The organism is Mangrovibacterium sp. (assembly GCF_041596335.1).
Taxonomy (GTDB): domain Bacteria; phylum Bacteroidota; class Bacteroidia; order Bacteroidales; family Prolixibacteraceae; genus Mangrovibacterium.
In genome coordinates, this window is the sequence record NZ_JBFHIT010000008.1 from 1 (window position 1) to 57,671 (window position 57,671).

General features: G+C 43.3%; 39 protein-coding genes (1 of these 39 running past the window's edge). 25 read left to right on the top strand and 14 right to left on the bottom strand.

The window, feature by feature from the left end; genetic code table 11:
• The 6 genes from ABZD21_RS04655 to ABZD21_RS04680 all read right to left on the bottom strand — a co-directional run.
• Window positions 1-680: cyclomaltodextrinase N-terminal domain-containing protein (locus ABZD21_RS04655; RefSeq protein WP_372773254.1), on the bottom strand; the 680-nt coding region annotated here is incomplete at its 3' end.
• Between the two features lies 1 nt (window position 681).
• On the bottom strand, window positions 682-1,590 hold the full coding sequence (locus ABZD21_RS04660) for an alpha/beta hydrolase (protein WP_372773256.1): 909 nt from the start codon (window positions 1,588-1,590) through the stop codon (window positions 682-684).
• Window positions 1,587-3,902 carry a family 65 glycosyl hydrolase domain-containing protein gene (locus ABZD21_RS04665; protein ID WP_372773257.1) on the bottom strand — a complete coding sequence of 772 codons (2,316 nt, stop codon included), beginning with the start codon at window positions 3,900-3,902 and terminating at the stop codon, window positions 1,587-1,589. Before ABZD21_RS04665 ends, ABZD21_RS04660 begins: the two co-directional genes overlap by 4 nt.
• A 27-nt stretch (window positions 3,903-3,929) precedes the next feature.
• The gene (gene pgmB / locus ABZD21_RS04670; RefSeq protein ID WP_372773259.1) at window positions 3,930-4,583 is read right to left on the bottom strand and encodes a beta-phosphoglucomutase; all 654 of its coding nucleotides are present in this window, start codon (window positions 4,581-4,583) and stop codon (window positions 3,930-3,932) included.
• On the bottom strand, window positions 4,580-5,944 hold the full coding sequence (locus ABZD21_RS04675; RefSeq protein ID WP_372773260.1) for an MFS transporter: 1,365 nt from the start codon (window positions 5,942-5,944) through the stop codon (window positions 4,580-4,582). The genes pgmB and ABZD21_RS04675 overlap by 4 nt, the downstream gene beginning before the upstream one ends.
• A gap of 312 nt (window positions 5,945-6,256) precedes the next feature.
• The gene (locus tag ABZD21_RS04680; protein WP_372773262.1) at window positions 6,257-7,270 is read right to left on the bottom strand and encodes a LacI family DNA-binding transcriptional regulator; all 1,014 of its coding nucleotides are present in this window, start codon (window positions 7,268-7,270) and stop codon (window positions 6,257-6,259) included.
• 465 nt (window positions 7,271-7,735) lie between these two features.
• On the opposite strand from ABZD21_RS04680, the gene ABZD21_RS04685 reads away from it, so the two are divergent.
• From ABZD21_RS04685 to ABZD21_RS04705, 5 genes are all read left to right on the top strand, one after another.
• Window positions 7,736-10,738, top strand: a complete 3,003-nt coding sequence (locus ABZD21_RS04685; RefSeq protein ID WP_372773264.1) for a SusC/RagA family TonB-linked outer membrane protein — start codon at window positions 7,736-7,738, stop codon at window positions 10,736-10,738.
• Window positions 10,739-10,749: 11 nt separating this feature from the next.
• Complete coding sequence (locus ABZD21_RS04690; protein ID WP_372773266.1) at window positions 10,750-12,381, top strand: RagB/SusD family nutrient uptake outer membrane protein; 1,632 nt, start codon at window positions 10,750-10,752, stop codon at window positions 12,379-12,381.
• Between the two features lie 32 nt (window positions 12,382-12,413).
• Window positions 12,414-13,466, top strand: coding sequence for a SusE domain-containing protein (locus ABZD21_RS04695; protein WP_372773268.1), 1,053 nt, complete (start codon window positions 12,414-12,416; stop codon window positions 13,464-13,466).
• 236 nt (window positions 13,467-13,702) lie between these two features.
• Window positions 13,703-16,456 carry an alpha-amylase family glycosyl hydrolase gene (locus ABZD21_RS04700; RefSeq protein ID WP_372773270.1) on the top strand — a complete coding sequence of 918 codons (2,754 nt, stop codon included), beginning with the start codon at window positions 13,703-13,705 and terminating at the stop codon, window positions 16,454-16,456.
• A gap of 23 nt (window positions 16,457-16,479) precedes the next feature.
• Window positions 16,480-18,615, top strand: coding sequence for a glycoside hydrolase family 97 protein (locus tag ABZD21_RS04705; protein ID WP_372773271.1), 2,136 nt, complete (start codon window positions 16,480-16,482; stop codon window positions 18,613-18,615).
• Window positions 18,616-18,833: 218 nt separating this feature from the next.
• On the opposite strand, the gene ABZD21_RS04710 is transcribed toward ABZD21_RS04705, so the two are convergent.
• Both ABZD21_RS04710 and ABZD21_RS04715 read right to left on the bottom strand, forming a co-directional pair.
• Window positions 18,834-20,066 (bottom strand): acetate/propionate family kinase, encoded by a 1,233-nt coding sequence (locus ABZD21_RS04710; protein WP_372773273.1) that lies wholly within the window; start codon window positions 20,064-20,066, stop codon window positions 18,834-18,836.
• 658 nt (window positions 20,067-20,724) lie between these two features.
• Window positions 20,725-21,468: a flavin reductase gene (locus tag ABZD21_RS04715; RefSeq protein WP_372773275.1), complete on the bottom strand. Its 744-nt coding sequence runs from the start codon at window positions 21,466-21,468 to the stop codon at window positions 20,725-20,727.
• A gap of 247 nt (window positions 21,469-21,715) precedes the next feature.
• On the opposite strand from ABZD21_RS04715, the gene ABZD21_RS04720 reads away from it, so the two are divergent.
• The 4 genes from ABZD21_RS04720 to ABZD21_RS04735 all read left to right on the top strand — a co-directional run bounded on the left by ABZD21_RS04720 (window position 21,716) and on the right by ABZD21_RS04735 (window position 27,356).
• Window positions 21,716-23,398, top strand: a complete 1,683-nt coding sequence (locus ABZD21_RS04720; RefSeq protein WP_372773276.1) for a dipeptidase — start codon at window positions 21,716-21,718, stop codon at window positions 23,396-23,398.
• A gap of 162 nt (window positions 23,399-23,560) precedes the next feature.
• Window positions 23,561-23,914, top strand: coding sequence for a 50S ribosomal protein L19 (gene rplS, locus ABZD21_RS04725; protein ID WP_372773278.1), 354 nt, complete (start codon window positions 23,561-23,563; stop codon window positions 23,912-23,914).
• Between the two features lie 143 nt (window positions 23,915-24,057).
• Complete coding sequence (locus ABZD21_RS04730) at window positions 24,058-24,981, top strand: YitT family protein (RefSeq protein WP_372773279.1); 924 nt, start codon at window positions 24,058-24,060, stop codon at window positions 24,979-24,981.
• Window positions 24,982-25,058: 77 nt separating this feature from the next.
• On the top strand, window positions 25,059-27,356 hold the full coding sequence (locus ABZD21_RS04735) for a patatin-like phospholipase family protein (RefSeq protein WP_372773281.1): 2,298 nt from the start codon (window positions 25,059-25,061) through the stop codon (window positions 27,354-27,356).
• Between the two features lie 18 nt (window positions 27,357-27,374).
• Here the strand turns inward: ABZD21_RS04735 and ABZD21_RS04740 are convergent, their stop codons facing one another.
• Entirely contained in the window at window positions 27,375-28,829 is a 1,455-nt protein-coding gene (locus tag ABZD21_RS04740; protein ID WP_372773282.1) for a hypothetical protein, read from the bottom strand.
• A gap of 125 nt (window positions 28,830-28,954) precedes the next feature.
• On the opposite strand from ABZD21_RS04740, the gene ABZD21_RS04745 reads away from it, so the two are divergent.
• Window positions 28,955-30,058 carry a gamma-glutamyl-gamma-aminobutyrate hydrolase family protein gene (locus ABZD21_RS04745; protein ID WP_372773283.1) on the top strand — a complete coding sequence of 368 codons (1,104 nt, stop codon included), beginning with the start codon at window positions 28,955-28,957 and terminating at the stop codon, window positions 30,056-30,058.
• 146 nt (window positions 30,059-30,204) lie between these two features.
• Window positions 30,205-31,779: a peptide chain release factor 3 gene (locus tag ABZD21_RS04750; RefSeq protein ID WP_372773285.1), complete on the top strand. Its 1,575-nt coding sequence runs from the start codon at window positions 30,205-30,207 to the stop codon at window positions 31,777-31,779.
• Between the two features lie 253 nt (window positions 31,780-32,032).
• On the opposite strand, the gene ABZD21_RS04755 is transcribed toward ABZD21_RS04750, so the two are convergent.
• The gene (locus tag ABZD21_RS04755; RefSeq protein ID WP_372773286.1) at window positions 32,033-33,100 is read right to left on the bottom strand and encodes a T9SS type A sorting domain-containing protein; all 1,068 of its coding nucleotides are present in this window, start codon (window positions 33,098-33,100) and stop codon (window positions 32,033-32,035) included.
• A gap of 437 nt (window positions 33,101-33,537) precedes the next feature.
• Between ABZD21_RS04755 and ABZD21_RS04760 the strand changes: the two genes are divergently transcribed.
• The 5 genes from ABZD21_RS04760 (at window position 33,538) to ABZD21_RS04780 (ending at window position 41,470) form a co-directional block, all read left to right on the top strand.
• The gene (locus tag ABZD21_RS04760; protein WP_372773288.1) at window positions 33,538-34,194 is read left to right on the top strand and encodes a DUF2179 domain-containing protein; all 657 of its coding nucleotides are present in this window, start codon (window positions 33,538-33,540) and stop codon (window positions 34,192-34,194) included.
• Window positions 34,195-34,478: 284 nt separating this feature from the next.
• On the top strand, window positions 34,479-35,648 hold the full coding sequence (locus tag ABZD21_RS04765; protein ID WP_372773289.1) for a phosphoglycerate dehydrogenase: 1,170 nt from the start codon (window positions 34,479-34,481) through the stop codon (window positions 35,646-35,648).
• Between the two features lie 159 nt (window positions 35,649-35,807).
• Window positions 35,808-37,835, top strand: coding sequence for a transketolase family protein (locus ABZD21_RS04770; protein ID WP_372773291.1), 2,028 nt, complete (start codon window positions 35,808-35,810; stop codon window positions 37,833-37,835).
• Window positions 37,836-38,435: 600 nt separating this feature from the next.
• Window positions 38,436-39,950, top strand: a complete 1,515-nt coding sequence (locus ABZD21_RS04775; protein WP_372773292.1) for a tagaturonate reductase — start codon at window positions 38,436-38,438, stop codon at window positions 39,948-39,950.
• A 32-nt stretch (window positions 39,951-39,982) separates the two neighbouring features.
• Window positions 39,983-41,470: a UxaA family hydrolase gene (locus ABZD21_RS04780; RefSeq protein WP_372773294.1), complete on the top strand. Its 1,488-nt coding sequence runs from the start codon at window positions 39,983-39,985 to the stop codon at window positions 41,468-41,470.
• A gap of 130 nt (window positions 41,471-41,600) precedes the next feature.
• Here the strand turns inward: ABZD21_RS04780 and ABZD21_RS04785 are convergent, their stop codons facing one another.
• Window positions 41,601-42,791 carry an FprA family A-type flavoprotein gene (locus ABZD21_RS04785; RefSeq protein WP_372773295.1) on the bottom strand — a complete coding sequence of 397 codons (1,191 nt, stop codon included), beginning with the start codon at window positions 42,789-42,791 and terminating at the stop codon, window positions 41,601-41,603.
• A 161-nt stretch (window positions 42,792-42,952) separates the two neighbouring features.
• On the opposite strand from ABZD21_RS04785, the gene mltG reads away from it, so the two are divergent.
• The 3 genes from mltG (at window position 42,953) to ABZD21_RS04800 (ending at window position 45,257) form a co-directional block, all read left to right on the top strand.
• Complete coding sequence (gene mltG / locus ABZD21_RS04790; protein WP_372773297.1) at window positions 42,953-44,014, top strand: endolytic transglycosylase MltG; 1,062 nt, start codon at window positions 42,953-42,955, stop codon at window positions 44,012-44,014.
• A gap of 91 nt (window positions 44,015-44,105) precedes the next feature.
• Window positions 44,106-44,630: a hypothetical protein gene (locus ABZD21_RS04795; protein WP_372773298.1), complete on the top strand. Its 525-nt coding sequence runs from the start codon at window positions 44,106-44,108 to the stop codon at window positions 44,628-44,630.
• Window positions 44,631-44,723: 93 nt separating this feature from the next.
• Window positions 44,724-45,257: a hypothetical protein gene (locus ABZD21_RS04800; protein ID WP_372773299.1), complete on the top strand. Its 534-nt coding sequence runs from the start codon at window positions 44,724-44,726 to the stop codon at window positions 45,255-45,257.
• On the opposite strand, the gene murB is transcribed toward ABZD21_RS04800, so the two are convergent.
• Entirely contained in the window at window positions 45,254-46,276 is a 1,023-nt protein-coding gene (gene murB / locus ABZD21_RS04805; protein ID WP_372773300.1) for a UDP-N-acetylmuramate dehydrogenase, read from the bottom strand. The two genes, ABZD21_RS04800 and murB, sit on opposite strands and share 4 nt — an antisense overlap.
• A 150-nt stretch (window positions 46,277-46,426) precedes the next feature.
• Here murB and ABZD21_RS04810 point away from each other — a divergent pair, with 150 nt between their 5' ends.
• Together ABZD21_RS04810 and ABZD21_RS04815 are read left to right on the top strand one after the other, a co-directional pair.
• Window positions 46,427-47,545 (top strand): glycosyltransferase, encoded by a 1,119-nt coding sequence (locus tag ABZD21_RS04810; RefSeq protein ID WP_372773301.1) that lies wholly within the window; start codon window positions 46,427-46,429, stop codon window positions 47,543-47,545.
• A gap of 158 nt (window positions 47,546-47,703) precedes the next feature.
• Window positions 47,704-47,880, top strand: a complete 177-nt coding sequence (locus ABZD21_RS04815) for a hypothetical protein (protein ID WP_372773302.1) — start codon at window positions 47,704-47,706, stop codon at window positions 47,878-47,880.
• Between the two features lie 59 nt (window positions 47,881-47,939).
• Here the strand turns inward: ABZD21_RS04815 and ABZD21_RS04820 are convergent, their stop codons facing one another.
• Entirely contained in the window at window positions 47,940-48,662 is a 723-nt protein-coding gene (locus tag ABZD21_RS04820) for a cell division ATP-binding protein FtsE (RefSeq protein WP_372773304.1), read from the bottom strand.
• A gap of 158 nt (window positions 48,663-48,820) precedes the next feature.
• On the opposite strand from ABZD21_RS04820, the gene ABZD21_RS04825 reads away from it, so the two are divergent.
• The 4 genes from ABZD21_RS04825 (at window position 48,821) to ABZD21_RS04840 (ending at window position 56,679) form a co-directional block, all read left to right on the top strand.
• Window positions 48,821-51,883, top strand: a complete 3,063-nt coding sequence (locus ABZD21_RS04825) for a tetratricopeptide repeat protein (protein WP_372773305.1) — start codon at window positions 48,821-48,823, stop codon at window positions 51,881-51,883.
• A gap of 40 nt (window positions 51,884-51,923) precedes the next feature.
• Window positions 51,924-53,699, top strand: coding sequence for a hypothetical protein (locus ABZD21_RS04830; RefSeq protein ID WP_372773307.1), 1,776 nt, complete (start codon window positions 51,924-51,926; stop codon window positions 53,697-53,699).
• 348 nt (window positions 53,700-54,047) lie between these two features.
• Complete coding sequence (gene gyrB, locus ABZD21_RS04835) at window positions 54,048-56,018, top strand: DNA topoisomerase (ATP-hydrolyzing) subunit B (protein ID WP_372773309.1); 1,971 nt, start codon at window positions 54,048-54,050, stop codon at window positions 56,016-56,018.
• 67 nt (window positions 56,019-56,085) lie between these two features.
• Complete coding sequence (locus tag ABZD21_RS04840; protein WP_372773311.1) at window positions 56,086-56,679, top strand: TIGR00730 family Rossman fold protein; 594 nt, start codon at window positions 56,086-56,088, stop codon at window positions 56,677-56,679.
• A gap of 92 nt (window positions 56,680-56,771) precedes the next feature.
• Here ABZD21_RS04840 and ABZD21_RS04845 read toward each other — a convergent pair whose 3' ends face one another.
• A protein-coding gene (locus ABZD21_RS04845) for a M64 family metallopeptidase (RefSeq protein ID WP_372773312.1) crosses the window boundary here: on the bottom strand, window positions 56,772-57,671 show its 3' portion. It continues 378 nt past the right edge of the window; 900 of the gene's 1,278 nt are visible here — the last part of the coding sequence; the start codon falls outside the window, past its right edge; the stop codon is at window positions 56,772-56,774.

Below are 57,671 nucleotides of genomic sequence, written 5' to 3' on the forward strand. Positions count from 1 at the left end.
AGGTCTTTCGATAATTCCAGGTATTCGTCGTTGCTGCCGTAACGCGGATCAACCTTATAAAAATCGGTTGTTGAATAACCATGATAGGAGGTTCTGGTCATATTGTTTTCCAGCACCGGATTCAGCCATACTGCTGTAAAACCCAAATCCTGAATGTAGTCGAGCCGGTTGATAATTCCGCGCAAATCACCTCCGTGACGGCCGTCTTTATCTGCCCGGTTCAGCTTTTCTTTCATCCCTTCAACCTCATCGTTCTCCAGATCGCCATTTACAAAGCGGTCGGGAGTGATCAAGTAAATTACATCCGAACTGTTGAAGCCGATTCGTTCAGCGGAATGTGGTTCGCGGGCTTTCAGCTCGTACTGAAACTGTGTCGTCTGCTTTTTGCCCGACTTAAACACAATCTGGAAAGCTCCGGGTTTAGTATTTTCCGCAATCTTCAGGTCGATGAAAAGGTAGTTCGGATTTTCGACGCGGGTCACGCTTTCAATTTTCACCCCGGGATAACTAATCTCGGGCATACCGGCCCCTATATTTTCGCCGTAAACCATCAACTGCAGATTTGGATTCGTCATGCCAACCCACCAAAAAGTTGGCTCCACGCGCAAACTCTCTGTTTGCTTGGCGAAACCGCTTAAAGTGAATAACACGAAATAGAATAGAATTGTGTATCGTTTCATTTTATTTAGTTTTAGGTTCTTGCAATAAAAAAGTAAAAGGAATGTGCAATCTGTTTGCCCATGCCCTCTCTGAATGATCATCTCCTTCAAATTTCAGAGTACTCCAGTTCGTCTGATCATACCCTCTGATCTCCATGGTTTTGTCAATCATCAGTTGGTGTTTTTCATACAAACTGTCCAAGGTTGCAGTTCCGTAATCAAAATAGAGCCTATGATCTTCCGGATCGGGTAAATGCTTGCTCAAATAGGCATTAAACGCCTGCGGAATTTCATCGTTCTGTTCAAACGTGCCAATCCAGTGAGTTGACAAGCAGGCAGCCCCTCCAAAAACTTCGGGGTACTCACAGATGCCGTACATGGAAATCAAGCCACCCATACTGGATCCGGCCAAAAAAGTATGATCCTGATCTACTAACGTTGAAAAATGTTTATCAATATACGGTTTTAGCTCCTCAACGACGAACCGCAGGTAATTATCAGCCAATGGCTTGCCCTTCAACCAGGAGTCGGTTATTGTAGCCCGCAAACTATCCGGAAGAACTGACAATGGTCTTTGGGGAAAGTACTCCGTATGGCGATAGCCGTCATTATTCCAGACCCCGACAACAATGCAGGGTTGTACTTTCTTTTTACAGATCAACTCCGAGAGCACTTCATCCACTTGCCATTCCTGCTTATTCCAGGTAACTGTGGAGTCGTAGAGCATTTGCCCGTCGTGCATGTATACAACAGCATATTTCAGCGAGTCGGTATAGCCATCGGGCAGCCAGACATCGATATTGCGCGAATGGATATATTGCGACGGGAAATCGTGAATACGAACAATTTTCCCGCTCGACACCTGCGGCACCTGTGCTTGCAAGGCACCCATCAAAAATGTAAGTACTGCTAAAATCGCTGTTTTCTTCATGGTGTTTTCACGTTTTCAATACGAATACGCTGGTTTCCGGGCAACAAGTGCTTTTGCCCAAAAACAACGATGGTTGCATCTGCTTGGCTGTGATTTACGATCGTAAGCTCTTCAGCCATCCTAACTTCCAAATGAGCGCCCCGGAAATTAATTCGGAATGCGAAAGCTTCCCATGATTTTGGAAGGAACGGATTTAGCATCAGTTGACCGTTTTTCACCTCCATACCGCCAAATGTTTCAACAAACGACAACCATGTTCCGCCCATGCTGGTAATATGCAAACCATCATCGGTGTCGTTGTTGTAGTCATCTAAATCGAGGCGCGCCGTGCGCAAATACATTTCATAAGCTTTCTCCTCGCGGCCGATGCGTGCCGCCAAAACCGCGTGAATGCACGACGAAAGCGATGATTCGTGAACCGTTAAAGGTTCGTAGAAATCGAAATGGCGACGTAGAGTTTCCGTATCAAAATCGTGTTTAAACCAATAAAACGACTGCAATGTATCGGCCTGTTTAATATAGCAGGAGCGCAAAATACGATCCCACGACCAGTTCTGATGGATCGGTCGTTCGCTCGGATCAAGTGTTGAGGCAGGTGCAATTTCTTTATCGAGGAATCCGTCTTGTTGCAGGAAGATATCTTTGCCGGCACTATACGGAAAGTACATTTTCTCAATAATTTCCTTCCATAAAGTAGTTTCACCTTGTTCGTTGAAAGACCATTTTCGGGTCAACTCGCTAAACAAATACGGATGTTCTTTTTTGAGGTAATCAATCACCTCAAGGGTATATTTTAAAGTCCATACGGCCATTCGATTTGTATGGAAGTTATTATTTACATTGTTTTCGTACTCATTCGGACCGGTCACTCCGAGCATCACATAGGCATTTTTATCTTCCGACCAATTTACCCGTTGAGCCCAAAACCGGGAAATACCGAGCAGCACTTCGAATCCGAAGGGCGCCAAATAATCTTGGTCGCCGGTGTAGTTAATGTAATTGTAAATAGCATAGGCAATCGCTCCGTTGCGGTGTATTTCCTCGAAAGTGATCTCCCATTCATTGTGACATTCTTCACCATTGATGGTGACCATTGGGTACAATGCGGCACCGTCAGTGAAACCGAGTTTCCCGGCGTTTTCAATGGCTTTCTGCAGATGTTTATGCCTGTATAGCAACAAGTTTTTGGCGACCAACTGAGGTGCCGTTGCCATAAAGAAAGGCAGACAATAGGCTTCAGTATCCCAATAAGTTACACCGCCATATTTCTCTCCGGTAAAACCTTTTGGACCAATATTTAAACGTTCATCGTCGCCCGAGTATGTTTGCATCAGCTGAAAAATATTGAACCGAATTCCCTGTTGCGCTGCCACGTCGCCTTTAATCATGATATCAGCGGTTTTCCAACGTTCACTCCATTTTTTGCTGTGAGCTTCAAACAGCTGGTCGAAGCCGGTTTTGACGGTTTCGGCTAATTTTGATTTTACATGCCCCATTAGCTTCTCCTGAAGCAAATACATGGACGAATTGACCGCCATATATTTTTCGATGATAATCTCTTCGTTAGCCTCAACTTCCAGTTCGAATGTATTGGCAACAAATTTTTCGCGGGTGAACGATTCTGAAGCGATTATCTTTTTCCCTTTAAGTGAAACAGAAGTATCGATTCCATGGCACACAAAAAATGAAGTCTTTTTGGTTTCCATACACAGGAATGCCTGCTCTTTCGCTACGTCTTTCCGGGTTTCGATCCAGAATTTTTCGTCGTAATTCGAGTCCTCATTCACCACATCACCGTCGATAAATGAACAAAGCTCAATTTTGCCATTGAAGTTGATACTTTTCAGTCGATACCGGATCGCACCAACTTCCTTATCATCAATACTCAGAAAACGTTCGGAGCACACTTCAACCTGTTTGCCTGAAGGTAAAGATGCCTTAAATTTGCGAGTGAGCAGAGCGGTACGCATATCGAGTACGCGACTAAATTCGTCGACCCTTGCGTTTGCCAAATCCAGTTCTTCACCATCAATTTTCAGATGCAGGCCAATCCAATTTGCTGCATTCAGAATTTTAGCAAAATATTCGGGATAGCCATTTTTCCACCAGCCCACACGGGTTTTGTCGGGGTAATAAACGCCGGCCATATAGTTTCCCTGCAGCGAGTCGCCCGAATATTTTTCTTCGAAATTGGCGCGCTGCCCGGTGTGCCCGTTGCCGATGCTGAACAAACTCTCCGAGATTCGGTTATTTTCCGGAACAAATTCATTTTCAACAACCTGCCATTCAGAATGTATAATGTAGTTTTTCATGTTAATCAATTAATTACAAATCATTAATCAAATCCTCTGTAATAAATCAGCCGGGTGAAAACCCGCAAACCCTGGAATAACCAGATTAGCCCGGTGGAGTGTTTCCGGATCACCAACGCCAACACAACGCATTCCGGCGTTGAGAGCTGCTTCGAGCCCGGCAATTGCATCTTCAAAAACGATACATTCGTCGGGTTTTACATCCAATGCTTCAGCTCCTTTCAGGAAAACTTCGGGATCAGGTTTGGCTTTGCTCACTTTTGTGCCATCAATAATGGCATCAAACAATTGTTCAATGTTCAGCCGCTCCAAAATAAGCTGTGCGTTTTTGCTGGCCGATCCCAGAGCAACACCGATGTTTCGGTTCCGAAGATCAGTCAAAAAGTCCTTCACCCCGGGAAGAATCTCATCTTCACCCATTTTCAAAATATACTCCAGATAGACCCGATTCTTCTTTTCAGCCAGCTCGTTCTTCTTTTCCTGCGGCAAATCGAGTTTCCCGAGGTTCAGAATAATGTCAAGCGAATCCATTCGGCTTACACCTTTTAAAAGTTCGTTGTGTGTTTCCGTAAATTCGATTCCTAGTTCATCAGCAAGTTCCTTCCAGGCCAAAAAATGATATTTGGCCGTATCCACCAGCACCCCATCCAAATCGAAAAGACAGGCTGTTATTTTTTTCATGACAATTTTTTTTGTGGTGTTTTAATAAAAGACACGGATACAGCGCCCAGCAGCATGGCTACACCGCAAACAATCAGCATATAGATGGCTTCATTCTGAAATACTGACCGCAATAATGCACCGCCAACAAATCCGGATATAATTTGAGGGCCGGCAATGGTAAAATTAAAGATGCCCATGTAGACGCCCATCTTGTCGGCCGGAAGCGATTCGGATAAAATGGAATAGGGCATCGCCAAAATGGCTGCCCACGCGATTCCCACACCGATCATTGAAAAGATGAGCAAATTGGGTGTGTTGAAAAAATACATGGAAACATAACCGGCACCACCCAACAACAGAGCCATCCCGTAGGTTGTTTTGCGTCCGAAGGTGTTGGCAATACGGGTCATCACCAGCGAAAATAAGGCAGCAAACAGGCTATAAGCGCCAAACAGTACTCCGACCCAGTTTCCGGCTTCCTGATACAATGGCGATGAAGCATCACTGATTTCGGTACCAAAAGCGTGTTGAGCTACGGCCGGCGTTGTGTACACCCACATAATATAAAGGGCGAACCACGAAAAGAACTGAACCAACGCCAGTTGCATCATCACTTTAGGCATCTGGGTGAATAGGTGCCAAAAATTAGACAGCTTCTCTCCAAGCGATTTTTTAACCTGCCCTTCTGCAATCCACTTATCGTAGTCGATGTCATTCTGAGCACAATACACTTCAGGTGGATATTCTTTGGTTTTAAAAACGGTCCAAATAACTGAAAGTAAAAGGATGGCACCGCCAATATAAAAGGACCAAATAACCGAAGCAGGAACTTCTCCAGCCGCTGCGGTATTGCTTACCTTCAGAATGTTGGTCAGAAAGTAAGGCAATACCGAACCAACGACTGCTCCGGTATTAATCAGGAAACTTTGAACCGAATATCCCAAGGTTCGCTGTTCTTCGGGAACCATATCGGCCACCAACGCCCGAAAGGGTTGCATGGTGATATTGAAAGAACCGTCCATCAAAGCAAACATCAGAGCTCCGAACACCAGTGCCGGAATTACCGAAACCAGCGCAGCCGAGTTTGGCATGAGCCACATAGCAAGTGCAGCCACAAAAGCCCCACCTAGAATGTACGACCCACGCCGACCGAAACGATTCCAGGTTCGATCGCTCGCTGCACCAACAATTGGCTGAACGATCAAACCCATTACGGGTGCGGCCAACCAGAAGAAGGATAGTGAATGCAGATCGGCTCCGAGGTTCGACAATATTCGGCTTACATTGGCACTTTGCAAGGCAAAACCGATTTGAATTCCCAAAAAGCCGAAGCTGACATTCCATATCTGCCAAAAACGAAGAGCAGGTTTAATCTTCATATCCGTTAATTAAGTTTGAAGGTCACGTGACCTGTCAGTTCAAAAATCAATTTTAAAATATCACGTTGTAATTTACAGCAACAATTATACTTGCCGCATGCAATCGGAATCTGATTCGCATCAGATTTAAAAGGAATAAAAATGGACGTAGAAAAATCGGATGATCAAATGCAAATATAAAACGCATTTTTCGATATATACAAACAGCAATATCCGGCAGAAAGCTTTGAAAAGCCCAAAATAAGTCGAAAACAGGACTGAAAGCCCCATTTCAAACGTTTGCATAAAAAAATTAAAATCCAGTGATTTTTTTTAAATCGACGATTCGCGAATAACCAATTCGCCTTCTAACACACGCGTAACAGGAGTATAATTATCATCTGAGTTTAAAATTCGTTGCAGAAGTATTTCGGTAGCAATCGTACCCATTTCGTAACCATGCTGATCCACCGAACTCAACGTTGGATTCGTAATTCCCGACAAACGGCCATCGCTAAAACCAATAATCGAAATTTGATCGGGGATTTTAACACCCAGCTTTTGCAACGCCTGCATGGCACCAACTGCCGTTAAATCATTCGTAGCAAATAGCCCATCGGGCAAGTTACCCCTGTCTGCCAATTGGCGAACAGCAACAACAGCTTTTTCATAGTTATCAGCCTGAATAATTAGTTCCGGGTGAACCGGAAGGCCCGCTTCGTTGATGGCACGCAGATAACCCAACTGCCGATTTCTACCGATCATTAAATGACCGGGGCCTGAAAAGTGTGCAATACGCTTTCGCCCGTTTTCAATCAAATGCCGGGTTGCTTTATAAGCTGCTTCCTCGTCGTCAATAATCACCTGATCGGCCTCCATTCCTGGCACGATGCGATCAAAAAACACCAGTGGAATTCCTTTTTCCCGCATCATATTCAAATGATCGAACTTGGTAGATTCCTTCGCAATCGACACTAATACGCCATCAACCCGATGTGCTACCAACATATTGGCATTGGCCACTTCCCGATCGTACCGCTCATTCGATTGGCAAATCATCACCGTAAAACCGGCATCGTAAGCTACATCTTCAATTCCGCTGATAACCGATGAAAAGAAATGGTGTACAATTTCGGGAATAATAACTCCAATGGTATTGGTACGGCTTTGCTTCAGACTTAGCGCGATCGCATTGGGCTGGTATTTCAACTGAGCGGCCAAATCATTTACGGCCTTTTTAGTTTCAACACTTATATCCGGATGATCTTTTAAGGCACGGGAAACAGTTGACGGAGAAATACCCAGGAGGCGGGCGATATCTTTAATCGTAATCGGATTACTTTTCATAGATTAGCTTGGTTGGTTTCGCAATATAGAAATAAATCAGAAATCGAGTAACACGATAGCCAATGCGTAAATATGTTATTCAATAACGAACAAACAATTTGAATTAATTATCAGCCTCTTATCCTCTTTATGTATGATTGAATTTCGATTCTTAATGCGATTTTATTTTTATCATAACTCTACCTCAAAAAAAATAGAAAAAAATAGAGAGCATAAGGCTAAAACCAGCCCAAACCATACCACGAAAATGCCCCACCAGTAACCACCTGTTTTTTAACACATTTGGTGCAAACGTCACCGCAAACGTTTGCGGTAAAAAACCGACCAATACCCCATAAATACTTAAAAACAAATCCATATACTTGCACCATCGGATAAAAAAAATGGAATAAAATCGGACTATTGATTTTGAATCAGAATTTGAATGATGACCTAATTGAATTAAAGAACTAATAGAAAAAACACATGAAGATTATTCGTAAAAATTTAAACGTCCTGCTAATGGCTTTGGGGCTCTTGCTGAGCAATGTTGCCTGGTCCCAGGTTGTTAGTATTTCCGGAAAGGTTACCGACGCAGAAGGCGGCGAACCACTCCCCGGAGTTACTGTTCTGGTAAAAGGAACGACTGTTGGAACGATTACCAACTTTGATGGTGAATATGTCCTGAGTGTTGAAAAAGGGGTAACCGTTCAATATTCATACATTGGCTATAAAACCAGCGAATTCGTTGTTGCAGAAGAAACGACTATTAATGTTTCGCTCTCGACAGATACCGAAAGCCTCGAAGAAGTTGTTGTAGTCGGTTACGGTACGACCAAAAAGAAAGATCTAACCGGATCGATCGAAACCGTATCGGCTGACGATTTTAACAAAGGAGCCATCAGTTCTCCACAGCAATTGCTCAACGGTAAAGTTGCGGGTGTGCAAATTACTGACGGCGGCGGTGCTCCGGGGTCTAAATCGACAATTAAAATCCGCGGTGGTTCTTCGCTGTCTGCATCAAACGACCCGCTTATTATTGTTGACGGCGTTCCAATCGACAACAAGGATGTTTCGGGGATGAGAAACCCGCTGAACGTAGTCAACCCTAACGACATTGAAACCTTCACCGTATTGAAAGATGCGTCGGCAACTGCCATTTACGGTAGTCGCGCTTCGAATGGGGTAGTTATTATCACCACCAAAAAAGGAAGCACAGCCGGACTGCATGTTGATTACTCGGGCAACGTATCGGTTGCAACATCAACAAAAACCGTCGACGTGCTGAATGCGGATGAGTACCGCGAAGTGCTGGCTGAGAAGTATCCGGCAAACACGAATTTGCTCGGCGATGCCAGCACCGATTGGCAAGATGAAATTTATCGCACGGCCTTAAGCACCGACCACAACGTTGCCGTTTCGGGAACTGTGACCGACAACCTGCCTTATCGCGCGTCGATTGGTTATAACAATTCCAACGGGATTCTGGACGAATCGAACATGACCCGTTACACCGGATCATTAAACCTGAATCCAACGTTCCTTGACAATCACCTTCGCGTGAATGTGGCCGCTAAAGGAATGTATATCAAAAATAATTTCTCGAATGAAGGCGCTATTGGAAGTGCCATTTCAATCGACCCGACACAACCGATTTATGCCGAAGGTTACGATGATTTTGGCGGTTATTTTGCCTGGAAAAACGCTTCGGGAAATCCAAATCCCAATGCTCCGGATAACGCTCGCGCCGTTATTGACCAGCGCATGGACAAATCGATTGTAAAACGTTTTGTTGGTAACGTTCAGTTCGACTACCGTTTCCACTTCCTGCCCGATTTGAGAGCCAATCTGAACCTTGGTATCGACAGCTCGAAAGGTGAAGACGACGGCGGTAAACAAACTTATGCCGGCGCTGCCTGGGATACTGAAGCATTTCTTCGCGGAGGCGCTTACGAGAACTATTCGCAAACAAAAACCAACAAACTGCTGGACTTCTACTTGCAGTATTCAAAAGATTTAGACAACATCAGTTCGCGTATTGATGTAATGGCCGGTTATTCCTGGCAGCATTTCTACACGGAAGAAAACACGGCTTCGTGGTTCAATAATCCAGACAGCGAAGGCCTAACCGTTAGAGATCCGGCACAATTAACTAAAAATGAAAACTACCTGGTTTCATTCTTCGGCCGTATGAACTACGTTTTGATGGAGAAATACTACCTGACCTTCACTTTGCGTGACGACGGTTCGTCCCGGTTCTCGAAAGATAACAGATGGGGTCTTTTCCCGTCTTTGGCCGTAGCATGGAGCATCAGCGAGGAAGACTTCCTGAAAGGTAACAAAACAGTTTCGAACCTGAAATTGAAACTCGGCTACGGGGTTACCGGTCAGCAAGATATTGGTTCGGATTACGGTTACTTCGGAACCTATAAATCTGGTCAGTCGACAGCTCAATATGTTTATTATAACAGCACGAGCGGCCAGTACGAGAAAGTACCAATTACCACCATTCGTCCGAACGGTTACGATGCCGACCTGAAATGGGAAGAAACAACAACTTACAACCTGGGATTGGACTACGGTTTATTCAAAGGACGTGTTTCCGGTTCGTTGGATGTTTACCTGCGTAAAACCAAAGATTTGTTGAACACCATTCCTGTTCCGGCAGGTGCCAACCTGACCAACGAACTGACCACAAACGTTGGTAGCCTCGAAAACAAGGGTATCGAATTCTCTGTTAACGCACTAGTTGTCGACAAAGAAGATTTCTCGTGGAATATTGGCGCCAATATCGCCTACAACAAAAATAAGATTACCAAGCTGACACAAGTTGACGACCCGGATTACCTGGGTGTACAACACGGCGACATATCCGGCGGTACCGGTAACAAAATCAAAATCCACACCGTCGGAAGACCAGCAGGTTCATTCTTTGTATACAAACAGATTTACGACACCGACGGTAAACCAATTGAAGGCTTATACGAAGATGTTAACAACGACGGACAATTCAACGAAAGCGACCTTTATGTAGCCGGTAACGCAGCTCCTAAAGTAATGCTGGGCCTAAATACGCAGCTAAACTATAAAAACTGGGATCTAACCCTGTCGGGACGCGCTAATCTGGGCATGAAGGTATACAACAACATCGCCTCGAATACCGGCTTCTACAGCCGCTTACAGGTGAACGGCGAATACCTGAACAACATCAACAAAGATGTATTCAACACCGGTTTCACCAATGCTCAATATTTCTCTGACTATTACGTGCAGGATGCCTCATTCTTCAGAATGGATAACATCACACTTGGCTATAAATTGAATTCACTGATTGGTAAGAAAACAAACATGCGAATTTATACCAGCGTGAATAACGTATTTGTCATCACGGATTATGACGGTATCGATCCGGAGATTGAAGGTGGTATCGACAATAATATTTATCCTCGTCCACGCACTTACATGCTTGGCGTAAACCTGTCATTCTAATTAAAACGATCATGAAAAGAAATTTAATCTATAATATATTTTTAGCACTGTTTCTGGCTATTTCGCTTGGAAGCTGTGTGAACGACCTGGATGTCGAGCCGATTGACCCCAGCCTGGACACGGCAGACAAAGTCTACACTTCTCAGGAGGCCTTCTACCAGGTTTTATCGAAAATTTATGCTGGTTTTGCCGTGTCAGGTCAGGAAGGCCCTTCCGGCGACGGCGACCTTGGCGGGTTTGACGAAGGACACAGCCAGTACTGGAGAGCTTATTTTGTATGCCAGGAACTTCCAACCGACGAAGTCGTGAACGGATGGGCCGATGGCGACCTGCCACAGGTGAGCCAGATTACCTGGGGCGCCAACAACGGTTTTATCCGGCAGTTCTACTACCGAGCCCTATACCAGGTATCGCTGGCAAACGAATTTATTCGCCAGGCGAACACTTACGGCACAGCCGAGTACACTGAGTTACCGCAATATATTGCTGAAGCCCGGTTCCTGAGAGCCTTGTCGTACTGGCACGCTATGGATCTTTTTGGAAACCGCATTCCCTTTGTGACAGAAGACGACCCTGTCGGTTCGTATCTTCCAATGCCTGCCGGAGAAGAGGCCCGCGGCCCAGAAATGTTCAACTATATCGAATCGGAATTGCTGGCCATTGTCGGCGACGCTGAAAATGACGGACAGGAACTGCTGGATGCCAAACAAGCTATGGTGGGACAAGCCGACAAAGGTGCTGCCTGGATGATATTGGCCAAACTGTACTTGAACCATGCCGTTTACCTGGGAACCGAAAACGATGAATACTACCAAAAAGCCCAAACTTATTTGGATAAAATCGTCAATGCCGGATACCGGCTCATGGGTTCTGCCGATGTGACAACCGGTGACGTTTACTCGCCCTACGAGTACCTTTTCCTGGCTGACAACTACAAGTGTAACGACGAAATCATCTATTCGATCAACTACGACGGATTGTTATCGAAAACCTACGGAGGAACAACTTACATCATTAACGCCTCGATTGGTGGCGACAAAATGATTCCGAAAGATTACGGTACATCCGACAACTGGGGTGGAAACAGAACAACCAAAGCCTTGGTTAATAAATTTGCAGCTGACGACGGCAGAGCATTGTGGTTCACAGACGGACAAAGCCTGGAAATCGAAGATCAAACCCAGTTCTCGCAAGGCTATGCGGTTACAAAATTCAAGAACAGAACACGCTCGGGAGGTTATGGAGCCAACGAAGGCAACAGTGCTTTTGTTGACGTAAACGTGCCGGTATTCCGGTTGGCTGATGCGTACCTTATGGAAGCTGAAGTTGATTTACGCCTGAATGGTTCTGTTTCGGCAACCAGCCGCAGTTACTTGCAGTTAATTGCCGACCGCGCCGGAACAACACTTCCTTCAAGCATCGACCTGGATTGGGTTTTAGACGAACGGGCACGCGAACTTTACTGGGAATGTCACCGCAGAACCGACCTGGTTCGCTTTGGCAAATTTACCACTGACTACAACTGGCCACTGAAAGGAAACAGCCTGGAAGGAAAAGATGTAGACAGCAAATACAACCTGATGCCGATTCCGTTTACCGACATCACTGCCAACCCGAATTTGGTTCAAAACCCAAATTATTAACAAACTGATTTCATGAATTAAATTGATTAACAATGAAACACTTTAAAAATATATTCCTGGCTCTGCTGGCGGCACTGTTTCTCTTCGCTTGTGAAGAAGATGAAAAGCTGATTTTCGACATTGATTCAGCAGAAGCTCCAGCACTGCAAACTCCCGCATCCGGCGCCCTGAACTTCACGAAGGACGACGCCACCAGCACCATCGCTTTTTCGTGGAGCGAAGCAAACATGGGCGTGAGTGTAGAGATCAACTACATTCTCCAATTCTCTACAGACAATTTCCAAACGGTAAGCGAGGACGTTGTTACAACTCAAAACACAAGCTATGACGTGAAAGTAAGTACCATCAACAATGTGTTGCTGACAATGGACATTGCTCCCGGTACCGAAACCACCATACAAGGTCGCGTTGCGGCTAAAATCAGCGACCACGTCGATCCGGTGTACTCTTCCGTTTCTGAATATACGGTTACACCTTATGAAACATTAATCGACTATCCGATGATTTACGTTCCGGGAGCCTACCAGGGCTGGAGTCCGGGTGCCGAAGACGGACGGCTGTATTCCTACGACTTCGATAATGTTTACGAAGGAATCATCCGTATTACAGGAGCCGACGGAAACTTTAAAATTACCCCGGAAGCCAACTGGACTAATACTTGGGGAGGATCGTTAACCGCAACATCTACTGGTTACACCGCAACCCTTGATCCAAGCGGAGGTAATTTTGAAGCCACAACCGAAACAGCCTACCAATTCACCGTTGATGTTGATGCCTTAACTCTTGTTATGGAGAAGACAGATGATTGGGGAATTATTGGAAGCGCCGTCTCACCATACGACTGGTCTGTAGATGTAAATCTGAATTACAACGGTCAACGCAAGGTTTGGGAAATTACCACTGACCTGAAAGCCGGAGAATTAAAATTCAGGGCAAATAATGCCTGGAGCCTAAACTATGGTAGCGATGACGCAGATGGTAACCTCACCTCGGGAGGAACAAACATCTCAATTGCAGCCGACGGGACCTACCTGATCCGACTGGATCTTGAAAACATGACTTATTTGATTGAAAGTGCAGAATAAGCATATGAACTAAATTTTCAATAAAAATAGAGGTGTGCTACGGCATGCCTCTATTCGAAAATTTCACCTAACCAGGCAAGCCGTTGACAAGCTCAAATGCATGAAACGAGCTATGGCCCAAAATATTCCCAGACGAACAAAGGAATGTTATTGGGGAACTCCACCCGTTTTTGCGACTTAAAACAATCTGCTGCAGAATACAAGAATTAGACAATCTTATATGAATCCATAAATTGATGAAATACATCTTTACTTTCGTTATCTCTCTTTTCTTCCTGGCTGGAAGTATTTTTGCGCAAATCACAACAACTCCGGCATTTCCAACGGAAGACCGGGCTGTAACCATTACCTTCGACGCCAGCCAGGGAACCGGCGGACTAGCCAACTACACGGGAGACGTTTATGCCCACACCGGTGTCATTACCGATCAAAGTACTTCGGGTTCCGATTGGAAATATGTCATTGCCGACTGGAATGTCAACATTGACAAAGCTAAAATGACCCGAATCTCGACTAACATCTACCAGTTGGAAATTACACCCGATATCCGGTCATTTTACGGAGTTCCCGACGGTGAGCAAATCGAACAAATGGCCTTCGTGTTTCGAAATGCCGACGGAACCAAAGCAGGCAAAGCCACAGGCGGACAAAATATATATGCTGATGTGTACAAAGCGGCTTTGGTCGTATCGCTCACCTCCCCTTCCGGCGAACTATTTCACCAAAATGAAAGCATTACGGTTTCCGCAGTCAGCTCTGCAGATGCTAACCTGAGCCTCAAACTGGATGAAACGCTGCTCATCTCCACTACCGGAAGCAGTATTTCGACCACAACAAGCGTATCCGAAACCGGCTGGAAATGGCTAATCGCATCTGCCACATCCAATGGTGCAACAGCTTACGATTCAGTTCATGTTTTTATCAGTCCTTCGGCAACCGAAGCCACCATGCCCGACGGGTACAAACAAGGAATCAACTACATTAGCGATACCGAGGTTGGACTAGTCCTTTTAGCGCCCAACAAAACCGACATCTACGTTTTGGGCGATTTCAACGACTGGACGCCTTCGACTGACTACCAGATGAAAAAAGATGGCGAATACTTTTGGATCACCCTTTCAAATTTAACGCCTCAACAAGAATATATTTTCCAATATTGGATTGACGGAGACATCCGTATTGGCGATCCCTATTGCGACAAAATCAGCGATCCCTACGACGACAGCTACATCACAAATGAGGTCTACCCAAATTCAATTGCCTACCCTACCGATAAAACCACAGACAGAGCATCCGTCCTTCAACCCGGACAAACAGCTTACCAGTGGCAAACCAGCACATGGACACTACCGGCGAAGGAAAAACTAAATATCTATGAGTTGCTGATTCGGGATTTCACCGAAGAAGGTACTTATCAGGCAGTGATCGACAAACTGGACTATTTGGCTCGACTTGGGGTAAACGCCATCGAATTTATGCCTTTCAGCGAGTTTGAAGGAAACAGTAGCTGGGGATACAACCCGAACTACTATTTCGCACCGGACAAAGCCTACGGAACCAAAGACGATTTAAAAGAACTGATCGACTCCATCCACAATCGAGGCATGATCGTGATTCAGGATATGGTGTTGAATCACGCCTACAATAGTTGTCCGTTGGTGAAAATGTACTGGGACGACACCAACAACCAGCCGGCTGCTGACAATCCATGGTTTAACCAAACTTCGCCCAACACGGCCTATAGTTGGGGTTCCGACTTCAACCACGAAAGCGACTACACGAAAGCTTTTATGGATAGCGTAACCAGCTACTGGATGAGTGAATACAAAGTCGACGGTTTCCGATTCGACTTTACCAAAGGATTTACCAACACTGCCGGCGATGGCGGAGCCTATGATGCGTCGCGAATAGCAATTTTAAAACGCATGGCCGACCACATTTGGTCGGTGAAACCGGAGGCATTTGTCATTCTTGAGCATTTTGCAGCGAACAACGAGGAACAGGAACTAACCAACTACGACAAAGGTATGTTGGTTTGGGGAAATGCCAATTACAATTTCAACGAGGCGACCATGGGGTGGAATGACACTTCTGATTTTTCGTGGGCATCATACCAAGCCCGAAGTTTTGCCCAGCCTGGATTAGTAGCATACATGGAAAGTCATGACGAGGAACGCTTGATGTTTAAAAATCTGGCTTACGGAAATGCATCGGGCACTTACGATATCCAGACACTTTCAACAGCATTGGAACGCAACGAACTGGGAGCCGCCTTCTTTTTCTGCCTCGCAGGACCAAAAATGATCTGGCAATTTGGCGAGTTAGGATATGACTATTCCATTGACGAAAATGATCGCGTTGGAGAAAAACCGGTTCGATGGGATTACCTTGACGACGCAGACCGGCTGAAACTTTTTGATGTGTATTCGGCCATGCTTCGTTTGCGCGATCAGTATCCGGTATTCACATCGGGTACCGAAACCCGAAATTTATCCGGAGCCACTAAGTCTGTTCAATTAGCCAAAGACGATCATCGCATTACACTGATCGGAAATTTTGATGTCACGGCTCAAACAATCAGTGCACCCTTTCAACACACCGGAACCTGGTATGAATTTTTCACCGGGCAAAGTTTTGAAGTAACTTCAACAACGCAGTCAATAAGTTTGCAACCTGGCGAATACCGTCTGTATTCCGATGTTCAGCTTGCAGCGTTCGACGATTTAGCAACCGATGTTGTTGATCCGGTGGTAAAAACCTCAACCATTTCGGTCTACCCTAATCCAACTGCTAACCAACTTTACATTGAATGCCCCTACACGATCTCGTTTTTACAAATTTGCAGTCTCGATGGAAAAATTGTAAGACAGGTTAGCCCGAATCAACAAAATGCTGAGCTTTCGGTTGAAGACTTACAAGAAGGTTTGTACCTCATTCAACTAAAAACAAATCAGGAAAACTACACGGTAAAATTCATCAAATCAAAATAAGAACCACTTAACAATTTAACAAAATGAGAAATTTCTTACTGATAATTTCATTGCTTTTGCTGGTCGGGTTTGCACAGGCGGAAGAACTGCTTTCGCCAAATGGAGCGCAAAAGCTGGAGTTTGAAGTCGCAAACGGACAAGCGCTTTACCGACTTTATTACCAAAACAAAACGGTAATTGCCGACAGCAAACTAGGATTCGATTTAAAAACAGCTGAAGACCTGCTTGACGGATTTGTAATTGATAAGGTTGAACGCGCAAGTGTTGATGAAACCTGGAGCCCGGTTTGGGGCGAAAAGAGCCAAATACGTAACCATTACAACGAAATGGCGATCACCCTGAACCAACCAACGACCGACCGAAAAATGATTGTTCGCTTTCGTTTGTTTGACGATGGCCTTGGTTTCCGTTACGAATTTCCGGAGCAACCGAATTTAGTTTACTTTGTCATAAGCGAAGAAAAAACACAGTTCGCAATGCCCGGCGACCTTACTGCCTGGTGGATTCCGGGCGATTACGATACGCAGGAATACGCCTTCCACAAATCAAAACTCTCGGAAATAAGAGGATTGATGCAAGAAGCAATTACCCCAAATGCATCGCAAAAAGCGGCCGGTCCAACATCGGTGCAAACTGCCCTGATGTTGAAATCTGACGATGGATTATATATCAATCTTCACGAAGCGGCATTGGTAAACTATGCCTGTATGCACCTTGATTTGGACGACGAAAACATGATCTTCAGCTCGCACCTAACTCCCGATGCGATGGGCGACAAAGGGTACATGCAGGCTCCGCGCTCAACCCCTTGGCGTACGGTTATCGTTTCGGACAAAGCTGGCGACATTTTGCTTTCCAATATCACCCTCAACCTAAACGATCCCTGCAAAATTGAAGATACAACATGGATTAAACCGATGAAATACATTGGCGTTTGGTGGGAAATGATAACCGGCAAAAGCTCGTGGGCCTATGCTGATGTTCCCAGCGTTCAGTTGGGTGTTACCGATTTTTCGAAACTTCAGCCTAACGGAAAACATGCGGCAAACACCGCGCATGTGAAATATCACATCGATTTTGCAGCCAAACATGGTTTTGATGGCGTTTTGGTTGAAGGTTGGAATGAAGGTTGGGAAGACTGGTTTGGCAAATCGAAAGATTACGTTTTTGATTTTGTAACCCCCTACCCCGATTTTGATGTAGACGAAATTCGCGATTACGCGGCTTCAAAAGGCGTACAAATGATTATGCACCACGAAACTTCGGGCTCGGTTCGCAACTACGAAAGGCACATGGACGAAGCCTACCAGTTTATGGCCGACAATGGCTACCATGCTGTAAAAAGCGGTTACGTTGGCGACATCATTCCGCGCGGCGAAACGCACTACAGCCAATACATTGTGAATCATTACCAATATGCAATCGAGAAAGCAGCTGATTATAAAATCATGGTCAATGCCCACGAAGCAGTCCGTCCAACGGGAATTTGCCGAACGTATCCAAACCTCATTGGCAACGAATCGGCTCGTGGAACCGAATACGAAGCTTTTGGCGGAAACGCGCCGGACCATACGACCATTTTGCCTTTCACCCGATTAATTGGCGGCCCAATGGATTATACACCGGGCATTTTTGAACCGGACGTGAGCAAATATAATCCGGATAACAATTCGTGGGTAAACACAACCATTGCCCGTCAACTAGCCCTGTATGTAACCATGTACAGCCCGTTGCAAATGGCGGCCGACCTGCCTGAAACATACAACAAATACCTGGATGCTTTTCAATTTATAAAAGATGTTCCGTTGGATTGGGACGACAGTAAAGTGCTTGAAGCCGAGCCTGGTGATTATGTCACTTATGCACGGAAGGAAAAAGGTACTGACAATTGGTTTGTAGGAAGAACTAACGATGAAGAAGCCAGAACTTCGAATATCCGTTTGGATTTTCTTCCGGAAGGGCAAAAATATTTGGCAACAGTTTATGCTGACAAACCGGACGCAAACTACCGCAATAACCCGCAGGCTTATCAGATTAACCAATACGTTGTGACGAACAAAAGTAAGTTTGAACTGCAATGTGCTCCCGGAGGTGGTTATGCAATCAGCTTAATAAAAGCCGATGACCCGTCAATGTTGAAGGGAGTCAAAAAACACTAATAACGATGTTGAAGAAGCTCAATTGGGAAACAGAGCACGATTCCTTGGGGGAGGAATCGTAACTAAAAAAGCGGTTGACTTGAGAGTCAGCCGCTTATTTTTTCCGGGAGCGATCCAGCTTCTCGCAGCCTTTAAAGTGCCGTTTTGGCTTAAACCCGCGTTAAGATGGAGGCCGGGAATAAACAACAAGTCCGGTATTGCCGGACTTATATAACAGGCTAGTTTACAGCCAATGAACTTAAAACGTTGACGGTATCGACTGCGATAACCTTTTCTTCGTTAGTTGGCACAACCATTACTTTTACGCGCGACTCAGGAGTACTCACAACTTTAAGTTGTCCCCGTAAGCCGTCGTTGGCATTTTTATCGAACTCAACACCCATAAACTCAAAACCGGCACAAACCTCTTCTCGTGTTTCAGGGCCATTCTCTCCTACCCCGCCAGTGAAGATCAGCAAATCAAGTCCTCCCATTTCGGCAGCAAATGCTCCAATAAAGCGTTTCACTCTCGAGTGATACATTTTTAGAGCCAATGTTGCCCGGGGATTATTTTTATTCCACGATTCATCTTCAATATCGCGCATATCTGACGAAACTCCGGAAATACCAAGCATTCCACTCTTTCGATTAATTAAATCGTTCGCTCCCTGTAGGTCGAGACCCTCTTTTTCCATCAAGAATAAAAGTGCTCCGACATCAAGGTTACCGACGCGGGTTCCCATAATTAATCCCTCCACCGGCGTAAAACCCATCGAGGTATCGTACGATTTCCCGTTTTTAATAGCTGCAATAGAAGCGCCGTTTCCTAGGTGACAGGTCACAATATTGATTTTATTCATTTCCAGCCCCAAATGCTCGCAAGCTTTTTCTGCAACATATTTATGACTTGTTCCGTGAAAACCATACCGGCGCAATTTGTGCTTGGTATAGTACTCGTACGGAATAGCATAAAGGAACGATTCCGGTGGCATGGATTGGTGAAAAGAAGTGTCGAAAACAGCGACTTGCGGCACTTTTTCCAAAAGCTTCTCCATCGCTTCAATTCCGGCAATATGAGCCGGGTTATGCAAGGGCGCCAAATCACTCAATTTATTAATCTGTTCTTTAACATTGTCGTCAATTAGAACACTTTCACTAAACGACTCACCACCGTGGGCTACCCGATGGCCAACTGCCTGAATTTCCGAAACAGCCTTAATTACGCCATGCTCCGGGTTTACCAGTGAATCCATAATCAGGCTTATCGCTGCCTCATGATCCGGCACATGAGCCGTGAGTTTGATTTTCTTATATTCTCCATCGACAAGTGGCTTGTGCGTTAGAAGAGCATCCTTCAAACCAATACGCTCCACTGCCCCAATAGCTTTCACCTCTGGATCTTCAATCGTGTCCATATTTAGTAATTGATACTTAATGGACGAGCTACCGCAATTTAATACTAATACAATCATTGAATACTTTTCGATTTAATGGTTGATGCCCTATATGTTTGCAATACAAAAAGATAGAGCGTTGTTACGACGTAAAAACGGCCGCAAATATAATATACAAGTTCAAACAAAAAAATGACTTAACGAATCCTGACTCCCCTCCCATAAAGCCTGACTAAGAGATAATTGCACAAATGATCACTAAAACGAAATGACACATCTTGTTCATCGTTCGCACAGCTCCTGCTCGTGCCGGCTTTGCGATGATAAGCGGGAGTCGCAGCCCATCTTTCAATCCCGGACAAAAAGACAGTTTCCTGTTGATACAAAAATTTCCCTGTGCTGAGTGTAACCGACCGGTTCTATCTGGGCTGCCAACCTATAATAGACTCAAAAACAACGTGCATGCGACCTTTAAAGCATAGCAGCATGGCTGAAATGGTGCGGCAAGCTGGATTGCGCTCCTTTAAGAAAGCAACTCAACAACAGTTGAAAGCAAAAAAAAGAGAGCAGCAATAGCCACTCTCTTTTCAGATATTTAAAATTCGTATCGTTCACGTAACAAACGACCAATCGTTTACTTCAGTTTCCGTCTACTCGTTCGATTACTGCCCCCAAAATGCCAGTGAGACTTATTTGTTAAACGGGCTTCTTATTTGTCATCTGTAAGCCAGAAACACTATAGTTCTTTAAAATAGTCCTTTCCGGCATTACAGATTGGACATTTGTAGTCGTCCGGCAGATCGTCGAAAGGTGTTCCGGGTGGAATTCCCATACTCGGATCGCCTTTTTCAGGGTCGTAAACGAAACCACAAATCATGCAAACATGAGGCTTTTCCCCATCTGATTCCGGCTCTGTGCTGCTTTGGTCATCGCCTTTGGCATCATCAGCAGCTCTCTTTTCCTCATCAAGCAAGTCTTTCTCCAAATAGGTCGGCGAATTTTTGGGTGAAAACATTTTATATTTCTCCCGATACCAGGCATAAGTCAGCGGATCGGATTCCGACAGCAAATCACTGTCGAGCACTTCGCCAATTACCAGCCAATGCGTACCCAAATCAATCTCCTGCCTGACCTCACAGTCGAACCATGCCACTGTTTCGTTTAAAACAATTGGAGCCCCAGTTTTCGCTGTAATTGTTTCAACCTGACTGAACTTATCAATCTCATTACCCGACATGAAGCCAAAGTCGCCGATAATTTTCACATTCAAATCTTTCTGCAATACCGACACCGAAAACATACCGGACTTTCGGATTACTTCGGTACTATTATTATCCTTATGGCACGAAATGGCCAACAGCGGTGGTTTCGATGTAACCTGAAAAACAGTATTCGCGATATACCCGGCCTTTTTGCCATCCAGTTCCGAAGCAATTAAATAGAGTCCGTAAGATAGTTTATGGAATGCACCTAGTTTCATAATCGGTTGTTTTGGAATGAATTTCGAAAGTAGAAAAAATCACTTCGATTATCGAACTCAAGCCCGAAAATCTCGCAAAATTACAATCCGGAATAGTAGCATTAATCATTTTTACTTCATTCTGCTTTCATTATATTTGCCTGCTACTGAAACAACAACCTGAAAAAGCTTCTGAACGAATCATTCAGAACTTACCGGAAAACAATTAGGAATAAATAAGGTCGACGACCCAAAAACAGATTTTAGAATGATTAAAAAAATTAGTCTCGCATTTCTAGCGCTCGGATTTTTGTCCGCACAGGTATTTGCCTGCACCAACTTTTTAATAACCAAAGGAGCCTCAGTCGATGGTTCAACTATGATTACTTATGCTGCAGACTCGCACGTATTGTATGGTGAGTTGTATTTTCAACCTGCTGCCGATTACCCGGAAGGGACAATGCGCGATATCCACGAGTGGGACACCGGAAAATTCCTGGGTCGCATATCAGAAGTTCCTCACACATATAGCGTTGTAGGAAATATGAACGAATACCAGCTTGCAATTGGCGAAACCACTTTTGGCGGTCGTCCTGAACTGGGAAGCCAACCGGATGCCATCATGGACTACGGAAGCCTGATGTATGTTGCCTTGCAACGCGCCAAAACAGCGCGTGAAGCGATTGAGGTGATGACGAATCTGGTGGATGAATACGGATATTATAGTTCCGGCGAGTCTTTTTCAATTTCCGACGCCAATGAAGTTTGGATTTTAGAGATGATTGGTAAAGGTGAAGGCGAAAAAGGAGCTGTGTGGGTTGCTGTACGTGTCCCCGATGGTTATATCTCAGGTCATGCCAATCAGGCACGGATCACCACATTCCCTTTAAACGACTCGGACAATTGCCTGTATGCAAAAGATGTAATTTCATTTGCCCGCGAAAAAGGATGGTACGACGGGAAAAATAAAGATTTCAGCTTCTCAGACGTTTACGCTCCGGTTGATTTTGGCGGTGCACGCTTCTGCGATGCCCGTGTTTGGGCCGGTTTCAACAAAGTAGCCTCCGGTATGGATCAACATACCAACTACGCTAAAGGGCTGATTGAACATGGCGGCGAAAATAACTTCCCCACAAACCGGATGCCTTTGTGGATTAAGCCCGACAAAAAGCTCGGAGTAAAAGACGTAATGGAAATGATGCGTGACCATTTTGAAGGCACCGAATTGGATATGACTGCCGATTTGGGCGCAGGCCCATACAAATTACCCTACCGATGGAGAGGGTTAACCTGGCAAGTAGATTCGATGGAGTATTGCAACGAACGCGCAATCTCAACCCAACAAACCGGTTTCTCATTTGTCGCGCAGTCACGCTCCTGGTTGCCCGACCCTATTGGAGGGATTCTTTGGTTTGGAGTTGATGATACATACAGTACCTGCTATGCACCTATGTATTGCGGAATTACCGAAATACCCGAATGTTTTCGTGTGGGCAATGGCGACCTGTTAACCTATTCGCCCAGCTCTGCCTTCTGGACCTTTAACAAGACGACAAATTTCGCCTACCTTCGCTATGATGCGATGATTGAACACATTCGTGCCAAGCAAGCTGAACTAGAAGGGAAATTTATTGCCTACACACCAGCCATTGATCAGGCGGCTAAAATGCTTTACGAAAAATCAGGATCGAAAAAGGCTGCCGAGTTTTTAACAACTTACTCGGTCAATGAAGCGAACAACATGACTGCTCAATGGGAAAAACTTTTTGAGTATCTGCTTATAAAATATATGGATGGTAACATCAAAAAAGAAAAAGATGGCAGTTTTGAACGAAATGAGGATGGCATTCCCGTTTCGCCCGATCAACCCGGATATCCGGATTGGTGGTACGACGCGATCGTAAAAAGTACCGGTGAACATTTCAAAGTGATTGGCGGTGCCGCTCATTAGTCCTTCTCCCGGTATTGGAAACCAAAAAGAAAGAACTTCGATTATTTCAACATAAATTGAAACTAAGTTTTGTTCGAATCTATTTTTTATTAATTTTGCGAAAAATTTTGCAATCTCTTACACCGCAAATACGTGTAATATTGCCACTTAAAACTTAAAGAAATGGACTTAATTAAAGTAGCAGAAAACGCATTCGCCGCAGAGCAACAAGCTAATTTGCCTAAATTCGGCGCGGGCGACACCATTACTGTTCACTACAAGATTAGAGAAGGTAACAAAGAACGTATTCAGGATTACCGTGGTGTAGTGATTCAAGTAAAAGGTACTGGCGTTACAAAAACATTTACTGTTCGTAAAATGTCAGGAAACATCGGTGTTGAACGTATTTTCCCAATGTCTTCACCATTTATCGATGGTATTGACGTGAACAAAAAAGGTACTGTACGTCGTAAACGTATTTTCTACCTGCGCGGCCTTACTGGTAAAAAAGCCAGAATCAAAGAAAAAAGAGGTTAATTTCAGCCTTAAGTATACTAAAAAGGTCTCCGGTTGGAGGCCTTTTTTTTGCATCAGTCAATTCCATAGTTCAAAACAAAGCCTGACAAATATCAAGCCTTATTGATCAGACAAATCCTAAATTCACGAAAAATTTCAACGCCATGCCTTTCCTCCAAAAAGACAAAATTTTCAGCTTGACCTGGTTTAAAGACTACAGCTTAATAACCATTGGCTCCTTCATTTTAGCGGTCGGATTCGTGTATTTTATTACGCCACATAAAATTGTTCCGGGTGGCCTTTTCGGGATCGCCATTATTGTACACTTTCTTACCCGTGGGTGGTTTGAGTTTTGGCCCGATGGTTTTCCGGTTGGGCTTTTCAGTTTACTGGTTAATATTCCGCTAACCATTGCAGGTATAAAAATACTAGGACCTCGTTTCGGTGTTAAAACGGTCGTCGGCTTTGTGCTGAGTTCTGTTTTTATTGACCTGATTACCTACCTCCGTGTCAACAGCCAAGCTCCGCTGGTTCACGATGTCCTGCTCTCGTGTATATTTGGTGGGGTTTTGATTGGTGTCGGTACCGGCCTAATCTTTAAATCGAGAGCCACGTCGGGCGGATCAGATATCATTGCTATGATTATTGCCAAACACACCAATATGCAATTGGGCCAACTTATGATTTATGTTGACTCCGCGATTGTACTGCTCGGGTTAGCGGCCTTTCAAGACTGGCAAATTCCACTCTATTCCTGGCTTGCCATTTACATTACCGGACGAGCGATTGATGTTACACTTGAAGGAGTTAGTTACCACAAAGCGTTGTTTATTATTTCTTCTCAACATGAACTGATCAAGGAAAAAATACTTAGCGACCTGGAACGCGGAGGAACTTATTTCCAGGGAAAAGGCATGTTCACCAACGAAGAAAAGCAAATCATCTACACGGTTGTCAGTCGTCGCGAAGTCGCAATTCTCGAGAAATTCATTAGTGAAATTGATCCGAACGCATTTATCACAATCATGGACACGCGTGAAATTCTGGGCGAAGGTTTTCAATCCCTAAAACTGAAAGTTAATTCCTGATCGCCGATCAGGATAGTATTGTGATTCTTGCATTTTTCATACATTTGAGTCAATACTCTAATTTCTGACTCCCAACTATGAGATCATCGGCTCTAGCAATCATTTTCTTACTTATTTATACGTCACTATCGGCTCAAAAAGTAGCGGTGGTACTCAGCGGTGGCGGAGCTAAAGGACTGGCTCACATCGGCGTAATCCGCGCGCTGGAAGAAAACGACATTCCAATTGACTATATTGCCGGGACATCAATGGGAGCAATAGTAGCCGGGCTGTATGCCGCCGGCTATTCGCCCGACGAAATGGAGATCCTTTTCAAGTCCGATCAGTTTAAGTTTTGGTCAACCGGAATAATACAGGAAGAATACCGCTATTTTTTCAGCAAACTCGAAGAAACGCCATCGTATTTTAGCATCGATCTCAAAAAACAGGAAGACAAACTAAAAATTCTGTTGCCCACCAATATCATTCCGGAAGAGCAAATGGACTTTGCCTTTATGGAAATGTTTTCGGCTACAAATGCGGTTTGTAATTACAACTTCAATAATTTATTTGTTCCATTCTTCTGTATCGCCACCGATGTATACGACAACAAAGAAGTTCAATTGTCGTCGGGTGATTTGGGTGAAGCAATCCGGGCATCCATGACATTTCCGTTCTACTTTAAACCGATCGTGATTGATGGTTCACTTGTTTTTGACGGTGGAATTGTAAATAACTTTCCGGTTAAAAATGCCCTCGAAACGTTCAATCCCGATATCGTTATCGGACACAAGGTAGCTAACAATGCCATCCGCCCAGATGAAGATGACATGATGGCTCAACTGGAGAACCTGATCATGCAGAAAACGAACTACCAAATCCCGGGGGACAAGGGAATCCTGATCGAATCTTCCTTCACTGATATTGGTCTGCTTGATTTCGGGAAAATAGACCAAATCAACCAGACCGGATACGACAATACTATTTCAATAATAGACAGTATTGCCCACCGTATTACAAGACGTACACCGATTAAGGAAGTTCAGAGCCGACGTGAGGAATTTGAACGAAGAAAGCCGGAATTGAAATTTGAAAACGTACAAGTTGAAGGGATCAGCGACCCACTGCAGCGCAAATATCTGATACAAAGCATCAAACACCGCTCCGACGTGATCGATTTGGATGAGCTTCGCAAGGAATATTTCAAACTGGTCTCCGATCCGCAAATTAAATCAATCCGACCTATTTCCATTTATAATCCGCAAACCGGCTATTTCGACTTGCATCTGAAAGTAAAACCGGAAAATCAACTGGAAATTCAATTCGGTGGCAATGTAAGCACAAAACCAATTAACCAAGGATTCCTGAGTTTGGACTACCGCTTTTTTAAAAACCGTGCTTATACTTTAAGCACCAATATCTATTTCGGTCGTATTTACAGTTCAATTAAAACAGGAGGCAGAATCGATTTTCCAACGAAACTGCCCTTTTATCTTTCCGGCTATCTGACTTTCAACCGGTGGGACTACTACAACACCAGTAGCGAATTCTTTTTCGAAAATGTTTTAGCTCCTTCCGTTATTTCAAATGAAAACAGCCTGCGTTTCGAGGCAGGAATTCCGATGTGGACACATGGAAAGCTAATGCTGTCGGCGAGCTTCAACGACATGTCTGACAAATATTACCTCGTACCCCTGATTCTCGAAAGCGACACGCAGGATAAAACAACCTTCAACTCATTTTCAAGCTCACTGACATTCGAAGAAAATTCGTTCAACTATAAACAGTTTCCGGACGAAGGCAGGGCTGCGAAACTTGCCGCAACATTCATCACCGGAGAGGAAGTATTTAAACCAGGAACAAATTCTTCTGAGTCAGAAATCTTCACGGCTAGCCAAAGTAACCACTCGTTCTGGAAGCTTCAGGCCAACTATGACAAATACATCAAAATACGTTCAAATTATAAAGTTGGACTGTTCGCGGAAGGTGTTTACAGCAATAAAGAACTGTTTTCAAATTACTATTCAAGTATCCTGAGTGCACCCGATTTCAGTCCAACCCCATTCAGCAAAACGCTGGTAACAGACAATTTTAGGGCGAACCGCTATGTTGCCGGCGGACTGAAAACTGTTTTAAACCTAAGCGATCAGCTGCATTTTAGGATGGAAGGTTATGGATTTTTGCCCATGCGAAAAATCGCCAGCGATGAAAACAGCTTGGCTACTTATAGCGACTTTTCGCCTAAAGAGACAAAAATAATGGGACTTGGAGGTTTGGTTTATCAGTCGGCCGCCGGCCCAATCAGCCTCACTCTAAACTACCTGGAAAACGAAAACACCAAGTGGTACCTGGTGTTTAGTTTTGGATATGTTTTGTTTAATAAGCGCGGATACTAGGGTTTCCAGTTATTGCACCTATTTGTTTTTATACAATCGAACCCAATCAATCTCAAAATAATGAGGCAACGATCGTGGTGTTTCAACCACAATTGAGCTCATATTGATCCGAAGCGGTGAATCAGGAACATTTTGCTGAACACTGTAAATTTCATGGTTATTGATTGTCCAGCAAATTCGGCCTTGCCCCCACTCCATCCGGAAAATATAAAATTGCCCGGCAGACAATCCACCAAGCGACTCGCTGCCATTGGTATTATTGTTCTGGCTCAGCCCCAATTGACAAACTGTTCCGGCTTCCAGCAAATTTAGACGATAATTGTTCTGATCGTCCGACAAGTAAAAAAGATCAACCAATTGTTTATTGGGTTGATATCTAATTTTGGCTTCCAACACTCCGCTTTTTAACTGAAAGCTTTCCGCACTGCAAATCATTCCGGCAGAATAATCGAAACTAACGGGGATAAAACCGATCGGAAAGTTCCAGACGAACGAATCGACTTTTTCCCGCTTTACGGCCAGTTTTAGTGAGCTACCGGCTTGCAAAATGTTTTCTCCATTCGTATAGCCCTGCAAATCGCCGGCTTTCGAAAAGTTCTTCCCAACAGTCCTTTCCGCCATCACACTAATGGACTTCCATTTGCTTTTATCCAGCTCTCCTTTTTCAAAATGATCCTCGAGCAAAAGCTCATGATTGACGAAAAAACTGAATTCGTTTGTGTTTTTATATTTATCGTACACCTGGAAACGCGGTTCCGATTTCATAGCCAAATATGTTTTCTCTTTTTGAGAAGCTTCGCTTTTTTCCCATCGATCGGTATCTTCCAGAAAAGCTTTACGCGATTGAAACGCTTCCGTTTCTATCTCTTTTTTAAGCTCTTCATACCTAACCCTTTTGTGCGAATTTACCATCTCTTTGTAGTGCTTATGCATCTTACTTGATGGATATTCAGTCCAGAACAATACGTCCTCTGAATTTGAGAGCTTCCGGAAGGTCTCATACTTTCGACCTGCTTCCGATTGCTCAAAACTCACAGAGTCTTCGGTTTTATCCAAGGCTTCGAAAGCAGCTTTGTCCGATTCAAATTGCTTACTCCCAACGTAATCCCGCAATGCTACAAACTCCTTAATCGTGTCACTCTTTTCCAGCAATTTAAACTTTTGGAAATCGGCAGAATTTAGGGCCACATAAAAATCTTTCAATTTCGCATCCGATTCCAACTTTTTAAACTCACTCAGCAGTTTCGCTTCCGGGCTACCGGCAAACTTTAATGCTTTAGTCTCCGACTTCTCTTTTTTGAATGCCTCTGAATTGACATACTGATCCAATTCCTGATAGGGTTTTAAGTCCTCCGACTGCTGAAGCTCCGTATACAACTGAAAATCAGCCCATAATTGATCGCGTTTCGCTTCCACTTTAGCGGTATTTTTAAGCCCTCTAAAAGTGCTGAGAAAAAAGAGTTTAAATGACATTTTATGCGGTTTTAGATACGTATTAGTTCAGCTAAAAATAATAATAAAAATATACTTCCTTCGTTTTTTCAGTTGTCACCGAAAAAGATTATTTTCATCACTAAATCTAAAAAAGTACGCTCAACATGAAAGTCAAAAGAATATTCGTTCAATTCTTATTGATCTTTAGCTTTTTCATCTCGACCCCCGTTTTTGCCCAAAATTTCTTTAATACAGATTACGATCCTGAAAAATCGTACATTCTTATGACAAATCCGACGGTAGAGAACATTGAAAGAATCAGATATTTGCTCGATAAGCGCTTACTTTTCGTAGGAGAAACGGAATTTATCGGAATTTATTTTTACGCTGAACGATATGATTATTCACAAACGATTCGATACATCCGCGACAACAACCTTGAAAAATTTCATTTACAACGTCTTACAGGAACATTGACGATTGATAATATTTTTGAACCCAACGATTTCACGAACAATTTCGATATCATGTTTAGCCAGTCTGAGGGGATTTTTCTTTTTGGAGGGCCCGATATTCAACCCGAAGCATATGGCGAAACGAGGACGCTGTCGGAAGTAACCGACCCCAATCGACACTTGATGGAACTTTCATTCGCTTTCCACTTACTAGGCAGCAACAAAAATCTCAATTTTACGCCTTTTCTCGAACGGAACCCAAAATACTTTGTTATTGGCATCTGTTTAGGTATGCAAACAATGAATGTGGCCACCGGTGGAACGATGGTACAGGATATTCCTTCGGAATTGTATTCTGCAAATACTCCACAAGAAATTGTACAACTCGATCGTGATGATATTCACCGTAACTACTGGCAGGAAATCTTCGACAATCCTCAGCTAATGCCCTATAACTTTCATCCTTTAAGGCTCGAGATTGATGGTTTTTTTCAGAAAGAAGTCCGCTGGAAAGGAAATATATCCCCCAAAGTATTAAGTTCACATCACCAGGCAGTTGAAAACCTGAACGATTGCTGGGAAGTAACAGCCAGATCGATGGATGGTAAAGTAATTGAAGGATTCCGCCATAAAAAATATCCCAATGTAATTGGAATTCAGTTCCATCCCGAAGTTCCTTCGCTGTACGAACGAAAAGGAGAGTACAAATTTTCGCCTCGCGATGTGCCTCAAAACTTCTACGACATCGTTGGCCGTAGTGGTCAAAAGTTTCACAAATTATTCTGGAAACGAGTTTCAAAAGCAATTAATTAAACACTTACAGCTTTCTACCCGACATTCTTTAAAAAATTCTATTTTTGCAGCTCAAATTCGACAAGCTTTGGCTTGATCTGAAGATACAAACTGATCGTTGAAAGACGCGTTTGTACACCGCTAATTGCAATAATAATTTACCGTTTATGGGTTTTAAAGAAGAGATTAAACGTCGCAGAACATTCGGAATTGTCAGCCATCCCGATGCCGGGAAAACTACACTAACTGAAAAACTACTGTTATTTGGTGGAGCAATCCGGGTTGCAGGTGCTGTGAAAAGCAATAAAATTAAAAAAGGAGCCACCTCCGACTTTATGGAAATTGAAAGGCAGCGGGGTATCTCGGTTGCCACTTCTGTAATGGGATTTGAGTACCGCGGATACAAAGTAAATATTCTTGATACGCCTGGTCACCAGGACTTTCAGGAAGATACTTTCAGAACGCTAACTGCGGTTGACAGCGTTATTATCGTGATTGACGCGGCAAAAGGGGTGGAACCGCAAACCGAGAAGCTGATGAACGTTTGCCGTATGCGCAAGACCCCGGTGATTGTCTTCATCAACAAACTCGACCGCCCTGCCCGTGACACTTTTACCCTGCTGGATGAAATTGAAGATCAACTGAAAATCAAAACCCGCCCCTTAAGCTGGCCAATCAATAGCGGTGACGAATTTAAGGGAGTATATAATATATATAAACGTAGCCTCAACTTATTTGATGCCAACGTACAGGAAATAGAGCCCGGCTTTTTGTTTGAGGACATCAACGATCCGGAACTTGAAAAACACATTGGTGACGATGCCAACGAACTGCGTGAAGAACTGGAATTGGTAGAAGGCGTTTATCCTGAGTTTGATGTAAACAATTATCTGGACGGCGACTTAGCTCCGGTATTCTTTGGTAGTGCACTTTACAATTTTGGGGTACAGGAATTGCTGGATGCCTTTGTTGAAATAGCACCAAGCCCTCGCCCCAGCGTTACCGAAGAACGCGAAATAAAGCCTGATGAAGAAACACTCGCCGGCTTTGTTTTTAAAATCCATGCCAACATCGACCCAAACCATCGGAGCCGTATTGCTTTCCTCAAGATATGCTCCGGAAAGTTTGAACGGAACGCGGTTTACAAGCACATTCGATCCGGAAAAAACATACGAATATCGAGCCCTACGGCTTTTATGGCGTCTCAAAAAGAAGTGGTTGATGAAGCTTTCCCGGGAGATATCATCGGGATACCAGACACCGGAAATTTCGTCATTGGCGATACGTTAACCTCGGGTGAAGACGTGCACTTTAAAGGCTTACCGAGCTTTAGCCCGGAAATGTTCCGTTACATTGAAAATGCCGATCCGATGAAATCGAAGCAATTGGCAAAAGGAATTGACCAGCTAATGGAGGAAGGTGTAGCCCAGCTTTTCACCAGCCAGTTCAATGGCCGTAAGATTATTGGCACCGTAGGACAATTACAGTTCGAAGTTATTCAATACCGACTGGAACACGAATACAATGCGAAATGTCGTTTCGAAATGTTATCGATGCACAAGGCCTGTTGGATTGAATGCGACGATCCAAAAATGCTGATAGAGTTTAAAAAACGAAAACACCAGAAAATGGCTGTTGATAAACGCGGACGCGATGTGTTTATGGCTGATTCGGCCTTCATCTTACAAATGACACAGAGCGAATTCAAAGATATTAAGTTCCATTTCACCAGCGAATTCTAGAATTTACAATAGCTATTCAAAGCAAATGAGGGTTTCACATCGATGTGAAACCCTCATTTGCTTTGAATTCGATCTGATCGCTTAATCGGAATGGGCTGAATAAAAGTGCAGCTGCAAAAAAACAACGATTGCCAATGCCATTTTGCTCGCTTCGTCAATGCGTCACAACAAAATAAGCTGGCGCATTTTAGCTCGGGATTTAAAAAAAAGCGTCACCGAATTGATGCAAAATGATTTGGAATGAATTCCTTGATCATTCGATTTTCATCAACTTTGCCGGTTTGCTCTCGCCTGCTGGCGTAATTAGTGTGAGAAAATAAAGCCCGGCCTTCAGGGACGAGATGCTGAACTCTGTTCGTTGTTCATTCAAGCTCATTACTTTCTGGCCTATTTTGTTGTATATGCTAATGCCTGAAAAATTTGCAGCTAGTTTACCGCTTATTTTCACCGTGTTGGTTGCCGGATTCGGAATCAAAACAAATTCCTCAACATCAACAATATTATCAGCTGCCGCTGTAGTAATGAGCTCATTAATACTGAAGCTGGCAAAAAGCACCTCTTCATCACGCAGGTCGCTTACATTATTCAAGCTGCGGTAAATCCCCCACTTGGGGCGAAGAAAACTTGCTCCTTCTTTATACGTGTTCAACGAATTATTTTCGTAGGAAAGCAGCACCGTGCCACCGTCGACGGTCTTTATGGTTACACTGTAACTGCCCACTGTAGCGAAAGAAACCGATTCGGTTACTTCCACCCAAACACCCTTAAAGGGGGTAAGATCTACCGATGTTAGTGTTGTTTGTGTAGACTCTGCTGCATAACGAAGCTCCAGTTTGTCGGGCGTACCTTTGCGGGTTGTAAACGTAATCAGCGGCATATCCTCGTACTCTCCGCCAACGCCTTTTAATTGATGTATATGAGTAAAACTGGAAGAAGACTGAAAACCTTCAGGCAGTTTGAACTTCCAATTGTACACAACAGTTTCTCCAATAACCGCTTTTAAATTATCGGGCGACTGGTCATAGGTCTTTATCTCATTGCGTTGTCTGTCGAATTTTTCACATCGATCGTTATCAATATTGGCATGAATGAAAAACCGAAAAACATTCGTATTCAAATCATTATCAAACACCTCATCAATATGTCGCCCAAAATCAAGATGACCGCAATCTGGTGTCTCTACTGCTGTATACCCGGGGGCCAAAACCGAGTTTATCAGCTCATAGGTATCTCCCGGGCCATTGGCATCCAACACCACTTGAGCAGTAGCGATCTGGCCAAGTCCCCCAAAAATCATTATTCCGGCAATAAGTCGTTTCATCGTTTAATAATTTGTGTTATAATTTTCTGACGCGTTCCCAATTGAAGGTCGGGAGCTCACAGGCTACTCAATGACGGTCATTTTCTTTCGCTCTTATGTACGAGTCATCATGTTCGATCCCAAGCCTATAGTCCTCGTTTTTTTTGCTGTGAATATAGAAAACAAAAATTCAATCACAAATTCCCAGCGAAGTGTCAGCCTCCCGTATCATTAGTCATAAAAGAGTTCGTTTTTTTGGGTCTGCAAGTCGAAAGGTGAAGCGAAAAGCAATCGCAAGGTAAAGACCGACGTTGAAGATTTCATCAGGCTTGTAAACCTCAAATGCCTCATGTTGTTTCTGGCAGTGCGTACGCGGCCCAAACCTCAACTTATTCCGATCACAATCATTGACTTGCTGCCTCTGTGTACTTGTTTTCCGGCGCTAACCAGCCATGCAGATGGGGAATTATGATAAAATAGTTCCTGCTTTTTTATTTACCAAACACGATTTTGCATTATATTCGCAGCAACCAGCTTGTGCAACCATGACCGATTTTTATCATTCCGACCTTTTTTCTTATGTGGTTTTACCACTTATGATCGTGCTCGCCCGCATCAGCGATGTTACTGTTGGCACCTTGCGAATTGTGATGGTCTCTAAAGGCCAAAAACGGATTGCTCCACTACTCGGCTTCTTTGAAGTAATCATATGGTTGGTTACCATGAGTAAAATTATCCAAAACATCGACAACTGGGTAGCCTACGTCGCTTATGGGGCAGGCTTTGCTGCGGGAAACTATATCGGGCTGATAATAGAAGAGAAACTGGCGGTCGGTATCGTTCATCTTCAAATCATTACCCGCACCAATGCCGACAACCTGATTGCCAAACTTAAAGCGAAGGGATACGGAATTACATATCACGACGCCTACGGCGCCAACGAAAAAGTGGCTGTCATCTACTCAATCATAAAGCGAGGAGACATTACCCAGGTCATTGAGATTATCCGAACCTACAATCCCAACGCTTTTTATTCCATCGAGGAAGTCAAATTTGTAAGCCGCGGAGTTGAATCGACTGCCAAATCGTTAGGAAGTTGGCGGAAAGGAAAATAAACAAGTCGAACAGCAATCCATCAATCAGACAGAGACCGGCGTTAAACCAATCAACGGCAGGTCAGATCCTGAATAAAATACAATCCTTTTGTCCGAGCACTCTGTTTTACGAATTGAAATTCAATCTGGCTTTTTACAAATTAAAACATCAAAAAATTGTTAGTTTAATTTCAAAATCGCCAAAAAAAAGGGATGGCATGAAAGATTCTAAAATAATATTGTGATCTTTGTCATGCTTTAAAAATTGACATTATTAATAGGCACTTTACAAAAATTATAACCACATGTTTAAGATTCAAACCTTAAATAAGATTGACCCGAAAGGGTTGAAAAATTTCCCGCTGGATCAGTACGAAATTGCCAGTGAGTTTTCAAATCCAGATGCAATTATTGTACGTTCGCAAGCCATGCACGACATGGACCTGCCTAAAAGCCTGAAAGCAATTGCCCGGGCCGGAGCAGGAGTTAATAACATTCCAATTGAAAAATGTACCGACAGTGGCGTTGTTGTATTCAACACACCTGGTGCGAATGCACACGCGGTAAAAGAGTTGGTTCTTGCCGGAATGTTGTTGGCATCGCGCGGTATCGCACCATCAATTGAGTGGGCTAAAACACTCATCGGTAAAGGTGACGAAGTTCCTGCCCTTGTTGAAGCCGGAAAGAAAAACTTTGGAGGAAACGAAATTCGCGGAAAAACGCTGGCTGTTATTGGGCTTGGAGCGATTGGCGTTTTAATCGCAAACGCGGCACAATCTCTGGGAATGGAAGTTTTGGGCTACGACCCTTACATCTCGGTGAAACAAGCATGGCGTTTGAGCCGCAACGTGAAACGTGCCGAAGGTATTGAAGTATTACTTTCGAATGCAGACTTTGTTACGATCAATATCCCGCAAACAGCTGAAACAAAAGGATACATCAACAAAGACAAAATCAAAATGATGAAGAACGGTGTTCGCATTTTGAACTTTGCTCGCGGCGGCTTGGTAAACACAGCAGATATGGCAGAAGCGCTGGAATCAGGAAAAGTAGGTTGCTACGTTACCGACTTCCCGGATGAAGCCACTTTGAAAATGAAAAATGTGATTGCTATTCCTCACCTTGGTGCTTCTACCGAAGAATCAGAAACGAACTGTGCGATTATGGCTGTAGATCAAGTGCGCGATTTCCTTGAAAAAGGAAACATCGTAAACTCGGTAAACTTCCCAGAAGCAGAAATGGAACGCAATGGCGGCCCACGTTTGGTTATTGCCAATAAGAATGTTCCAAATATGGTAAGTCAAATCTCAAGCCTTTTGGCTTCTGAAGGATTAAACATTGCCAACATGTTGAACAAAAACAAAGCAGATATTGCTTACAATATTATCGATATTGACGGGTCTGTTCCTTCAGCCGAACTGGCTGAAAAATTAGGCAACATCGAAGGGGTGATTATGGTTCGGGTTCTCCCATAATAATTACCACGTAAAATGTAAAATGATACCGGTACCAATCGTAATAAGGCGAAAAGTATCGGTATCTTTTTTTCCCGAATTTCTATATCCGGGAATTATTTTAATTTTACATCCATATTCTCAATAAAAGATCCATTTCTAGCAATAAATTAATTAATCATGAGTAAAAAATTGATTGAAAAAGCAGCAGATAACGTTCGTATTTTATCTGCCGCTATGGTTGAAAAAGCAAAATCGGGCCATCCGGGTGGTGCCATGGGAGGTGCTGATTTTGTGAGTGTCTTATATTCTGAATTTCTAAATTACGATCCAAGTGAGATGACCTGGATTAACCGTGATCGTTTTTTCCTCGATCCGGGACACATGTCCCCCATGCTTTATTCGATTCTGGCATTAACCGGAACGTACAACATGGATGATTTAAAGAATTTCAGACAATGGGGCAGCGTAACTCCGGGACATCCCGAAGTTGACCCAACCCGTGGTGTTGAAAACACATCCGGCCCGCTTGGTCAGGGGCATACAATGGCAGTTGGTGCGGCTATTGTAGAACGCTTTCTGGTTGAACGTTTTGGCGAATGGATGGCTCATAAAACTTACGCTTTCATTTCTGATGGTGGTGTACAGGAAGAAATTTCTCAGGGTGCCGGCCGTATCGCGGGCTATCTTGGATTGAACAACCTGATCATGTTTTATGATTCAAACGACATTCAGCTGTCAACAGAAACCAATGCTGTAACCATTGAAGATACAGCAAAAAAATACGAAGCCTGGGGATGGAAAGTAATCACCATCGAAGGAAACAGTGTTGAAGCGATTCGTAGTGCATTAAAAACAGCCCAGACGGAAACTGAAAAGCCAACCCTTATTATTGGTAAAACAATTATGGGTAAAGGTGCATTAACTGTTGCCGGCGAAAACTACGAACGCAAATGTGCCACTCATGGTATGCCGTTAGGCGAAGCAGGTGCATCGTTGGAAAAAACCATTCTTAATTTAGGAGGTAACCCTGAGAATCCGTTTGTCATCTTCGACGAAGTTCAAACGTTTTTCGATGCACGCAAAGCAGATCTGATAAAGGCTGCAGCTGCGAAAAAAGCCGCCCAGGCAGAATGGGCTAAAGCGAATCCGGAATTAGCCGCTAAATTGGAGAAATTCTTCTCTACAGAAGCTCCTAATTTCGATTTCAGCAAAATCACTCAAAAAGCAGGTTCTGCAACTCGTGCAGCCGGCTCAACTGTATTGGCTGCTTTTGCCGATGAGATTGAAAATATGATTGTTTCGTCTGCCGACTTGTCAAACTCAGACAAAACCGACGGATTCTTAAAAAAGACAACTGCCTTCCAAAAAGGAGATTTCAGCGGAGCTTTCTTGCAAGCTGGTGTTTGCGAGTTGACTATGGCTACAATCATGAACGGTATGGCTTTGCATGGCGGTGTAATTCCGGTATGTGGTACATTCTTCGTTTTCTCGGATTATATGAAACCTGCAGTTCGACTGGCCGCATTAATGCAATTGCCCGTAAAATATGTTTGGACTCACGATGCCTTCCGCGTTGGCGAAGACGGACCAACACACCAGCCGGTAGAGCAGGAAGCTCAAATTCGCCTAATGGAGAAATTGAAAAACCACCACGGAGAAAACTCGATGCTGGTGCTACGTCCTGCCGATAGTGAAGAAGCAACAGTTGCCTGGAAAATGGCATTGGAAAACACATCAACTCCAACCGGACTAATCCTTTCCCGTCAGAATATTGCCAATCTACCTGCAAAAAGCGATCGTTACGCCGAAGCTCTACAATCTGAAAAAGGAGCCTACATTGTAACTGACTGCGAAGGAACACCCGATATCATTCTGTTGGCCAGTGGTTCTGAAGTCAGTACGTTGGTTGCTGGTGCCGAACTATTAGTAAAAGATGGTGTGAAATGTCGCATTGTTTCGGTGCCTTCAGAAGGTCGTTTCCGCAGCCAAAGCGCAGCATATCAAGCTGAAGTTCTGCCTGCCGGTGTGAAAAAATTCGGTATGACTGCCGGACTTCCTGTAACTCTGGAAGGTTTGGTTGGTGCCGATGGTAAAGTATTTGGGTTGGAATCGTTCGGATTTTCGGCTCCTTATACAGTATTGGACGAAAAACTGGGCTTCACCGGACAAAACGTCTACAATCAAGTGAAAGAATTATTGGCATAATCTCCAAAATTCGATATCGCAAAGGTCGGGAATTTTTCCCGGCCTTTTTTCATGTTCATTAATTCCGTCCAGCGACTCAATGAATTTGATTTTTGTATTTGCCGGCACAACACCCATCGAACTGATTACTTTTGGAAGATAATCTTCAACCAAAAACAACTTGTACTATTACGGTATAGTTCCAAAGAACACAAACGTCATCAATTTTCAATTCTTGCGTCCTCTGTTATTTCAACACCCATTTCTCAGCTTCTCCCTCTTCCCTTTTCCGCTCATGTAAAGTTATCATGAAGCCTACCTTTTGATTTTCTAATTTATATTGATTCTATCCCGAGCACTTATCACAAACAACAAAGCATCAACACAGCCCATAACCACCTCATAATATATTCATTAACACAACAACGCAGCCATTTTAAGTGCTTTACAAGTGGTAAACTTAGCTACTGAAATTCAACGGATTAAAATTTTAACGAGTGGAAAGTCGAGTGGAAATAATTTTTTTTTCTACATTCGCAGCACATGTCGTGTTCGCACACGACATTTTTTAACCGCATCCCGTGTGCGATAACGACATTATAATATTAATAAACCAAAATCATGGAACTGAATAGAACAAACATTTCAACCGCTGCTAAATACCCTAGCCGCATCTTGCAATTTGGAGAAGGAAACTTTCTACGCGCATTTGTCGATTGGATCGTCCAAAAGATGAATAACGAAATCGGTTTTAACACCGGCGTTGATGTGGTTCAACCTCTCCCAACCGGAATGGTTGACTTGTTAAACAAACAAGACGGACTGTACCACGTTTACTTAAAAGGAATTAAAGAAGGTAAACCGGTTAAAGAATTTGAATTCATTCAATGTATCAATAAGGGAATTAATCCTTACACTGAATATGAAACTTACAAAGCCGCAATTCTAAATCCGGAATTACGTTTTGTTGTTTCAAATACGACCGAAGCAGGGATTAGCTGGGACGAAAGCGACAAACTGGAGATGGAGCCGCAAAAGTCATTTCCCGGAAAAGTTACCGCATTGTTACACCAACGCTTTAAAGCATTCGACGGTGCTGCGGACAAAGGTTTGATTTTCTTTACCTGCGAATTGATTGACCGCAATGGTGATATTCTAAAAAAATATGTGTTGAAGCACGCAAAGAACTGGAATTTGGGTGAAGAATTCATCAATTGGGTTGAAACCGCGTGTGCATTTTGTAACACCTTGGTAGACCGCATCGTTCCGGGATTCCCCAAAGATGACATCAAAGATATTCAGGCTGAATTAGGCTTCGAAGATAATTTGGTTGTTGTTGGAGAATACTTTCACTTGTGGGTGATCGAAGGTCCGGAATGGGTAGCGAATGAATTCCCGGCTAACAAGGCTGGATTGGAAGTGAAATTTGTAAAAGATATGACTCGTTTCCGGGAACAGAAAGTAGCCGTGCTAAACGGGTGTCATACAGGCAGCTACGCTGTATCGTACCTCTACGGTATCGAAACCGTTCGCGAAGCCTACGAAAGTCTTGAAGTGGGTAACTTCATGAAAGAAATGGTTTACGACGAAGTTCTGAAGGTATTAGATGGCACTGAAAAAGAACTGAAAACCTTCGCGGGTAAAATTCTCGAACGATTCTCAAATCCATTCATTCGTCACTTGTGGCAAAGTATTGCTTTGAACGCCATGTCGAAGTGGGAAACCCGCAACCTACCTTCACTGTTAAGCTTCAATGAAAAGCACGGCATGTTGCCTCAAAAACTGGTTTTCTCGCTGGCAGCTATGATTTCATATTTCAAAGGCGAGATCGACGGAAATACTTACCAGGTACAAGATGACCAATGGATTTTGGATTTCTATAAAGAAGCCTGGGCGGAATGTGACGGTCGTCCAATTTCAATTTATCAATTGGTAGAAAAGGTATTGAAACTGGAAAAAGTATGGAAACAAGACTTGAATAACGTTCCAAACTTGACCTTAACAGTGAGCCATTACTTATTCCTGATCCAACAAGTAGGGATGAAAAAGGCGATAAAAACGGTATTGAGCAATGACAATCCGCTTATGAAAATCACCATTGAACAAAAGAACAAACAAGAAGAATCAGCAATCTAATTATCATCAGATTTAAATAAATAACCGGTAAAATGGCAAATTACATCAAAATAAACTCACTCGACAACGTCATTATCGCCCTGAAAGATTTCACAAAAGGCGAGTTGGTTGAATTGGACGGTATTGAACTCGAAATTTTGAACGATGTGCCCCGCGGCCATAAAATTGCTGTAACTGCAATTGCCGAAGGAAGCGACATCATTAAATACGGCGCTCCAATTGGCCATGCTACTGCGGAAATTTTACCGGGAGATTACGTGCACGTCCACAACATTAAAACCAACTTGTCGGGCACAATGTGCTACGAATTCAACCAAAAACTGAATGCACTGCCTTTTGAAAATCAAAACTTGACTTACAAAGGCTTCAAGCGCAGCAATGGAAATGTGGGAATTCGCAACGAAATGTGGATTGTTCCGACAGTTGGCTGCGTAAACGGACAAGCCGAGCAAATAATTCAACTATTCAAAGAGCAAAATAATCCGACGGATATCGACAGCATCCACGTGTTTAAACACAGTTACGGATGTTCTCAATTAGGTGACGATCATACCAATACTCAAAAAGCTTTGGCTCAATTGATTAATCACCCAAATGCCGGTGGCGTATTGGTGTTGGGATTGGGTTGTGAAAACAACCAGATTGACCACCTTAAAACGTTTATTGGCGAGTACGATCCGCAACGGGTAAAGTTTTTGGTGGCGCAGGATGTAGAGGATGAAGTAGAAGAGGGACTGAAATTGTTTCAGGAAATCTACGCTCAAATGCGGCAGGACAAGCGCGAGGATGTTCCATTCTCGACATTAAAAGTGGGATTAAAATGCGGTGGTTCCGATGGGCTGTCTGGAATTACAGCTAACCCGCTTGTCGGCGCCTTTTCCGATTTTTTGGTTGCACAAGGCGGAAGCACCATTCTGACCGAAGTTCCTGAAATGTTTGGTGCTGAGCACCTACTGATGGAACGCGCTGAAAACGAAGAAGTATTCACAAAAACAGTTGAAATGATCAATGGCTTCAAAGAGTATTATTTGAAGCACGATTTGCCGGTTTACGAAAATCCATCGCCAGGAAACAAAAAAGGTGGAATCACCACGTTGGAAGATAAATCGCTGGGATGTACTCAAAAAGGTGGTGTTGCAACTGTTACAGATGTGCTCGCTTATGCTGAGCCCATCAAAAAGAACGGACTCAACCTGCTTAGTGCTCCCGGCAACGACCTGGTCGCTGCTTCATCACTTGGATTCAGTGGTTGCCAGATTGTACTGTTTACCACCGGCCGTGGCACTCCATTTGGTAGTTTTGTTCCAACAATGAAGATTTCTACGAACACGCCGCTGTCGGAAAAAAAATCAAACTGGATCGATTTCAATGCCGGAAGAATGGTTGAAGATCAAACGATCGACGAAACGCTGGCTGATTTCATTGCCGAACTTAAATTGGTTGCTGAAGGAAAGAAACTGAAGCATGAACTAAGTGGTTTTAAAGAAATTGCAATCTTCAAAACCGGAATAACCTTATAGTTTTAAAATACCGTTACAGGTTAAATACGGCTCGTCATTCTCAGGTATCATGTCCTCCGGCGAGTCTAAAAAAACAAGAAAGCCATCAGTAAAAACTGATGGCTTTCTTATGAAACTTGGTTCGACACTGTTATTCGGCCAAAATCTTATCGGCCATAGCATTTGCCAGCTCAATACACATTTGATACTTATCTTCTTTCAGTGAACCTTTTTCTTCAACGGGGTCATACACTAAATCCCATTTAACCGCTTCCGAAAACTTCATCAGGTTTTTCACTCCGCCACCATTCCAGGCAAAGTTTCCAAATACACCTAAGTAGCGGTCTTTCACACCCATGTGCTCAATGGTTGTCAGTAAGGTTTCAACATTCGGGAACATCGCATTATTATAGGCACAGCTACCGACAATAAATCCCTTATAACGGAAAATATCATTAATAATATACGATTTGTGCGTTTTAGAAGAATCGTAAACCCGAATATCGCGAATGCCACGTTCAGCCAACTGTCGGGCAATAACTTCTGCCATTTTTTGGGTATGACCATACATTGAACCATAGACAACTACGACACCCGGATCGGTTTGGTAGGTACTCCATTTATTGTACCGACTCAGCACCCAATCAAGATTTGTGCGCCAGATTGGACCGTGTGTTGCAGCAATCATTTTAATATCGAGTGGTGCTAATTTCTTGATCGCACGTTGGGTGTGCGGACAATACTTACCAACAATATTGGTAAAATAGCGCATGATATCATTTTCATAAAAGTCGAGGTTGATTTCATCATCAAAAACACCGCCATCAAGCGTTCCGAAGCTACCGAACGCGTCACCCGAAAACAGAATCTTATTGGTTTCCTCGAAACTAACCATCGTTTCAGGCCAGTGCACCATCGGCACGGTCTGAAACTGCAATTTCGTTTTTCCAAGTTCCAACACCGAATTATCGTTCACTTCCAACACATTGGTCGCCTTCTTATAGAATGTTTCAACAAAACCGAACGTCTTTTTATTCCCAACAAGCGTAATATTCGGGTATCTCATTAAAATAGCTCGCAGAGCCCCCGAATGATCAGGTTCCATATGATTAATCACCAGGTAGTCAACGTCACGTCCTTGCAAGATCGCATCAATATCTTCCAAATAATCATCGATAAATCCACGCTCTACGGTATCGACCAGAGCAACTTTCTCGTCATCAATTAAATACGAATTATAAGAAACTCCGTGCGGAATTGGCCAGATATTTTCAAAAAGATGAGTCCGGCGATCATTGTATCCCAGATAGTAAATGTTGTCTGCTAATTTAACCTGATGCATATGTATCGTTTTTATTGATTTTTTTACTGCGTGTACGAAAATAGGCAAATTGATTTAATTCAGGTATTTCGAATTTCGATATTTGAACAAAATTAAGGAAAAGCTTACACCGGTTTATTTTTGAATAAAACACTATTTTTGCAGAACAAATTTTAAACGAAATGGAACTAAACAACGGAAACCGAATTATGCTTTTTCCTAAACTCAATAAAATTATCATCGTAATTTTTGCTATCGCTTTTGTTCTGGTCGGCCTGTACGGGTACCGGCTTTTCAATTATGTTTTTGCTGAAAACATAAAAAATCCCGGGAGCATAACCATTCCGCACGACGCTTCGTTTGAACAGGTGTTGGATTCATTAAAAAGCATGGATATTTTAGAAAATGAGAAAGCTTTTCGATGGGTCGCTAAAAAGAAGAACTACGCTGAATCTATAAAAGCCGGGAAATATGTCTTCAACAAAGGAATGAATTCAAATTCGATGGTAAACATGCTGAAAGCCGGCAATCAGAAACCGATCACAATCACCTTTAATAACCTACGGTTCATGGCCGATTTAGCAGGCAAAATCGCCAAATACATCGAACCTGACTCTTCAAAACTAATCAGCTATCTATGTTCACCGGAAGTGATCAGTGAATATGGGTTCAACGAGCATTCCTTTCATGCCATGTTTATTCCGAACAGCTACGAACTCTACTGGACAACCAGTCCCGAGCAGTTTGTTTCGCGGATGCATGCTGAATACAAGCGCTTTTGGAATGACACTCGCCTGGCGAAAGCCGACTCGCTCAAACTAACTCCTGTCGAGGTGATTACACTGGCATCAATCGTACAGGAAGAAACCATTAAAGAAGACGAAAAACCAATTGTTGCCGGACTGTATCTGAACCGCATTAAAAAAGGGATGCTCCTTCAGGCCGACCCGACGGTAAAATTTGCTCTGGGCGATTTCGGCATCAAACGCATCCTCACCCGTCATTTGGAAATCGATTCGCCATACAATACCTACAAATACGCCGGACTGCCTCCCGGCCCCATCAATTTCCCCGAAATATCGAGCATCAATGCGGTTCTGAATGCAAACGCAAATAAATACTTGTATATGTGTGCCCGCGAAGACTTTTCCGGCTACCACAATTTTGCCCGCACTTTACGGGAACACAATGCCAATGCTGAACGTTACCGCAATGCGTTAAACGCAAATAAAATTTTCGAATAACCGGATGAACATTTGTTAACATTACTTTTTTTTATTTAGCGAAGCTTCATTTTCATTAACATCAAATCGGCCTAGATTTGCAGAAAAAGATATGCGACTATTGCTTGCTGTCCTGCTCTGTATTTCTGTTTTCCCGTTGTTTGCACAAGAAGATCCGAATCCTCAAACAGTTGTTTTCGAAGGCTTCCTGATGCTCGAAGACAGCATTCCGATTGAAAATGCGTACCTCATCAATTATCGCACAATGAAGATCGTTGCCACGAACAGCAAGGGCTATTTCAAGACAACAGCTCAGATCGGTGACTCGCTCATGATTAACCACCTTACGCTGATGCCAAAGGTTGTGCATGTGCCGGAGCAAAGCAAGGCCATCGACACTATCGGGGTTGATTATCGCACTTATATGATTGAGCCGGTAGTTAGCAATTCGTATGCTATTCAGATGAAATATTTTGAAAAAAACATGCAATCGATGTATCGGCAACTCGAAAAGCTTGGCTATCATCCAAACATTTCTAAATCAGTTCGCATACCGCCGTACAACCCCGACGAATATGATCCCGGATTAACGATCCGCTTAGGCGACTTGATTAGCCTACTAAAGCGAAAAAGATAACGCAACGAATAACGATAGTTTAAACATCTAAAAACTTTTGATATCATCTTTCGTTAATGTACATTGGAGGCCTATTTACAATCTAATGAACTAATGCGACGAATTCTATATTTAACAATATTGATTGCCATTGTGAGTGCTGTGTCTGGTTACAGCCAAAACAACCAAACAAAAACATTCGTGTTCGATGGTTATGTGCTAACGCAGGATTCATTACCGTTGGAAGGAGCCTTCCTGATTAACTACCGAAATTCAAAAATTGTTGCCTGTGACCATTCCGGTTATTTCAAGATGGTGGTTGAAGCTGGTGATTCGTTGATGGTCAACCACGTTTCCATGGCACCCAAGGTGGTTAGTGTAACCCCAACCTACCTCCAGAAGGCGCGTATTTTTGTGAATTACCGGACGTACATGATCAATCCGATTACCAGTTACGATGAGGAGAAACTAAAGTCGAATGTCGACCAAAGTATGGATCAGTTAAATAAAGATATCAAAGAGCAAATACTGGTTGACCCCACGAAACGAACCGGAAATGACAACACCTACGACGAAGACATTCAAAACCCGGGAGCAACAATAATTCGCTTTACGCCAAACATAAGCAAAAAGGATAAAAAAGACTAACTCCCCAGAATATTAACTTCCGGTTCAAGTTGAACGTTGAATTGTTTCCGCACAGACTCCTGAATTTTTAAAGCCAGCGCATAGAGTTCAGCACCCGAAGCTTTTCCGTGATTCACGATTACCAGCGCTTGTTTTTCATGCACTCCGGCATCGCCATCGCGAAACCCTTTCCATCCGCATTGATCGATTAACCAACCGGCAGCTAACTTGCTCTTTCCTTCGCCTGCCGGATATAGCGGCATGGCCGGAAATTGACTTTTCAACTGCTCTGCAACTACATTGGCGACAACCGGGTTTTTAAAAAAGCTGCCTGCATTGCCCAAGCGTTCCGGATCGGGTAATTTCGACTCACGGATAGCAATTACAGCTTCGCGAATATTGTTCAGGTTCTCTCCTCCACGTCGTTCTACTTCGGCTTTTAAGTCGCCATAATCCAACTTATATTCCGCAAATTTATCAAGCCGAAACACCACCGAAGTAACAATGAAACGATTCTTCAGCTCATGCTTAAAGATACTGTCCCGATAACCAAAACGGCATTCAGCACCAGGAATTTCATAATCCGTAAAGGTCTTCAAATCGAACCCTTTTACGGTATCAACTAAGTCGCAAACCTCTACGCCATAGGCTCCGATATTCTGAACCGGAGCCGATCCGACATTGCCGGGAATCAGAGACAGATTCTCTAGTCCAACAAACCTTTGACTGACGCACCACGCCACAAACCGATCCCAGATTTCGCCAGCACCAACTTCCACCCAAACATAGTTTCTGTCTTCTTTCACCTGACAAATTCCCGGAATATTAGCGTGCAATACCAGCCCTTCAAAATCAGCAGTAAAAAGCAGGTTGCTACCTCCTCCCATTACCAGCAAAGGCACTTTCTCCCAATCGGGAAAAGAGGCCAAAAAAACAGGAAGGTCTTCCAACTCGGTAAACTCGAAAAAATAACGGGCCTTGGCGTCTACGCCAAATGTATTGAATGCTTTAAGCGAAAAGTTCTCTTCGAAACGAATCATGAATTGATTTTTTGCCAAAGATAATAGAACCTGCTTTATATTCGTTTAAGCATACAAACCGATTTGTAATATAGAGGAGTTTATGGAGCGTACTAACCGATAAACAAAATTTCATTGCATTGAAGTCAATTGAATACTTTGAAAAACAGAATGAACAAGCCTGTTATAGTTGATATTGTTGTTATTAACGACCTTGTTACAGACAACAGAGTCCATAAGGTTGCACAAAGCCTGCTTGACATGGGCTTTCAACCCCGCCTTACTGGCCGGGTTCGCAAAAAAAGCCTTCCTTTAGCAAAACGTGACTATCCGGCACACCGAATGCGCCTGGTTTTTGAAACAGGCCCGTTTTTCTATCTCGAATTCAATGTTCGTTTGTTCTTCCGACTTCTGTTTTCCCGCGCACATGTTATCCTATCAAACGACCTTGACACACTTACTGCTAGCTATCTGGCAAGTAAATTGAGCAATAAAAAACTTGTCTACGATAGCCATGAATATTTTACGGAGGTTCCGGAGTTAATCAACCGGCCTTTTAAAAAGAGTGTTTGGAAGAAGATCGAGCAACTGATCCTTCCCCGGCTGAAAAATGCCTTTACGGTATCGCAGTCGATTGCTGACGAATACAATAGACTATACGGAACTCAATTTCAAGTACTCCGCAATTTACCGGTCAGAAAAGGGCAGCTTAGCTACGATATTGACCCAACCGTTATTCCTCATGACGAAAAAGTTGTCATCTACCAAGGAGCCCTAAATCTGGGTCGTGGTCTGGAATTCGCCATACAAGCTATGCGCCATCTGCAAGGCGTTCAGTTGTGGTTGGTTGGCTCGGGAGATATGGAAGATCAACTACAAACGCTTACCCGAGAACTTGGATTACAATTTAAAGTCCGTTTTTGGGGGCAAGTACCTTTTCACGAATTATCGGCCTTGACCGCCCAAGCGGATCTAGGCCTTTCCATCGAACAAGATCTTGGACTAAATTATCGTTTTGCTTTGCCAAACAAATTATTCGACTACATCCAACATCAAATTCCCGTGTTGGTTAGTCCGTTGCCCGAGATGGCTCGCGTAGTAAATAATTACGGCATCGGTCTTGTATTAAAATCGCACCATCCCGAGCAGATGGCCGAACAGATCAATGAAATCCTTTTTGACCGGAAACTGCGCGAATTTTGTTTAAGAAATCTGCCCAAAGCATCACAGGAACTATGCTGGGAACGACAAATCCCGGTTCTTAGCAAAATTTTTCATAACCTGAACTAACTGATTGTCAGCTTTTCGTTAACAAATTGAAACATTCACATGAAATTTTCAAATTTTGCAAACCATTAGTTTGTTGTATTAATCTTTTGACTAATTTCGCTTAACCGTTATGAGTATTATTTACCCTGATTTATTTACAAGTTAAACCCTATTTTGTTATGAAGAAGATTATCTTTCTTTTAGGAATTATGGCCGTTATGGCGTCTTGCGGATCTAAAACAAAACCCGCAGAAGAAGTTACAGAAACTGCAATCGAGGAAACAGTAACTGAACAAGTTGAAGCTGTAGCTGATTCAGTTGAAGTTGCCGTTTCTGATTCTGTTGTTGCAGAGTAAGTTTTTGCGACAAGTAACAGATAATGATGTTTTGAAGAAATGCTTGTTTCTTTGGAACATCATTTTTTTTGGTCTATAAGTTCCGAAAAATCAAGACTCAACTGTTCCTTCCCCGGATTGCTTAACTTCAAATCAGCACAGAGCAGTGTTTTTGCTTTAAACCGTTCGATTAGGTGATAGTCGTGAGTTGCCATCAAAATCGTTTTTCCCTTTCTGTTTAACTCGCTAAATATCTGCATTAATTCAGCTGAAGTTTCCGGATCGAGGTTACCGGTTGGTTCATCAGCCAAAATAATATCCGGATCATTTAAAATAGCTCGGGCAATCACAACCCTTTGTTGCTCGCCTCCCGACAACTCATGCGTCATTCGGTTTAAACTGTATAGCATTCCAACTTTTTGCATTACTTCAACAACACGGTCGTTAATCGCCTTTTCCTGCTTCCAGCCGGTAGCTTTGAGCACAAAAACCAGATTTTCCTTTACCGATCGATCTGGCAATAATCTAAAATCCTGAAATACAATTCCCAACTTACGTCTCAAATACGGAAGCTCCCGGTTCTTCAACTTTCGAAGATCATAACCGGCAATCGTTGCTTCACCGCTAAACAGTTTCAATTCAGCATTTAGCACCTTAATTAAACTCGATTTACCACTCCCGACTTTACCGATCAAATAGACCCACTCGCCCGGATAAACATCCAGGTGAACGCTCGATAAAACAAGGTTATCCTGTTGGTAAATATCGACGTCATTCAAATGTATGATTGGTGTTTTCTGCATGCTGTGTTTATTTCGTGCCTCTCACAAAACTAAGTTTTTTTGCCTCACCATGTAATAAAGGCCGAAAATAATCAGTTATTTGTTGAGAACTCAGGCAGGATTTTTGTAGAACGCCTGACAATAATGCTATTTTTACAGATCTATATAATCCACAGCCAATGAAAACAAGATTCGTGTTGTTAACACTTGCAATATGCCTCGTTTCTACTCTCACTTTTGCACAAAAATCTCTTCATTACAAAACAGTTTCACCCGAAATTGAACAAGCCAGAGAGCTGTTTTCGAAAAATCAGTTTATTTCGGCCAGTGAAGCTTTTGCCAGAATCGAAGCTCAAAGTGACAAAGGATCAGAGGTTTGGTCGGAAGCCCAGTACTACCAAGCGCTTTGTGCCTTAAAAACCGATTCGCGCAACGGCGAGACACAGATGCAGAAATATCTGCGAGACAACCCTCAAAGTGCGTATTCGAATCCAGCGAAATTCGAGCTTGCCAATGCCTGGTTTAAAGATGGTAAATACTCGAATGTACTGAAGACATACAGCGAATTGCCCACTCGTGAGTTCTCGCAACACGATCGAAGCCGAATGACCTACCAAAAAGGCTATTCTCTTTTTCATACAAAACGCTATGACGAAGCAGAAAAAGAGTTTAATAAAATAAAAGACGGACAAACGGAGTACGCGCCACAGGCTACTTATTACTGGGGGCACATCAATTACATGAATAATCAATTTGATCAGGCGTTGCTGTCTTTTGAGAAATTGAAGAATAATCCGGCCTTTGCCCCGGTAATTCCATTCTATTTGAGCCAGATCTACTATAAACAGGGCGACTATGCCAAGGTAATTCAATTTACCGAACCACTAATTAGTAAGGCCGACAAGCAGCAGATCGCGGAACTATCGAAAATTCTTGGAAGCTCCTATTTTCACCTCAGCCAATTCAACAATGCTATTCCGCATTTGGAGCGCTATTTCGAGGCAACAAAAAGTAAACAGCGTGAAGAAAATTACTTGTTTGCCTATTGTTATTACCGTACGGATCAGTTCGATAAAGCGATCACTCCGTTTGAGTATGCCTCGGCCGGGAAAGATGAAATGGCTCAAAACGCATACTATCATCTGGCCGACTGCTACATTCACACGGGTGATAAGAACAAAGCCAGAATTGCTTTTGAAGCAGCATCGGAAATGGATTTCGATGTCAGGATTAAAGAAGACGCGCTGTTCAATTACGCTAAAATCACCTATGAATTGTCGTATTCGCCATTCAACGAAACAATCAATGCTTTCGACAAATACATTAGCCTGTATCCAAATTCGGAGCGCAACGATGCGGCTTACAACTATCTTGTTCAGGTATACATGAATACCAGCAATTACCGCGATGCTGTCGCTTCAATTGAAAAAATTAAAGTCAAAAATACATCGATCCGCCCGGCCTACCAACGCGTATGCTACTTCCGCGGATTGGAACTTTTTAATAGTCTATCGTACACCGAAGCTATTGGCTATTTTGACAAATCACTCGAAAACGGTGAATCATCACCGCAACTTCGTGCATTAGCTACATTTTGGAAAGCAGAAGCTAACTACCGACTTGGAAACTACGTTCAAGCTTTAAACGGATTCGAAACATTCGCCCAACTTCCCGCAGCAAAAAAAACGGATGTTTATTCGAGTTCCAATTACAACCTCGGATATAGCTATTTTAAATTGAAGGACTACCAACGAGCAGCAGAAGCTTTCGATCGCTATATTGGAAGCACAGCTCAAAAAGATGAAAAACTTGCTGATGCGTTGAACCGATTGGGTGACTGCAAATACATTAATCGTGATTTTGGAGCCGCGCAACTAAATTACGACAAAGCACTTAAGCTTAATCAGTACGACGCCGACTATGCCCTATACCAAAAAGCAATGAGTGAGGGTATTCAACGCCATCCGGAACAAAAAATCAGCAGTCTAAAGAATTTGCTGCAAACTTATCCAACATCGTCCTTTGTTGATGACGCGTTGTTTGAGTTGGGCAGAACTTACGAACGAGAGAATCAGCAACAGACAGCCATTTCGTATTACACGAATTTATTGGAAGAATTTCCACAAAGTGGATATCGTTCAAAGGCCCTTTTGCAATTGGGATTGATCAGCTACAACCAGTCGGACTATAACCAATCGATGAGTTATTACAAACAAATAACCGAAAAATACCCGGATAGCGAGGAGGCACAAGCCGCCATGTTGGGGATCAAAAATAACTACATGGAACTGAATAATGTAGATGCCTATTTTGCTTACGTCAAACGTCAGGGGTCGAATGTTCAGATAACCGTCAGCGAACAGGATTCGCTTAGCTACCTGGCAGCCGAGAAACTGGTCATGAGTAAAGATCCGAACGCCCACCGCCAATTGGAGCACTACCTCGAAAATTATCCGAATGGAAGTTTCAATCTGAACGCTCGTTTTTACCTGGCGGAAGCCAAATACGCGTCAGGAGAATACTCGGCCGCATTGAAATATTATGAGCTCGTTCTGGATCGAACCGACAATATATTTACCGAAGCGGCCTTGGCTCGCGCGGCGGAACTGCATTACAATGCCTCCAATTACAGCCAGGCATTAACGCATTACGAGCGACTGGAAGTCAACTCCAACAACAAATGGAATTTACTAAAAGCACGATCAGGTATGATGCGCTGCTATTATGAACTGGGTGACTACAATAAATGCGTCAAAGCGGCACAGAACGTGCTTGCATCCGAAAATATCTCGGACCATCAGAAACGTGAGGCGAACTTCAAGCTTGCCAAATCCTATCTCCAAACCAATCAAGACAAAGAAGCCATGCCTTTGCTGGTAGATTTAGCTACCGAGACTCAAAGTCAAGAAGGAGCTGAATCGAAATACTTGCTAGCCGAATTGCTGTTTGAGCAAAACAAAACCATGCGGTCAGAAAATGAAATTATGGATTTCATCTCGAAAAACACGCCGCATCAATTCTGGCTAGCCAAAAGCTTTATCTTACTGGCCGACATTTACTTACGCAATGGCGACCAGTTCCAGGCTAAACACACCCTTATGAGTATGATTGAAAATTATCCGGAAGAAAACGACGGAATAATAGAGATGGCGAAAGCCAAATTGCAACATCTGGAGGAATTAGAAAAACGGGCGCAAGAACAAAAGCCCGAACCAATTCAAATTAATCCGAACCAAAATTAGAGAACAGTTGATCGTGATAAAGAATCAATCAGGCAAAAAAATGAAAGCAAACTATTTTAAACATATCGCATTGGCAATTGTATTGGGAAACACCTTGCTAATTGCCTCGGCTCAAAAAGAAAACAACCAATTACAAAAGGAAGTTGAAGTTGTTAAGGCATACCAACCAACCATATCTGATGCCTACAAAATAAATGACATCCCTAAGATTGATGCACCTGTAAGTGAGCGTCCTATTTTCGAATACAAAATAGAAACCCAACCAATGAACAGTGACTTCAGTCTGGAACCGGTTCAGGCTGCAAAAATGGTTGCTGAATCTGGCAGCCCGCTAAATAGAGGCCTGCTGAAACTAGGAGCAGGTAATTACTTTTCGCAATACGGCGAATTCTTTTATAACACCAAAGCCGGCCGCAACAGTAGCATCGGTCTTCATTTGAAGAGCCACCTCTCAAACGCAAAAATTAAATTGGAAAACAAGGATAAAGTAAAAGCACCGGACAATGAATATTTGGCTGAATTGTTTACCAACCATGATTTACGATCGGGAATACTGTCCACCAAAATCTATTTCGAACAAGAGTCGTTCCGGTATTATGGATATACCGGCGAAAAGTTAACCGATGATGAAAAAGCAATCTACATTCCAATGTGGAATGAAAAACAAGCATTTCCGAAAGCCGGATTTTCTGTGACCTTCGATAAAAAATACGACTCAAGAGCAAGCCTGCAATGGAACTCGGGGTTGAGCTACCAATATTTTAGCGCCAAAACCGGGCAAAACGAGCACAAGGCAGCTTGGAACGGCCACTTTTCTGCCCCAATAAACCTAATGGAGGGAGTACTGGATGCCGGAATTACTTATACCACCGTCGACAGCGTCTATCAAACTAATAGTTCCGAGTCGGGCGATCGAACTCAGTTTATTTTGAAAGTGAACCCGGCAGCGGTATTTGATAGCGAAGTCCTAAAGTTTAAATTAGGAATCAATAGCTATACCGTATTAAAAAAAGATGACGACACCGACTATATGCTGGCTCCAAACACACGCGTTGAATACAGGCCGTCAAAAGACCTGTTGACACTATATGCCGGCACAGATGGCTACCTAAAATCAAACAACTTCTCAGCAATTGCAGAGGAAAACCACTTCATACGTCCAGACCAAAACTTAAAAAACACCAAATATCGCTATATTTTAACCGGAGGTGTTAAAGGTAAATTTTCTCCAAACTTCAACTACGGTCTACAGGTAGACTATGCAAATATTAAGAATCAATATTTCTACTACCTAAAAAACCAAATTATTGGTGATGCAGGAGTGCAAAACCTGTATCGCGACAACACATTTGATGTTCTCTACGATAAAATGAAACAACTGACAGTTGGCGGAGAACTTCACTATGCGCTAAATCAGGAAATGAACATTCGGTTTCAAGCGAAGTACCACTCTTATAAGCTAAACGAGCAGGAAGAAGCCTATTTGAAACCGGATTTTGAATCAACCCTTTCATTTTTCTTCGATCCCGAGGGACCGGTGCGTTTTTCGGCCGACTTTTACAGCATTGGCAAACGAAAAGCCTTAACCGAAACAACTGAAACTTCAACCTCTTCAACTACGCCAGCAAACACTTCTCTGGAAATATCAGAACTGGATGCCATCTTCGATCTGAATGTCGGGCTGGACTACCAATTCAACAGCCAATTAAGCTTTTGGAGCCGCGCAAACAACCTGAGCTTCAAAAAGCATGAACTCTATCCGGGCTATACCCAGCAAGGTTTCAACGTTTTGGTTGGAGCAAGCTTATCGTTCTAGGTAAAAGAATTCAACAGGTGAAAAAGAGGTATTAAAAACAGGGAAATTACAAACCACTCAACCCATTGATTATCTGAATTATAATTTTTCCGTTACTGTTGAAAACTTTCATTTTCTGAAGCTAGAAAACAAGCCATTTCCAACAGTATTTTTGCTATATTTGCATGTTAATGCGGGAGAAGAAAGAAAACACGTCTAAAATCGTGGTAATCAATTTAAAAGGAATCAAAAGAAGGCCTTCCCGAACAACACAAACCGGTGGCATGGCTAAAGTCGGTGAGCATATTACCGAAGCAAAATTGCCCGGACAGGATTTATAGTAATTTGATAGAACCAAACATTTAATAGATGAGTGAATTAGAAAATAAGCCAGCAAACGAAAACGCGAATGGCAATTATTCAGCGGATAGTATTCAGGTACTGGAAGGTTTGGAAGCAGTGCGCAAACGCCCAGCGATGTACATTGGCGATGTTAATGAAAAGGGGCTTCACCACTTGGTTTACGAAGTTGTTGACAACTCGATCGACGAAGCCTTAGCCGGTTACTGCAGCAATATTGATGTTTTTATAAACGAAGATAATTCGATCACGGTAAAAGACGATGGCCGTGGTATTCCCACCGAAATACACACAAAAGAAAACCGATCTGCACTTGAAGTGGTTATGACCGTTCTTCACGCAGGTGGTAAATTCGACAAAGACAGCTACAAAGTATCCGGTGGTTTGCACGGTGTGGGGGTTTCCTGTGTGAATGCCCTATCGACCGCATTAAAAGCGGAAGTGCACCGCGATGGAAAAGTTTGGATTCAGGAGTTCAGCATTGGCAAGCCACTGTACCCCGCTAAAGTTGTTGGCGAAACCGACAAGACTGGAACCATCGTCACCTTTAAACCTGATAACAGCATCTTCCTGACGACGACATACAAATACGAAATTCTCTCTGCTCGTTTGCGCGAGCTGGCGTTTCTGAATGCCGGTGTTCGATTAAACCTAACTGACAAACGCGAGCAGGATGAGAATGGCGTTTTCAAAGGTGAGAGTTTTTATTCAGAGGCAGGATTGAAAGAATTTGTCGAATATCTGGATGCTACACGTGAGAAATTGATTGATGAAACCATTCATATTTCATCAGAGAAAGGCGATGTACCAGTGGAGATTGCTCTCCACTACAACACATCTTTCACTGAGAATATCCACTCTTATGTGAATAATATTAACACAATCGAGGGTGGTACTCACCTAACCGGATTCCGCAGAGGTTTAACCCGAACATTAAAAGCTTACGCGGAAACCTCCGGGATGCTTACCAAACTGAAGTTCGACATTAGTGGTGACGATTTCCGCGAAGGGTTGACTGCTGTTGTTTCAGTAAAAGTTCAGGAGCCACAGTTTGAAGGTCAAACAAAAACAAAATTAGGTAACTCAGAGATTAGCCTTCCGGTAGATCAGGCCGTGAGCGAAATGCTATCCAACTACCTGGAAGAAAATCCAAAATCGGCTAAAGCCATTGTTAATAAAGTCATTTTAGCGGCAACAGCTCGCCATGCGGCCCGTAAAGCCCGCGAGCTGGTTCAACGTAAAAACGTGCTTTCAGGCGGTGGTTTGCCCGGAAAACTAGCCGACTGCTCCGAAAAAGATCCGGGTCAATGCGAAGTTTATCTGGTCGAGGGAGACTCGGCAGGTGGTACAGCCAAACAAGGACGTAACCGTCGTTTTCAAGCCATTTTACCATTGCGCGGTAAAATTTTGAACGTGGAAAAAGCCATGCAACACAAGGTATTTGAAAACGAGGAAATCCGGAATATTTTCGTCGCCCTTGGAGTAACCATTGGCACCGAAGAAGATTCGAAAGCGGTAAACCTTGAAAAACTTCGTTACCACAAGATCATCATCATGACCGATGCCGATGTGGACGGAAGCCACATTGCCACATTAATTATGACTTTCTTCTTCCGGTACATGAGAGAACTGATCAAAAACGGTCACTTATATATTGCAACACCTCCTTTGTACCTGGTTAAGAAAGGCAAGAAAGAGGAATATGCCTGGAACGAACAACAGCGTCTTCGCCTGATTGAACTTTGGGCTGACGGGAAAGAATCGAATGTACACACTCAACGATACAAAGGTCTTGGTGAAATGAACGCCGAGCAGCTATGGGAAACCACAATGGATCCCGAACGCCGGACTTTGCGCCAGGTGACTATTGAGAACGCCGCCGAAGCGGATCATATTTTCAGTATGCTGATGGGTGACGAAGTTCCACCTCGCCGACAGTTTATCGAAGATCATGCTGTATACGCGAATATCGACGTTTAGCCGCAATTACGAGATAAAAAATGTCACCTCCCAAGGGTGGCATTTTTCAATTCAAACTAAATAGTAAATGATGAAGATTTGTGTTTTTGCATCCTCCAGCAATGCGCTCGACAGCCAATATGTTGACGAAGCTATTACGCTCTCACGTTTAATTGGCGAAAACAAACAAACCCTCGTAAATGGCGGTGCAAATGTTGGATTAATGCACGAAATGCTCTTGAGGGCTTCTGAATCAGGAGCGCATACGATTGGTATTATTCCCGAGAAGTTGAAGGGCCACAAGCTTGTTTCGGAACATGCGCGGGAGCTTATTATCACGAAAGACATGATGGAACGCAAGGCATTAATGCGGGAACTTTCGGATGCTTTTGTTGCCATGCCTGGTGGCTTTGGAACACTGGAAGAAATTCTAGAAGTGATCACCCTTAAACAGCTGGATTATCACAAAAAAGCCATTGTATTCCTGAACACAAACGGTTTTTTCGATGACCTGTTTCGTCAGTTTGAACGCTCATTCGACGAAAACTTTGCCAAACCTGCGTATCGCGATTTGTACTTCATCGCAAAAAACAGCCACGAAGTGATGGATTACCTAAAAAGCTACGTCTCCCCTGTTCCTGTTAATAAATGGTACAAAGTGCCAACTAACGGGCAGGAATAAACGAACAATCGTGAATCTAAATTAAGGAGACGGTGAAATAAAAAAGACCAGCTTTCTACGATTCGAGAGCTGGTCTTTTTATTGATTTAGTTTCACTCACAGTAAAGCCGAATCGTCTCCTCGATTGCCGCTGAGCAAACCGGGCAAAATCCGGTGGCCTCGTTGGTTTTCATCCGGCAATCCATCATCGGACTGTAAATTCCTTTTTCATTATAGCCACCCCCCTCAAACAAACCCACTTTATCTTTGTACTTCACAATTCGGGGTGTTGGCCGAGGGGTTTCCGCATCAATCATACTCTCCCATTTTCCACCAAAGGCAACCCGGGTTGTAATATTGGGCTCCCAAGGCTCGACTTTCAAATTATAAAATTCATCGAAAGCCACCCCCGATGTATAATACTCATCAGCCAGCCCGGCAAACCCATGCCCAAACTCGTGCACAAATACCTGTGGCGATCGCTCATTGTCAACCGATGTCAGATTCAGGTAATTATAAAATCCACCACCACCATAGGTCGGAGAATTTACCAATACGTAAATCTGGTCATACGGAACTGCTGCCGCTGCATCATGAATCGATTTCAGATCGCGCGAAGTTAAGTAGCGAGGTGTATCGAAGGTGTAAAAGCTCGAATTGAACGCGGTATTTTTATAAACCCCTTCTCCCGGAAAATCCGTTCCCGACTCGACTGAAGGAACCAACACCGCATAAAAATTGAAATCGTCCCGGTGCTGATCATACGGAGGAATCGTAAACAAATAGTCCGTCAATCGTTTTATGTCGTCTTTAAATTTATCCATCTCATCTTTCGTGTAGCCCTCAGGGAGAAACACTAAATCAACTTTATTCGCCGGTTTTCCGCTGTTACGTATGATTTCTACCGGATAATCAGCCGCTTTTTCACTGACGATAAAATAATCGTTCGGATCAATCTCCAACTTCAGCAACTGCTCGTACACACCATCCCAGGTTCGTTTCTCGACAACAAA

Excerpts from the sequence above, each read along its gene's own strand:
- ABZD21_RS04710 (WP_372773273.1), bottom strand. The coding sequence starts at position 20,066 with ATGATTGTATTAGTATTAAATTGCGGTAGCTCGTCCATTAAGTATCAA.
- ABZD21_RS04680 (WP_372773262.1), bottom strand. The coding sequence starts at position 7,270 with ATGAAAAGTAATCCGATTACGATTAAAGATATCGCCCGCCTCCTGGGT.
- ABZD21_RS04770 (WP_372773291.1), top strand. The coding sequence starts at position 35,808 with ATGAGTAAAAAATTGATTGAAAAAGCAGCAGATAACGTTCGTATTTTA.
- ABZD21_RS04795 (WP_372773298.1), top strand. The coding sequence starts at position 44,106 with ATGCGACTATTGCTTGCTGTCCTGCTCTGTATTTCTGTTTTCCCGTTG.
- ABZD21_RS04700 (WP_372773270.1), top strand. The coding sequence starts at position 13,703 with ATGAAATACATCTTTACTTTCGTTATCTCTCTTTTCTTCCTGGCTGGA.
- ABZD21_RS04740 (WP_372773282.1), bottom strand. The coding sequence starts at position 28,829 with ATGTCATTTAAACTCTTTTTTCTCAGCACTTTTAGAGGGCTTAAAAAT.
- pgmB (WP_372773259.1), bottom strand. The coding sequence starts at position 4,583 with ATGAAAAAAATAACAGCCTGTCTTTTCGATTTGGATGGGGTGCTGGTG.
- ABZD21_RS04745 (WP_372773283.1), top strand. The coding sequence starts at position 28,955 with ATGAAAGTCAAAAGAATATTCGTTCAATTCTTATTGATCTTTAGCTTT.
- ABZD21_RS04695 (WP_372773268.1), top strand. The coding sequence starts at position 12,414 with ATGAAACACTTTAAAAATATATTCCTGGCTCTGCTGGCGGCACTGTTT.
- ABZD21_RS04715 (WP_372773275.1), bottom strand. The coding sequence starts at position 21,468 with ATGAAACTAGGTGCATTCCATAAACTATCTTACGGACTCTATTTAATT.
- ABZD21_RS04685 (WP_372773264.1), top strand. The coding sequence starts at position 7,736 with ATGAAGATTATTCGTAAAAATTTAAACGTCCTGCTAATGGCTTTGGGG.
- ABZD21_RS04780 (WP_372773294.1), top strand. The coding sequence starts at position 39,983 with ATGGCAAATTACATCAAAATAAACTCACTCGACAACGTCATTATCGCC.
- ABZD21_RS04705 (WP_372773271.1), top strand. The coding sequence starts at position 16,480 with ATGAGAAATTTCTTACTGATAATTTCATTGCTTTTGCTGGTCGGGTTT.
- ABZD21_RS04730 (WP_372773279.1), top strand. The coding sequence starts at position 24,058 with ATGCCTTTCCTCCAAAAAGACAAAATTTTCAGCTTGACCTGGTTTAAA.
- rplS (WP_372773278.1), top strand. The coding sequence starts at position 23,561 with ATGGACTTAATTAAAGTAGCAGAAAACGCATTCGCCGCAGAGCAACAA.
- ABZD21_RS04840 (WP_372773311.1), top strand. The coding sequence starts at position 56,086 with ATGATGAAGATTTGTGTTTTTGCATCCTCCAGCAATGCGCTCGACAGC.
- ABZD21_RS04755 (WP_372773286.1), bottom strand. The coding sequence starts at position 33,100 with ATGAAACGACTTATTGCCGGAATAATGATTTTTGGGGGACTTGGCCAG.
- ABZD21_RS04765 (WP_372773289.1), top strand. The coding sequence starts at position 34,479 with ATGTTTAAGATTCAAACCTTAAATAAGATTGACCCGAAAGGGTTGAAA.
- ABZD21_RS04815 (WP_372773302.1), top strand. The coding sequence starts at position 47,704 with ATGAAGAAGATTATCTTTCTTTTAGGAATTATGGCCGTTATGGCGTCT.
- ABZD21_RS04675 (WP_372773260.1), bottom strand. The coding sequence starts at position 5,944 with ATGAAGATTAAACCTGCTCTTCGTTTTTGGCAGATATGGAATGTCAGC.
- gyrB (WP_372773309.1), top strand. The coding sequence starts at position 54,048 with ATGAGTGAATTAGAAAATAAGCCAGCAAACGAAAACGCGAATGGCAAT.
- ABZD21_RS04735 (WP_372773281.1), top strand. The coding sequence starts at position 25,059 with ATGAGATCATCGGCTCTAGCAATCATTTTCTTACTTATTTATACGTCA.
- ABZD21_RS04760 (WP_372773288.1), top strand. The coding sequence starts at position 33,538 with ATGGGGAATTATGATAAAATAGTTCCTGCTTTTTTATTTACCAAACAC.
- ABZD21_RS04775 (WP_372773292.1), top strand. The coding sequence starts at position 38,436 with ATGGAACTGAATAGAACAAACATTTCAACCGCTGCTAAATACCCTAGC.
- ABZD21_RS04825 (WP_372773305.1), top strand. The coding sequence starts at position 48,821 with ATGAAAACAAGATTCGTGTTGTTAACACTTGCAATATGCCTCGTTTCT.
- mltG (WP_372773297.1), top strand. The coding sequence starts at position 42,953 with ATGGAACTAAACAACGGAAACCGAATTATGCTTTTTCCTAAACTCAAT.
- ABZD21_RS04800 (WP_372773299.1), top strand. The coding sequence starts at position 44,724 with ATGCGACGAATTCTATATTTAACAATATTGATTGCCATTGTGAGTGCT.
- ABZD21_RS04810 (WP_372773301.1), top strand. The coding sequence starts at position 46,427 with ATGAACAAGCCTGTTATAGTTGATATTGTTGTTATTAACGACCTTGTT.
- ABZD21_RS04665 (WP_372773257.1), bottom strand. The coding sequence starts at position 3,902 with ATGAAAAACTACATTATACATTCTGAATGGCAGGTTGTTGAAAATGAA.
- murB (WP_372773300.1), bottom strand. The coding sequence starts at position 46,276 with ATGATTCGTTTCGAAGAGAACTTTTCGCTTAAAGCATTCAATACATTT.
- ABZD21_RS04820 (WP_372773304.1), bottom strand. The coding sequence starts at position 48,662 with ATGCAGAAAACACCAATCATACATTTGAATGACGTCGATATTTACCAA.
- ABZD21_RS04690 (WP_372773266.1), top strand. The coding sequence starts at position 10,750 with ATGAAAAGAAATTTAATCTATAATATATTTTTAGCACTGTTTCTGGCT.
- ABZD21_RS04830 (WP_372773307.1), top strand. The coding sequence starts at position 51,924 with ATGAAAGCAAACTATTTTAAACATATCGCATTGGCAATTGTATTGGGA.
- ABZD21_RS04750 (WP_372773285.1), top strand. The coding sequence starts at position 30,205 with ATGGGTTTTAAAGAAGAGATTAAACGTCGCAGAACATTCGGAATTGTC.
- ABZD21_RS04785 (WP_372773295.1), bottom strand. The coding sequence starts at position 42,791 with ATGCATCAGGTTAAATTAGCAGACAACATTTACTATCTGGGATACAAT.
- ABZD21_RS04660 (WP_372773256.1), bottom strand. The coding sequence starts at position 1,590 with ATGAAGAAAACAGCGATTTTAGCAGTACTTACATTTTTGATGGGTGCC.
- ABZD21_RS04720 (WP_372773276.1), top strand. The coding sequence starts at position 21,716 with ATGATTAAAAAAATTAGTCTCGCATTTCTAGCGCTCGGATTTTTGTCC.